64 protein-coding genes, 1 pseudogene and 3 riboswitches (1 of these 68 running past the window's edge) are annotated in these 56,673 nt (G+C 37.7%); of the genes and pseudogenes, 18 read left to right on the top strand and 47 right to left on the bottom strand.

Annotated features, from left to right (window positions below; genetic code table 11):
* The 6 genes in view from ACFSFW_RS09015 to mnhG are tightly spaced (at most 5 nt apart) and all read left to right on the top strand, a layout consistent with a single transcriptional unit that may run on beyond the window.
* A protein-coding gene (locus ACFSFW_RS09015) for a Na(+)/H(+) antiporter subunit B (protein WP_099361754.1) crosses the window boundary here: on the top strand, positions 1-285 show its 3' portion. 138 nt of this gene lie to the left of the window's left edge; the window shows 285 of its 423 coding nt (coding positions 139-423); its start codon lies beyond the left edge, outside the window; it ends in the stop codon at positions 283-285.
* A gap of 3 nt (positions 286-288) precedes the next feature.
* On the top strand, positions 289-630 hold the full coding sequence (locus ACFSFW_RS09010; RefSeq protein ID WP_099361753.1) for a Na(+)/H(+) antiporter subunit C: 342 nt from the start codon (positions 289-291) through the stop codon (positions 628-630).
* On the top strand, positions 623-2,104 hold the full coding sequence (locus ACFSFW_RS09005; protein ID WP_304215960.1) for a Na+/H+ antiporter subunit D: 1,482 nt from the start codon (positions 623-625) through the stop codon (positions 2,102-2,104). The genes ACFSFW_RS09010 and ACFSFW_RS09005 overlap by 8 nt, the downstream gene beginning before the upstream one ends.
* 5 nt (positions 2,105-2,109) lie before the next feature.
* Positions 2,110-2,586: a Na+/H+ antiporter subunit E gene (locus ACFSFW_RS09000; RefSeq protein ID WP_388037347.1), complete on the top strand. Its 477-nt coding sequence runs from the start codon at positions 2,110-2,112 to the stop codon at positions 2,584-2,586.
* Complete coding sequence (locus ACFSFW_RS08995; protein ID WP_304215962.1) at positions 2,586-2,870, top strand: Na(+)/H(+) antiporter subunit F1; 285 nt, start codon at positions 2,586-2,588, stop codon at positions 2,868-2,870. The genes ACFSFW_RS09000 and ACFSFW_RS08995 overlap by 1 nt, the downstream gene beginning before the upstream one ends.
* Entirely contained in the window at positions 2,854-3,237 is a 384-nt protein-coding gene (gene mnhG / locus ACFSFW_RS08990; protein ID WP_388037344.1) for a monovalent cation/H(+) antiporter subunit G, read from the top strand. The genes ACFSFW_RS08995 and mnhG overlap by 17 nt, the downstream gene beginning before the upstream one ends.
* A gap of 40 nt (positions 3,238-3,277) precedes the next feature.
* Here mnhG and ACFSFW_RS08985 read toward each other — a convergent pair whose 3' ends face one another.
* The 3 genes from ACFSFW_RS08985 to ACFSFW_RS08975 are packed head-to-tail and all read right to left on the bottom strand — an operon-like array spanning position 3,278 to position 5,362.
* Positions 3,278-3,661, bottom strand: coding sequence for a hotdog fold thioesterase (locus tag ACFSFW_RS08985; RefSeq protein WP_388037341.1), 384 nt, complete (start codon positions 3,659-3,661; stop codon positions 3,278-3,280).
* A 21-nt stretch (positions 3,662-3,682) separates the two neighbouring features.
* Positions 3,683-4,744 (bottom strand): PQQ-dependent sugar dehydrogenase, encoded by a 1,062-nt coding sequence (locus ACFSFW_RS08980; RefSeq protein WP_388037339.1) that lies wholly within the window; start codon positions 4,742-4,744, stop codon positions 3,683-3,685.
* 15 nt (positions 4,745-4,759) lie between these two features.
* Entirely contained in the window at positions 4,760-5,362 is a 603-nt protein-coding gene (locus tag ACFSFW_RS08975) for a DedA family protein (RefSeq protein WP_388037336.1), read from the bottom strand.
* A gap of 115 nt (positions 5,363-5,477) precedes the next feature.
* Between ACFSFW_RS08975 and ACFSFW_RS08970 the strand changes: the two genes are divergently transcribed.
* The 3 genes from ACFSFW_RS08970 to ACFSFW_RS08960 all read left to right on the top strand — a co-directional run bounded on the left by ACFSFW_RS08970 (position 5,478) and on the right by ACFSFW_RS08960 (position 7,122).
* Entirely contained in the window at positions 5,478-6,332 is an 855-nt protein-coding gene (locus ACFSFW_RS08970; RefSeq protein WP_388037333.1) for an oxidoreductase, read from the top strand.
* A 79-nt stretch (positions 6,333-6,411) separates the two neighbouring features.
* Entirely contained in the window at positions 6,412-6,843 is a 432-nt protein-coding gene (locus ACFSFW_RS08965; RefSeq protein ID WP_388037330.1) for a YuzC family spore coat inner layer protein, read from the top strand.
* Positions 6,844-6,960: 117 nt separating this feature from the next.
* Positions 6,961-7,122 carry a hypothetical protein gene (locus tag ACFSFW_RS08960; RefSeq protein ID WP_304215971.1) on the top strand — a complete coding sequence of 54 codons (162 nt, stop codon included), beginning with the start codon at positions 6,961-6,963 and terminating at the stop codon, positions 7,120-7,122.
* Positions 7,123-7,267: 145 nt separating this feature from the next.
* Here the strand turns inward: ACFSFW_RS08960 and ACFSFW_RS08955 are convergent, their stop codons facing one another.
* Positions 7,268-7,726: a helix-turn-helix domain-containing protein gene (locus ACFSFW_RS08955; RefSeq protein WP_388037326.1), complete on the bottom strand. Its 459-nt coding sequence runs from the start codon at positions 7,724-7,726 to the stop codon at positions 7,268-7,270.
* Between the two features lie 112 nt (positions 7,727-7,838).
* Entirely contained in the window at positions 7,839-8,606 is a 768-nt protein-coding gene (locus ACFSFW_RS08950) for a sulfite exporter TauE/SafE family protein (protein WP_304215975.1), read from the bottom strand.
* Positions 8,607-8,875: 269 nt separating this feature from the next.
* Between ACFSFW_RS08950 and ACFSFW_RS08945 the strand changes: the two genes are divergently transcribed.
* Entirely contained in the window at positions 8,876-9,490 is a 615-nt protein-coding gene (locus ACFSFW_RS08945) for a biotin transporter BioY (RefSeq protein WP_388037323.1), read from the top strand.
* A gap of 37 nt (positions 9,491-9,527) precedes the next feature.
* Here the strand turns inward: ACFSFW_RS08945 and ACFSFW_RS08940 are convergent, their stop codons facing one another.
* Positions 9,528-10,871: a Na+/H+ antiporter family protein gene (locus ACFSFW_RS08940; protein WP_388037320.1), complete on the bottom strand. Its 1,344-nt coding sequence runs from the start codon at positions 10,869-10,871 to the stop codon at positions 9,528-9,530.
* A 908-nt stretch (positions 10,872-11,779) separates the two neighbouring features.
* Complete coding sequence (locus ACFSFW_RS08935; protein ID WP_388037318.1) at positions 11,780-13,285, bottom strand: leucyl aminopeptidase; 1,506 nt, start codon at positions 13,283-13,285, stop codon at positions 11,780-11,782.
* 216 nt (positions 13,286-13,501) lie between these two features.
* Here ACFSFW_RS08935 and ACFSFW_RS08930 point away from each other — a divergent pair, with 216 nt between their 5' ends.
* Complete coding sequence (locus ACFSFW_RS08930; protein WP_304215984.1) at positions 13,502-13,972, top strand: divergent PAP2 family protein; 471 nt, start codon at positions 13,502-13,504, stop codon at positions 13,970-13,972.
* Between the two features lie 33 nt (positions 13,973-14,005).
* Here the strand turns inward: ACFSFW_RS08930 and spsC are convergent, their stop codons facing one another.
* From spsC to ACFSFW_RS08905, 5 genes are all read right to left on the bottom strand, one after another.
* Positions 14,006-14,689, bottom strand: a complete 684-nt coding sequence (spsC, locus tag ACFSFW_RS08925; RefSeq protein WP_388037315.1) for a stationary phase survival protein SpsC — start codon at positions 14,687-14,689, stop codon at positions 14,006-14,008.
* 156 nt (positions 14,690-14,845) lie between these two features.
* Positions 14,846-15,172 carry a YuiB family protein gene (locus tag ACFSFW_RS08920; RefSeq protein ID WP_304215987.1) on the bottom strand — a complete coding sequence of 109 codons (327 nt, stop codon included), beginning with the start codon at positions 15,170-15,172 and terminating at the stop codon, positions 14,846-14,848.
* Between the two features lie 137 nt (positions 15,173-15,309).
* Positions 15,310-16,536, bottom strand: coding sequence for an NAD(P)/FAD-dependent oxidoreductase (locus ACFSFW_RS08915; RefSeq protein WP_304215990.1), 1,227 nt, complete (start codon positions 16,534-16,536; stop codon positions 15,310-15,312).
* Between the two features lie 340 nt (positions 16,537-16,876).
* A complete protein-coding gene (locus ACFSFW_RS08910) occupies positions 16,877-17,242 on the bottom strand; it encodes a HesB/IscA family protein (RefSeq protein WP_099361735.1) in 366 nt (121 codons plus the stop codon).
* Between the two features lie 269 nt (positions 17,243-17,511).
* Complete coding sequence (locus ACFSFW_RS08905; protein WP_304215994.1) at positions 17,512-17,748, bottom strand: YuzB family protein; 237 nt, start codon at positions 17,746-17,748, stop codon at positions 17,512-17,514.
* A gap of 196 nt (positions 17,749-17,944) precedes the next feature.
* On the opposite strand from ACFSFW_RS08905, the gene ACFSFW_RS08900 reads away from it, so the two are divergent.
* Entirely contained in the window at positions 17,945-19,012 is a 1,068-nt protein-coding gene (locus ACFSFW_RS08900; protein ID WP_388037310.1) for an NAD(P)/FAD-dependent oxidoreductase, read from the top strand.
* Between the two features lie 50 nt (positions 19,013-19,062).
* On the opposite strand, the gene ACFSFW_RS08895 is transcribed toward ACFSFW_RS08900, so the two are convergent.
* On the bottom strand, positions 19,063-19,392 hold the full coding sequence (locus ACFSFW_RS08895) for a YuzD family protein (RefSeq protein ID WP_304215996.1): 330 nt from the start codon (positions 19,390-19,392) through the stop codon (positions 19,063-19,065).
* A gap of 210 nt (positions 19,393-19,602) precedes the next feature.
* Here ACFSFW_RS08895 and ACFSFW_RS08890 point away from each other — a divergent pair, with 210 nt between their 5' ends.
* A complete protein-coding gene (locus ACFSFW_RS08890; protein ID WP_099352680.1) occupies positions 19,603-19,839 on the top strand; it encodes a NifU family protein in 237 nt (78 codons plus the stop codon).
* Between the two features lie 167 nt (positions 19,840-20,006).
* Here ACFSFW_RS08890 and thrB read toward each other — a convergent pair whose 3' ends face one another.
* The 5 genes from thrB to yutH all read right to left on the bottom strand — a co-directional run bounded on the left by thrB (position 20,007) and on the right by yutH (position 25,543).
* Entirely contained in the window at positions 20,007-20,924 is a 918-nt protein-coding gene (gene thrB, locus ACFSFW_RS08885; RefSeq protein WP_304215997.1) for a homoserine kinase, read from the bottom strand.
* The gene (gene thrC, locus ACFSFW_RS08880; protein ID WP_304215998.1) at positions 20,914-21,981 is read right to left on the bottom strand and encodes a threonine synthase; all 1,068 of its coding nucleotides are present in this window, start codon (positions 21,979-21,981) and stop codon (positions 20,914-20,916) included. The genes thrB and thrC overlap by 11 nt, the downstream gene beginning before the upstream one ends.
* Positions 21,978-23,276 carry a homoserine dehydrogenase gene (locus ACFSFW_RS08875; protein WP_388037304.1) on the bottom strand — a complete coding sequence of 433 codons (1,299 nt, stop codon included), beginning with the start codon at positions 23,274-23,276 and terminating at the stop codon, positions 21,978-21,980. Before ACFSFW_RS08875 ends, thrC begins: the two co-directional genes overlap by 4 nt.
* 230 nt (positions 23,277-23,506) lie before the next feature.
* Positions 23,507-24,490, bottom strand: a complete 984-nt coding sequence (locus ACFSFW_RS08870; protein WP_304215999.1) for a 2-hydroxyacid dehydrogenase — start codon at positions 24,488-24,490, stop codon at positions 23,507-23,509.
* Positions 24,491-24,538: 48 nt separating this feature from the next.
* Entirely contained in the window at positions 24,539-25,543 is a 1,005-nt protein-coding gene (gene yutH / locus ACFSFW_RS08865; protein WP_304216000.1) for a spore coat putative kinase YutH, read from the bottom strand.
* A gap of 162 nt (positions 25,544-25,705) precedes the next feature.
* On the opposite strand from yutH, the gene ACFSFW_RS08860 reads away from it, so the two are divergent.
* On the top strand, positions 25,706-26,188 hold the full coding sequence (locus ACFSFW_RS08860) for a phosphatidylglycerophosphatase A family protein (RefSeq protein WP_388037438.1): 483 nt from the start codon (positions 25,706-25,708) through the stop codon (positions 26,186-26,188).
* A 102-nt stretch (positions 26,189-26,290) separates the two neighbouring features.
* Here ACFSFW_RS08860 and nucF read toward each other — a convergent pair whose 3' ends face one another.
* Complete coding sequence (gene nucF, locus ACFSFW_RS08855) at positions 26,291-27,061, bottom strand: 5' nucleotidase NucF (protein ID WP_304216002.1); 771 nt, start codon at positions 27,059-27,061, stop codon at positions 26,291-26,293.
* A gap of 18 nt (positions 27,062-27,079) precedes the next feature.
* Positions 27,080-27,520, bottom strand: a complete 441-nt coding sequence (hepT, locus tag ACFSFW_RS08850; protein WP_304216003.1) for a type VII toxin-antitoxin system HepT family RNase toxin — start codon at positions 27,518-27,520, stop codon at positions 27,080-27,082.
* A 183-nt stretch (positions 27,521-27,703) separates the two neighbouring features.
* Here hepT and ACFSFW_RS08845 point away from each other — a divergent pair, with 183 nt between their 5' ends.
* Positions 27,704-27,970, top strand: a complete 267-nt coding sequence (locus ACFSFW_RS08845) for a DUF3055 domain-containing protein (RefSeq protein WP_099352672.1) — start codon at positions 27,704-27,706, stop codon at positions 27,968-27,970.
* Positions 27,971-28,082: 112 nt separating this feature from the next.
* The gene (locus ACFSFW_RS08840) at positions 28,083-28,313 is read left to right on the top strand and encodes a cytosolic protein (RefSeq protein WP_121446480.1); all 231 of its coding nucleotides are present in this window, start codon (positions 28,083-28,085) and stop codon (positions 28,311-28,313) included.
* Positions 28,314-28,365: 52 nt separating this feature from the next.
* Here ACFSFW_RS08840 and ACFSFW_RS08835 read toward each other — a convergent pair whose 3' ends face one another.
* The gene (locus tag ACFSFW_RS08835; RefSeq protein ID WP_099352671.1) at positions 28,366-28,641 is read right to left on the bottom strand and encodes a YutD family protein; all 276 of its coding nucleotides are present in this window, start codon (positions 28,639-28,641) and stop codon (positions 28,366-28,368) included.
* Positions 28,642-28,766: 125 nt separating this feature from the next.
* On the opposite strand from ACFSFW_RS08835, the pseudogene ACFSFW_RS08830 reads away from it, so the two are divergent.
* Positions 28,767-29,411, top strand: a pseudogene (locus ACFSFW_RS08830) (YhcN/YlaJ family sporulation lipoprotein); the annotation flags it as partial.
* Between the two features lie 176 nt (positions 29,412-29,587).
* Here ACFSFW_RS08830 and lipA read toward each other — a convergent pair.
* Positions 29,588-30,487 carry a lipoyl synthase gene (lipA, locus tag ACFSFW_RS08825; protein ID WP_099352670.1) on the bottom strand — a complete coding sequence of 300 codons (900 nt, stop codon included), beginning with the start codon at positions 30,485-30,487 and terminating at the stop codon, positions 29,588-29,590.
* A 254-nt stretch (positions 30,488-30,741) separates the two neighbouring features.
* Here lipA and ACFSFW_RS08820 point away from each other — a divergent pair, with 254 nt between their 5' ends.
* Positions 30,742-31,737 (top strand): M23 family metallopeptidase, encoded by a 996-nt coding sequence (locus ACFSFW_RS08820; protein ID WP_388037297.1) that lies wholly within the window; start codon positions 30,742-30,744, stop codon positions 31,735-31,737.
* Positions 31,738-31,809: 72 nt separating this feature from the next.
* Here ACFSFW_RS08820 and ACFSFW_RS08815 read toward each other — a convergent pair whose 3' ends face one another.
* The 25 genes from ACFSFW_RS08815 to ACFSFW_RS08700 all read right to left on the bottom strand — a co-directional run bounded on the left by ACFSFW_RS08815 (position 31,810) and on the right by ACFSFW_RS08700 (position 56,649).
* Positions 31,810-31,923, bottom strand: a complete 114-nt coding sequence (locus tag ACFSFW_RS08815) for a methionine/alanine import family NSS transporter small subunit (RefSeq protein WP_142354001.1) — start codon at positions 31,921-31,923, stop codon at positions 31,810-31,812.
* Positions 31,920-33,461: a sodium-dependent transporter gene (locus ACFSFW_RS08810; protein ID WP_304216004.1), complete on the bottom strand. Its 1,542-nt coding sequence runs from the start codon at positions 33,459-33,461 to the stop codon at positions 31,920-31,922. The genes ACFSFW_RS08815 and ACFSFW_RS08810 overlap by 4 nt, the downstream gene beginning before the upstream one ends.
* A gap of 249 nt (positions 33,462-33,710) precedes the next feature.
* Complete coding sequence (locus ACFSFW_RS08805) at positions 33,711-35,294, bottom strand: Na+/H+ antiporter NhaC family protein (RefSeq protein WP_388037292.1); 1,584 nt, start codon at positions 35,292-35,294, stop codon at positions 33,711-33,713.
* 126 nt (positions 35,295-35,420) lie between these two features.
* Positions 35,421-35,603: riboswitch (Lysine riboswitch) on the bottom strand.
* Positions 35,604-35,695: 92 nt separating this feature from the next.
* Positions 35,696-36,454: a sporulation protein YunB gene (yunB, locus tag ACFSFW_RS08800; protein ID WP_388037289.1), complete on the bottom strand. Its 759-nt coding sequence runs from the start codon at positions 36,452-36,454 to the stop codon at positions 35,696-35,698.
* A gap of 123 nt (positions 36,455-36,577) precedes the next feature.
* Positions 36,578-36,880, bottom strand: coding sequence for a YunC family protein (locus ACFSFW_RS08795; protein ID WP_304216006.1), 303 nt, complete (start codon positions 36,878-36,880; stop codon positions 36,578-36,580).
* An 87-nt stretch (positions 36,881-36,967) separates the two neighbouring features.
* The gene (locus ACFSFW_RS08790; RefSeq protein ID WP_388037285.1) at positions 36,968-38,395 is read right to left on the bottom strand and encodes a bifunctional metallophosphatase/5'-nucleotidase; all 1,428 of its coding nucleotides are present in this window, start codon (positions 38,393-38,395) and stop codon (positions 36,968-36,970) included.
* A gap of 97 nt (positions 38,396-38,492) precedes the next feature.
* Positions 38,493-39,341: a DUF72 domain-containing protein gene (locus ACFSFW_RS08785; protein ID WP_304216008.1), complete on the bottom strand. Its 849-nt coding sequence runs from the start codon at positions 39,339-39,341 to the stop codon at positions 38,493-38,495.
* An 82-nt stretch (positions 39,342-39,423) separates the two neighbouring features.
* On the bottom strand, positions 39,424-40,821 hold the full coding sequence (sufB, locus tag ACFSFW_RS08780; RefSeq protein ID WP_304216009.1) for a Fe-S cluster assembly protein SufB: 1,398 nt from the start codon (positions 40,819-40,821) through the stop codon (positions 39,424-39,426).
* 58 nt (positions 40,822-40,879) lie between these two features.
* Entirely contained in the window at positions 40,880-41,326 is a 447-nt protein-coding gene (gene sufU / locus ACFSFW_RS08775; protein ID WP_388037281.1) for a Fe-S cluster assembly sulfur transfer protein SufU, read from the bottom strand.
* A complete protein-coding gene (locus tag ACFSFW_RS08770; RefSeq protein WP_304216010.1) occupies positions 41,316-42,536 on the bottom strand; it encodes a cysteine desulfurase in 1,221 nt (406 codons plus the stop codon). The genes sufU and ACFSFW_RS08770 overlap by 11 nt, the downstream gene beginning before the upstream one ends.
* On the bottom strand, positions 42,536-43,843 hold the full coding sequence (sufD, locus tag ACFSFW_RS08765; RefSeq protein WP_304216011.1) for a Fe-S cluster assembly protein SufD: 1,308 nt from the start codon (positions 43,841-43,843) through the stop codon (positions 42,536-42,538). Before sufD ends, ACFSFW_RS08770 begins: the two co-directional genes overlap by 1 nt.
* Before the next feature lie 17 nt (positions 43,844-43,860).
* A complete protein-coding gene (sufC, locus tag ACFSFW_RS08760) occupies positions 43,861-44,646 on the bottom strand; it encodes a Fe-S cluster assembly ATPase SufC (protein ID WP_099361713.1) in 786 nt (261 codons plus the stop codon).
* Positions 44,647-45,039: 393 nt separating this feature from the next.
* Positions 45,040-45,177: a YuzK family famiily protein gene (locus ACFSFW_RS24250; RefSeq protein WP_465253934.1), complete on the bottom strand. Its 138-nt coding sequence runs from the start codon at positions 45,175-45,177 to the stop codon at positions 45,040-45,042.
* A gap of 280 nt (positions 45,178-45,457) precedes the next feature.
* The gene (locus ACFSFW_RS08755; RefSeq protein ID WP_388037276.1) at positions 45,458-46,300 is read right to left on the bottom strand and encodes a MetQ/NlpA family ABC transporter substrate-binding protein; all 843 of its coding nucleotides are present in this window, start codon (positions 46,298-46,300) and stop codon (positions 45,458-45,460) included.
* Between the two features lie 17 nt (positions 46,301-46,317).
* Positions 46,318-46,917, bottom strand: coding sequence for a methionine ABC transporter permease (locus ACFSFW_RS08750; protein ID WP_257215730.1), 600 nt, complete (start codon positions 46,915-46,917; stop codon positions 46,318-46,320).
* Between the two features lie 97 nt (positions 46,918-47,014).
* Positions 47,015-48,040 carry a methionine ABC transporter ATP-binding protein gene (locus ACFSFW_RS08745; protein ID WP_304216014.1) on the bottom strand — a complete coding sequence of 342 codons (1,026 nt, stop codon included), beginning with the start codon at positions 48,038-48,040 and terminating at the stop codon, positions 47,015-47,017.
* 142 nt (positions 48,041-48,182) lie between these two features.
* Positions 48,183-48,290: riboswitch (SAM riboswitch) on the bottom strand.
* Between the two features lie 104 nt (positions 48,291-48,394).
* Complete coding sequence (locus tag ACFSFW_RS08740) at positions 48,395-49,717, bottom strand: O-acetylhomoserine aminocarboxypropyltransferase/cysteine synthase family protein (RefSeq protein ID WP_304216015.1); 1,323 nt, start codon at positions 49,715-49,717, stop codon at positions 48,395-48,397.
* 74 nt (positions 49,718-49,791) lie between these two features.
* Positions 49,792-49,894: riboswitch (SAM riboswitch) on the bottom strand.
* A gap of 191 nt (positions 49,895-50,085) precedes the next feature.
* On the bottom strand, positions 50,086-51,432 hold the full coding sequence (locus ACFSFW_RS08735; RefSeq protein WP_388037433.1) for an MFS transporter: 1,347 nt from the start codon (positions 51,430-51,432) through the stop codon (positions 50,086-50,088).
* A 128-nt stretch (positions 51,433-51,560) separates the two neighbouring features.
* Entirely contained in the window at positions 51,561-52,340 is a 780-nt protein-coding gene (locus ACFSFW_RS08730; protein ID WP_388037270.1) for a TerC family protein, read from the bottom strand.
* Between the two features lie 201 nt (positions 52,341-52,541).
* Positions 52,542-52,847: a thioredoxin family protein gene (locus ACFSFW_RS08725; protein WP_388037267.1), complete on the bottom strand. Its 306-nt coding sequence runs from the start codon at positions 52,845-52,847 to the stop codon at positions 52,542-52,544.
* 80 nt (positions 52,848-52,927) lie between these two features.
* A complete protein-coding gene (locus ACFSFW_RS08720; protein WP_099361705.1) occupies positions 52,928-53,281 on the bottom strand; it encodes a toprim domain-containing protein in 354 nt (117 codons plus the stop codon).
* A gap of 147 nt (positions 53,282-53,428) precedes the next feature.
* A complete protein-coding gene (locus tag ACFSFW_RS08715) occupies positions 53,429-53,674 on the bottom strand; it encodes a YusG family protein (protein ID WP_388037264.1) in 246 nt (81 codons plus the stop codon).
* A gap of 145 nt (positions 53,675-53,819) precedes the next feature.
* Positions 53,820-54,203: a glycine cleavage system protein GcvH gene (gcvH, locus tag ACFSFW_RS08710; protein ID WP_099352648.1), complete on the bottom strand. Its 384-nt coding sequence runs from the start codon at positions 54,201-54,203 to the stop codon at positions 53,820-53,822.
* Between the two features lie 109 nt (positions 54,204-54,312).
* Positions 54,313-54,672 carry an arsenate reductase family protein gene (locus ACFSFW_RS08705; protein WP_099361702.1) on the bottom strand — a complete coding sequence of 120 codons (360 nt, stop codon included), beginning with the start codon at positions 54,670-54,672 and terminating at the stop codon, positions 54,313-54,315.
* A 192-nt stretch (positions 54,673-54,864) separates the two neighbouring features.
* Entirely contained in the window at positions 54,865-56,649 is a 1,785-nt protein-coding gene (locus ACFSFW_RS08700; RefSeq protein WP_388037259.1) for an acyl-CoA dehydrogenase FadE, read from the bottom strand.
* Positions 56,650-56,673: the final 24 nt, after the last annotated feature.

The following is a 56,673-nucleotide window of genomic DNA, read 5'->3' as shown; positions in this document are numbered from 1 at the left end:
GCAATCGTCCTTCTCCTTTTAGCATTCGATATGAAAACTGTAAAAAAAGCCTTGCCTTTTGACTTTAAAAAGGTTGCGGCTCTCGGGTTATTAATTGCAACTTTAACTGCAATGGGTTCATTCTTTTTCGATGTACCCTTCTTATCCCATACATTTGGTTACTTTAATTTACCAATTTTCGGGAAAACAGAACTTGCCACTGCTGTATTATTCGATACCGGTGTTTATTTAGTTGTTGTAGGAGTAACCATGACCATTATCCAAACAATCGGGGAGGATGAATGATTTATGGAGATTTTAATGGCTATTGTTATCGGTATTTTGTTTACGGCAGCGACATATATGATGCTTTCAAAAAGTCTAATTCGTGTCATTATTGGGACAGGTTTGCTAAGTCATGGTGCCCATTTATTGATTTTAACGATGGGTGGGTTAAAGCATGGAGCTGCTCCTATTTTAGTAGAAGGTACGAAGGCATATGTTGATCCACTTCCACAAGCCCTTATTTTAACCGCGATCGTAATTAGCTTTGGGGTAACATCGTTTATTCTAGTGCTTGCGTATCGCTCCTATCAAGAGCTTGGAACGGATAACATGGATAAATTAAGGGGAAATGATAGCGATGAATAATTTTGTAATCCTTCCAATATTGATTCCTCTCATGACGGGAATCATACTTATCTTTGTAAATAAATATACGAAAGCATCAAGAGTTATCAGCTTAATCTCAACAATTCTAACTGTCATTGTGTCATTGAGCCTTGTTAATCAGGTCTATCATAATGGGATTCAAACTCTTAACCTCGGTGACTGGGACGCTCCTTTCGGAATAGTACTAGTAGCCGATATGCTTGCTTCACTACTAGTTACTACAGGCAGTATTGTAGTCTTGGCGTGTACAATCTATTCATTCAAGAATATCGGGAAAGAAAGAGAAGCTTTCTTCTACTATGCGGCAGTACAATTCCTAATGGTTGGTGTACTAGGTGCATTCTTAACTGGAGATCTTTTCAACCTCTTCGTATTTTTCGAGGTCATGCTAATGGCTTCTTATGTCCTAATTGTTCATGGTGGGACAAAGCCACAATTACGTGAATCAATTAAGTACATCTTGGTAAACGTGATCTCATCTGCCCTTTTTGTTATTGCCGTTGCCTATTTATACGCAGTAACAGGAACAGTTAATATGGCTGATTTATCAGCAAAAATTAGTGAACTTGGACAACCAGGTATTGTGACTGTTATCTCAATCCTATTTTTAGTCGTATTCGGGTTGAAAGGTGCAATCTTCCCGCTATTTTTCTGGTTGCCTGGTTCTTATAATGCTCCACCAACACCGATAACAGCTCTATTTGGAGCGTTATTAACGAAGGTTGGAGTATATTCAATCATTCGAACGTTTACGATTATTTTCTATCACGATACAGGTTTTACTCATACCTTAATCGGAATCCTTGCAGGGTTTACAATTCTAGTTGGTGTAATTGGAGCTGTTGCATACTGGGATGTTAAACAAATTATTATTTACAATATCTTAACAGCAGTAGGTGTTATTTTAGTAGGTGTTGCAACCTTAACACCGACATCACTTACTGGGTCGATTTACTACTTAATTCATGACATGATTATCAAAGCTGCCCTCTTCCTATTAGTTGGAGCGATGATTGTCATAACGGGGACAAGCAATTTAAAGAAAATGGGCGGTTTAATCAACCATCATCCATATTTAGGCTGGATGTTCTTCATTGCAACCATTTCACTTGCAGGTATTCCTCCATTTAGTGGTTTCGTCGGCAAACTTCTAATTGTTAAAGGAAGCCTTGCTGCTGAGCATTATGCACTGGTTGCGGCAATTTTAATTTCAAGTCTTCTAGTCCTCTATTCGGTAATGAAAATCTTCATTAACGGTTTCTGGGGTGAAGCAAAGCTTAGGAAAGAAGAAGAAAAAGGAACAACAAAAGGACTACTACTTCCAATCACTCTTCTACTTTCACTCTCAATTGCACTTGGATTTGGTGCTGAATGGTTCTATCCGTATATCTCGCAAGCAGCTCAAGATTTAACGGACCCATCCATCTATGTCCAGGCTGTCTTAAAGGAGTAGATATTATGTTGTTGCAATTGGTTTTAAATATTTTTATTGCCGTTTCGTGGATGTTTATCTCGAATTCTTATGACTTTGGATCCTTTTTTGGCGGATATTTGATTGGTCTTTTTCTCATCTTTGTTTTACGTCGGTCCTTCTCACACCGATTTTATCTCAATAATGTGTGGGCTGTGATTAAACTAATCTTCATTTTCTTTAGAGAATTAATTCTATCAAATTACGCCATTATGAAGGTAGTTGTAAAGCCAAAGCTTGATATCAAACCTGGAATTTTTGCATTGCCGATTCAATTAGAAAAAGACTGGGAAATCATGGTCCTCTCAAATTTAATTACGCTGACTCCCGGTACATTGGTAATGGATATTTCAGATGATAAAAAATTAATCTATGTTCATGCCATGGATTTACAAGATGTGGATGAGGCAATAGATTCAATTAAAAGTACATTTGAAAAAGCAATTATGGAGGTGAGCCGATAATGTTTGAGATTATACTTAATATTGCACTTGTCCTCTTATCGGTTTCAACAATTGCTTATTTATACCGTGTGATTAAGGGACCTTCGATTTCTGACAAGGTCATTGCACTCGATGCAATTGGAGTCAATTTAGTTGGAATTACAGCGATTATTTCAGTCATTCTGCGCTCAAATTCATTCCTTGAGGTCATCTTACTGATTGCGATTGTAGCCTTTGTTGGCACGGTAGCCTTTTCGAAGTTCCTTGAGAAAGGAGTCGTAATTGAACATGACCGAGACGCTTAAAATTTTGTTCGCAGTCATTATTTTGTTCGGAGCACTTTTAAGCATATTAAGTGCGATTGGAATTCTCCGTTTACCCGATGTGTACACAAGAAACCATGCAGTATCTAAAAGTGGGACATTAGGGGTTCTTTCGATATTACTTGGAACGTTTCTATACTTCTGGCTCATTGAAGGCTATATGAATGCGAGGTTGATTCTGGGATTCGTCTTTCTCTTTCTGACATCACCAGTTGCCGGACATTTGATTAGCCGCGCTGCCTATAATACAAAGGTTCCACTTTGGGAAAAAAGCTCCCAAGATGACCTAAAAGACAAGGTGCACCATTCAAAGGTAAAAGAAAAAGAAAGAGAAAAAGTGAGTCAATAAAGTAAAGCGAGGACACTTGAGGTCCTCGCTTTTTTGGGCTTTATTTTTTCAAGTTGATAACTGCTGTGGTGCAGCGTGATACGCAGATTAGGTTATCTTCTTCGTCGACTATTTTTACATCCCAAACCATTGTTGTTTTTCCTTTATGGAGGGGAGTTCCGATTGCTTTTACGATGCCATCCCTTTTTGCGCGAATATGGTTCGCATTAATTTCAAGACCTGCACAACCTTGTGTATCACGATCTACTAAATTGTATGTGCCTATACTTGCAACAGTTTCCGCTAACGCAACAGATGCACCACCATGCAAAACACCAAAAGGCTGACGTGTGCGTTCATCAACTGGCATAGTCGCTGTCACTCGGTCAGGTGTCACCTCATCAATTGTAATCCCTAAAGCCTTGATTAACGAATTTTCTACCATTCTTCTTCTCCTCGTTCTCGTTTATTTCCGAATTGCTGATAATGGGATTGAAAGAAGCTTGTCATCATCTTCTTTTGGATTCCCGCGTCCGTCTGTGTTATTTGTAATGGTATAAAGGGTACTATCTTCTATGTACACGTCTCTCATTCGGCTACTGATATCAAGAATCGTGTCAATTCTACCTGACTCAACATCATAGCTTCTCACTTTCGTGCCCCGTAATGTGGCGATATAAAGCTTGCCATTTGCATAATCGATTCCAGAAGGTGCCCATGTTTCCTCGCCTGTATGATAAATTGGTGTTATCATACCAGCCTCAGTCTCATCCCCTTCAATAACAGGCCATCCGTAGTTTTTACCCGGTTCAATTAGATTAATCTCATCATGTGCACTTTGTCCATGTTCTGTGCTGTATAATGTTCCTTTTTCATCCCATGCAAGCCCTTGAGGGTTCCGATGACCATATGAATAGACATAGGAGTTAGGAAAAGGATTGTCATTCGGAATAGAGCCATCTAGGTTCATTCGAAGGATTTTGCCTGCTAGGCTTGTTTTGTTTTGAGAGTTTTCCGGAACTCCTGCATCACCTGCTGTAACATAAAGTTTTTGATCTGGGCCAATTTTAATTCGACCCCCATTATGAATTCTTCCACCGGGGATTCCCTCAAGTAAGACTGACTTTTCTTCCCAAGTTGAATCGTTTCTTTCGACAAGAATCACGCGATTTAAAATTCCTCCGTTCTCCAGGTATGTATGATACAAAAATGCCTGATTTGAGTTCTCATAATCGAGTGCAAGCGTAAATCCTAAAAAGCCGCCCTCCCCTTGATGTACAATTTCTTTTTGAAGGTTTAGCTGCTGTGGCGTTACTTTCCCGGTAGCTTCCTCAATTTCTGACAACCTCCCAACACGTTCCGGTATGAGAAAGGTTCCGTCTGTTTTGGTTATCATCCATGGAATGGTAAGGTTTGTCGCAATAATAGTCGGATTCGAAACAGTTTCCTTTACAGGTTCATCAAGGGGCTGTTTCTCTGAACAACCAGCTATTATAGATAATACTAGAAATAAAGATAGCTTTTTCATTTTTAGGACATCCTCTCAATGTGAAAGCTTCCGGAGTTTTCGCGTCTTTTTTATCTTAACCAATACAAATACTACCAATGCTGCAACAGCTATACCAATGACAATATCGTAATATTTAATAAAACCGTCTATGAACTCTTCCCCTGCAAAATACCCAACAGAAAAAATGATGGACACCCATACAAATATAGCTGTGTACAGCGTAGTTGCAAATTTTAAGAAGGATAATTTACTAAAACCGAATAAGAACGGAAATAGAATACGAAAACCTGGTACGAAGTAACAAAAAGCCAACGCAAACGTATTGTATTTTTCAATAAGAGATAATCCACGGTCAATCTTTTTTCTCATCTTATTTTGTTTATTTAAGAGGACAACCATCGCATGTCCTGCAAAGCGCCCAAAGATATAACTGGTAGTGACGGCTGTTAGAATACCTGCATATGTAACTAAAAAAATCCTCCAAGGTACAAAAACATCCTCTGAAGCAAAAAATCCAATTGTTGAAACAATGACTTCATTAGGGATTGGAATGATAAAAGCCCCCACCCACAACCATAAATAAAGTCCTATATATCCGTTTTCCTGAATAATTGACACGATTTCACTTAGGTCCATCTTATCCCTGCCTTATCAGGTTGAAATATTAAATTGTAGATACTCACTTCTTTCTATTATAAGATTAAATGGATAATATTAGAAACCTTTTTAAATGGATTAAGGAGAGAAAAGTGTGGAAAAACCCATAGTGATCATAACTGGTGCTTCAGGTGGATTTGGACTCTTAAGTTCAATCGAGTTTCTGAAAAAAGGCTACTTTGTTGTAGCAACAATGAGAGATTTAGAAAAGAAAAAAAATGTACTACATAAATTAAATGATTCTACTTTAGAAGAAAATCTTCTTTTTTGTCAATTGGATGTGACGGATGCTAAGTCCTTACATGATTTTATGGGAACTCTAGATAAGCTTGGGAGAATTGATATCCTATTGAACAACGCTGGATTTGCAACAGGCGGGTTTGTCGAAGAAATTTCGCTGAATGAATACAAAGCCCAATTTGAAACCAATTTTTTCGGGTTAATTGAAGTTACAAAACTTGTTCTCCCATATATGAGACATCAAGGATCGGGAAAAATCATTAATCTTAGCAGTATCAGTGGGAAAATTGGGTTTCCAGGTCTATCTCCTTATGTTGCCTCTAAATTCGCCTTAGAAGGATGGTCTGAATCATTACAGCTAGAAGTAAGACCTTTTGGTATAGACGTTGCCCTAATTGAACCTGGCTCATTCCAAACGAATATTTGGAGCAGCGGAACAAAGATAGCGGAACAATCATTGCAATCCACATCTCCCTATCATCATATGATGAAGAAAATCCTTGCAAGACTTGAAAAAGGCCAAAATTCATATGGTGACCCTCTTGAGGTTGCACAGTTCATTGTAAAGCTTGCCCAAAAGGGTTCCTTGTCCAAACTTCGCTACCCTGTGGGAAAAGGAGTAAGGTCCTCAATATTTCTAAAGAATGTTCTTCCTTGGAACAGGTGGGAAGGAATTGTGTTAAAGATGTTGGGCATTGAACGGAAGTAAAGCGGAAGCAACGGTAAAAAGCACCTTATCGAAAAATTAACATATATTGTAAGGGAATTTTGATAAGGGAGGTCTAGAGTTGTACTATCATCCATTTATCTATGGGCATCAAGGACCACCAAGGACGGTTTTGTATCCAGGATATTATTCTAACATCACAAGACATTCCGTGTTTCCTGACCCTAGGACGTATTATCCAGCCCCATATTATCGAAAATTACCGGAAGTTGACCCGACGTTATTTAAGGAATCTGCAGAAGAAATGAGAATTCTAATGATGGATGCAAGCATAATGCTTGCTAAATTAGCTGATTCAAAAGAATTTGCAAAACAGGTAATGGCTGCTGCACAGGCATCAAATGATAAGGAAGTCGATCGACTGTTAAAATCAACAGGAATTAAGTCTAATGTTAAAGCGACCTTTAATCCTGATGGTTTAAATCTTCAATTAGAAGCAAGTGTAGGCGGCACTAAATCGAGTCAGTTAACAATTGCATTAAGATGGCGGTAAAAAATGAATAGTCCACTGTGGAACGAAGGTAAAAATTTGCCTATCGTTCTTTTTTATTTTATAGAATGAAATTTATTCTGTTTAGGACATGATAAAAACACGAGGAGGTAAAAATCAATGAAAGACAGAGATAGAGACTTATTTAGACTAACACAAAGCAAAGAAGAACAGCTTGTCAATCAGCTTGACCCAGAGCTTGATCTTCGAAATATAAATTTCGCAACAGGCGAAAATGAATACCTAAATGAACGCTACGATGATTTTTCCATCGACCATTAATGAATGACATGGAGGAAGTTAAATGGCTAAAAAAGAACGACTTAACGAAGAAGCTGCAGTAAACAACAACTTAACTTCATCTACGTATTCAAAGAGTAAAACAGCAAAGAAAAAGAAAAATGGGGCTAAGTAGTTTGCCCCGTTTTTAATTTGATTCAGTTGAAAGTTCAACTAGTCTGTTGTAAGCTTCCTCTTTATCGAACGAAGAATACCATCGAAAATTAGCTTCGTCCAAAATACGATAATGCTGGCTAATCACATTTTGTTGAAGACGAAACTTCCCTTCCCCCTGAAGGTCCTTCCACCAAAGCTTTCCACCCATTGTACGTTCCTTAGCCCGGTCAATCCCATTTCGTCCAACGATTTCAATGACATCAACAGGATCTCCGCCTAACGTCGTTTGAATAATTTCACTATCTCGAAATAATGCGCAAACAGCGACAACACATGTCCAACCTGCTTGGATTCTTCCTTTTTCAATTTGCACCAACGTCTTTTTTGAGATCCCCAAGATTTCTGCCATTTTATCTTGTGTATATCCTTTTTCAGTCCGGATAAGCTTCATTTTTTCGGAAAGCAATTTCGTTAATTGTTCTTTATCCATGTCAATCACCTATTTCAAAAGTAACGCTACTTATTATATTTAGTACACACAAAAGCCTTAGTGTAATTTTACACCAAGGCAATATAGTTAGCAATGTATTCACATTTTTGGGTTAGTAAATTAACTTCAAACCACTTATAAAAATGATGACACCGATTACGGTTTGCAATGGTTTCATAGGAACCTTTGCAGACAGGGTACTTCCAATGATTACACCTGGAATCGAACCACAAAGTAAATTTGCAACCAATAGAAAGTCAACATTTCCAAAACCTACGTGAAAAAAACTACTTACCGTGACTAAAATAAACGCATGTGCGATGTCGGTGCCAACTAATTCCGAAGCACGCAATTGGTAAAATAGCAGCATGGCAAGGGCAAATAGCGACCCAGAACCAACTGAGGTTAACCCTACTATAAAACCAAGGATGGCGCCTAAAAGAATGGTTGCTTTTGCTTTATCTTCAATAGGTTTTATACTATAGGAGCTGCTTGTAAAGCGAGAACTGAACAAGGTTTTTATTACGGTCGCAATGGCAACCATCATAAGAACATATCCAAGGGCATGCTTTACTATTTCCCCTTGCAGGAGTTTATCTCCCCCAACAAAATGCAAAGTAGTAACAGCTAGGATTGCACTTGGAACACTGCCTATAGCTAAATATTTTACAAGCTTAAAATTGATTGTTTTCTGCCGAAAATGCTGTACAGATCCAAAAAATTTCGTAATTGAGTTATAGACAAAGTCTGTTCCAACTGCAATTAGTGGATTAATACCAATTAAGATTAAGAATGGGGTTAATAATGCCGCTCCACCAACACCTGTTAGTCCGACCAAAAAACCGACAAAAAGGCCCATTAATACAATTCCAATACTCATTTCCGACCGCTCCCAACATTTTCGGATATGGGCATTATATTTAAAGGACATCCCTTTTGACACTTTTTTCTTATATTGAACGGTAAAAAAATTTTTTAAGTATAACAATTGGAGATGATTTGAAGAATCATATCTACATATATTTTATCAACGTCATTGAATTCATATGACTTCACTTTTCATTTGTTAACTTCTGATTTTTTTTGTTGACATATAATGAATCTTGTTTTACGATTTTGTTAACTAAAAAACACGGAGGTTAACACATAATGACAGCAATATCAAAACCACGCATTCGTGCAATCGAAATTACATATGTTGGGATGTTTGCAGCGCTTATGGCAATCGGTGCAAATATTACCTCAATGGTACCGTTTTTACAGGTTGCGGGTGTACCTTTAACGATGCAAACCTTTTTTGCAGTATTAGCTGGGCTTCTTCTCGGAAGTCGATTAGGTGCGATTTCTATGACTGTGTATATGTTAATTGGAATTGCTGGAGCACCTGTTTTTTCAGGATTTGAAGCAGGGCTATCTCCGCTCATCGGAGGTACGGGTGGATTTATTTTATCGTTCATTGCAACAGCTTATTTCGCAGGAAAGATCGTTGAGCATGCTAAGGGAAGTCCAACCTTAAAAACGTTTATGATTGCGGCATTTGTTGGTCTTTTTATGAACTATTTCATTGGTACAAACTATATGTACTTTGCTTTCAATTTTTGGTTAGAGGTTAAAATGAGCTATGGAGCTGCATGGAGTGTGATGGCTTGGTTTATTGTGAAGGACCTTGCTTTTACCATCTTCGCAGCACTTATTTCACCAAGAATTTATCGAGCAGTTACTAGAAACTCTGTGAATCCTTCTTCAACAAATCTATCAAAATAAGTGAAATACCCCCACGAACGTTCGTGGGGGTAAGTTTTTATAAGATAATCGCTGCAATCCAGCCGAAAATAATGAGTGGAATATTATAGTGTATAAATGTTGGTACACAAGTGTCCCAAATATGATTATGCTGACCATCAACGTTTAATCCAGCGGTTGGACCTAGCGTACTATCTGATGCGGGTGATCCAGCGTCTCCTAGAGCTGCTGCAGTTCCAACAAGAGCAATTGTCGCCATTGGGCTAAATCCAACTTCCATACATAATGGAACAAAAATAGTTGCGATGATCGGAATCGTTGAAAATGATGAACCAATCCCTAATGTAATCAAAAGACCTACAATTAACATCATTAACGCAGCAAGTGATAAATTTCCACCGATTAATTCCGCAGATTGAGAAACAAGTGCCTCAACATGCCCTGTTTCTTTAATAACAGATGCAAACCCAGAAGCTGTGATCATAACGAAACCAATGAATGCCATCATTTTCATACCACTTGTTATGACTTCGTCAGCTTGACTTACTTTCATTGAGCCACTGAAATAAAGAACCGCTATTCCGGCTAATGCTCCAAAAATCATGCCGTCCACATCAAATACTTGTGACAGTGTTAACTGTATACCTAAAGTAACAAGCACGGCAAGTATCGCGAAGCTAATGCTCTTTTTCGTATAAGTAGTGATGACATCTGAACCTGACTCATTTGCAATCTCAATCGTTTTATATTGTTTTGGCTTGCGGTAGGAAAAAAGAACTGCTATAAGCAAACCAACTACCATCCCTGCAGTTGGAATCAACATGGCAATTGGAATATCTCGTTTCGCCACTTCTAACCCACTATCTAGCATATATTGCTGCAGAAGTCCGTGGAAAATCTCACCGAATCCAACTGGTAGCGCAATGTATGGAGCTGTTAGACCAAAAGTAATAACAGTAGCGATAAGTCGACGATCAATTTCGAGTTCATTAAATACCTTTAATAAAGGTGGAATTAAAATAGGAATAAAAGCAATATGAACAGGTACTATATTTTGTGATGAAATAGAAATAGCTAGAATAATTAAGATAATTAAAACCTTTGAATAGGTTTTACGTTTACTATCTCCTTGCTTCCCTACAAGTTTGATGGCAAGGTCTACCATCGCATCTGGTAATCCTGTTTTTGAAATAGCTACTGCAAAACTACCAAGTAGTGCATAACTTAATGCGACTGTAGCATTTCCACCTAAACCTTCTGTGAATGTGGATACTGTTGTTGCAATATCGAGACCACCTGTAAGTCCCCCAACAATTGCCCCTATGGCAAGAGCGATAACAACATTTATACGAAATAAGCTTAGAATTAGCATGACAAGAACTGCTATAACAACTGCATTCATGGTGAAAACTCCTTCTAGTATGGTTATTATTTTTCAAATACTTTAGTTTGCTAAATTGGTAGAGAATTAAAATACTAAACTAAAATACCATATGATATTAGAAATCGTCAATGGTATTTTTTTGGAGAAGTTGGTTGAGATTTTGTGCAATGCGGTTTGCTTGGGATTGGGAGTTCATAGGGTAAACAGAAATACGCGGGGTTGCGATATAGAGATATATCGATTAAGCGGTTTGCGGTATAGTACATATCGGTTTGCGATACATAGATATACCGATTAAACCGTTTGCGGTATAGCACATATCGTTTGGCGATATAGAGATATACTGATTAAGCCCTTTGCGGTATAGCGTTTGTCGTTTGGCGATATAGAGATATACCGATTAAGCTTTTTGGGGTATAGCACATATCGTTTGGCGATATAGAGATATACCGATTACGCCGTTTGCGGTATAGCACATATCGGTTGGCGATATAGAGATATACCGATTACGCCGTTTGCGGTATAGCACATATCGGTTGGCGATATAGAGATATATCGATTAAGCCGTTTGCGGTATAGCACATATCGGTTGGCGATATAGAGATATACCGATTACGACGTTTGCGATATAGCACATATCGGTTGGCGATATAGAGATATACTGATTAAGCCCTTTGCGGTATAGCACATATCGGTTGGCGATATAGAGATATACCGATTGCGACGTTTGCGGTATAGCACATATCGTTTGGCGATACAGGGATATTCCGATTATGCCGTTTGCGGTATAGCACATATCGGGTTGTGATACAGCAAGATATATCGATAAATCAGGTTGCGATATACTATTACCATTTATCGTTGCGATCTGGTGATATGTCGTCCTATAAAAAGAAGCCTACCCGTAAGGTAGACTTCTCAATCATCTATTCTTCTGTTTCACCAAAACGCTCTACTAGGGTTGCGAGTGTACGGACCATGACCCCTGTTGCACCGGCTGGGCCTAGATTATGAGCTGAAGTGGTCGTTGCTGTTCCCGCGATATCTAGATGAACCCATGGTGTATCTTCTGCGAATTCGCCTATGAACGTGCCAGCGAAAATCGCATGTCCATCGCGACCAGGTGAATTATTTAAATCGGCAACCTGGCTTTTTCGAACACGCTTCTTATGATTTTCTGTGATCGGCAAACGCCAAATGGGTTCGCCAGCTTCGATGGATGCTTCTAATACCTCTTCAAAAAAGGCTTCATTGTTTGTCATTGCACCAGTAATATCATTACCTAAAGCGACAATCACTCCACCTGTTAATGTCGCAACATCTACTAAATAAGAGGCTCCATGAAACTTCGCATAGGTGATGCCATCTGCTAATGCAAGTCGACCTTCTGCATCCGTGTTTAATATTTCAATCGTTTTACCATTCATAGAAGTAACTACATCATCAGGCTTGAATGCATCACCGCTAATCATATTATCTGTTGATGGGATAACAGCGACAACATTCTTTTCTGGTCTTAGTTCCCCGATGATCTCCATGGCTCCTAAAACTGCAGCTGCTCCACCCATATCTGATTTCATGCCTACAATGCCGTCTTTTGGCTTGATGGAGTATCCACCTGTATCAAAGGTAATTCCTTTTCCAACTAGTGCAATGACATCTTCCCAGTTCTCTTTCCCTTGATATTTAAGAACAATCATTTTAGGAGGCTCTACAGAACCTTTATTAACCGCTAAGAGGGCGCCCATTCCGAGCTTTTCCATATCCTCTTTTTCTAGTATTTCCACTTCAAATCCATATTTCTTTCCGAGTTCTGCTGCATAATTCGCTAAATCGGTAGCTGTTAACATATTTCCTGGTAGATTCACAAGAGTTCTGGCAGAGTTTGTTCCTTGTCCATACGCATATCCGACAGTTAAACTTGCTTGGATCTCTTCTGTATCGCCACTAGAATAAACAACGACTTCTTCAATTTTCTTTTCTGGTGCATTTGACTTTTGCTTGTAATCAGCAAATTTATATGTAGACAATGCAAGGGCTTCTCCGAACGCATGAGCAACATCTAGTACATCTAATTCCTTCGTAACAAAGGAATCCAACCCTACTGCAAAGCTTTCAACCTTTGCTTCAGAGATTGTTTTAACAGCCTTCCCAAACGCCTCTCTGAGAGATTCAAGAGTTTGCTTTTCTTCTTTTCCAAGCCCTAAAAAATAAACTCTTTTTATTGGTGCCTTCCCTAATGTATGTACTTTTGAAACCGTATTTTGCTCCGCCCGGATATCGCCTTCTTTTAACAGTTCTGTAATTTGTCCATCTAATAAGAGATCTAATTCTTTTGTAAGACCTGTTGTTTTTTGGTTTTTTGAAAAAAGGCCGAGTAGTAATGCTTCATGTGCTTCAATTACTTGTGCTTCATTTTTAACGTTAAACATGGTTACACCTCCAATATATTTTACCTTTTTATTATAAACTTCGAGACACTAAATTTCATCTTCCAACAATCGGTGAATATTTCATTTTGCAGGCGCAACCAAATTCTTTTATAATGATAAAAAGTAACTTTGTTTTACATGAGATGTCGTTTCTAAAAATTTCGAACATATAAAACAAATATAGAAAATGGATGTTTACGAGAGGAAGAAGTTTACATGGAGCTTTTTACGAATTTTCCCCTTTGGGCTGCACTTGCTGCAATCGGATTTGCACAATTTGTTAAAGTCCCTCTACATTTTTTTGTAACAAAAAAAGTTGATTGGTCGTTAGTCACGAGTACTGGTGGGATGCCTAGCTCCCATTCAGCTGCCGTTACTGCGTTAACGACTGGTATTGCCCTAGAACAAGGCGTAGATTCCCCTTTCTTCGCAATAGCAACAGTGTTTGCTGTCATTGTGATGTTCGATGCTTCTGGTGTTCGTAGACATGCTGGTGAACAAGCGACAGTTCTCAATCAGCTTGTTGCAGATTTTCAAAAGTTTGCAGAGGATGCAAAACTATGGCCAAAGCTTGATGAAGATAGCAAAAGAAAGGAATTAAAGGAATTATTAGGTCATAAACCTATCGAGGTATTTTTTGGTGGATTAACTGGGGTCTTATTAACTTTATTACTTCATATCCTTTAAAATACAAAACGGGCTAATCTTTATGATTAGCCTTTAACTTTTTTCACCTAAAATTTGTTGCCGGAATACTTGCATGGACTTATCCTCATTCATTGCGGCGATTTCTTCTTCAGATATTCTTCCGTCACCCATCTTGATGACATAAACATCGAGGGTTTTCTTCCCCCATTTTTTATAAACATCATCAACTGTATCATAGTACAAATCTATTTTATTTCCTTTGATGGCTCCGCCTTTGTCAGCGACTACTCCATACCCGTAGTCGGGGATAAATAGAATTGTTCCGATTGGAAACACATCTAAATCCGCTGCAATTGTTGAATACAAATCACGTTTCACCTTAACACCTGAATAGGTAATCCCATAGGATGGGTGATTCGCATCCTTTCCTGTTGATTCAACACCTGCCGTATATCCAGTCGCGACAACTGTTTGTGTTGGGTATTTGGAAAAATCAATGGCTTCTTCAATAGGTAATGTGGTTTCTAAGCCAGAGGCTGAGACCGCCTTATTTCCATTAGCAAAAAATAAAAATTTTGATACCCATTCTACACTTTTAATTCCTACTGCTTGCGATTTCTCTTGAAATTGGTTGCCTATCCAGTTTGTAAGGTCTTTCGTCTGCACTCCTGAAAAAGATTGGAACGTAGTGATTAGTGCTAATGCAAATAGGAATGTCATTGCACTTCTTCTTATCATTGTGTTTAAACGAAACACATTTTTCCACTCCTCTCACGACTCTATTTCTTTCCAATTTGGCAAAAAAATATTCGTTTATGAGTGGAAGATAATTGTAAGCAAAAAAATAAACGTAAAGATTTTATAAAAAAATCCTTACGTTTCTTTTTGCAATTTCTATATAGAAGTGGCTTCCTAAAACATTCTGTATCCTTTTTTTCGAAGGAGCTTTATGATCACTCCTGATAAAACCGCACCAGCAAGACCGCTAAGTAAAATCGCAATATCTAGAGGAGCTAATGTCGTGATACTCTCACCTAAAGAGCTAAATGCAGTAGATGGCGATGTAAAATAATCAAGAAAAGATACATCTTGTATGATTGCCAAGGCAATTATTGGATAGATAATGGCCATAATCCACGACATACGTAATAGCATATTAAGAATAAATCCAATTCCAAAAAATAATACGAAAAACAATAACATCGAAATTAAAAATATCGGTAAAAAACTGAGTGACATGGCAACTCACCTCCTAGGACAAATCCCTTCCTAGTGTACTAAAGGTATGATTAGTGAGTCAATTGATTTCACTTACCAAATCGCACAATTATGTAAAAAAGGAATGCTACGATAATAGCATTCCTTCGTTAATATTGTTAAATGAATTTTAATTTACCTTTTTTAAGAACAAGTGATGGTCCGCCCACGATTAATAGAGCACGGTTATCAATTACTTTCTTCATGAATGCTGCTTTTGAGCCCCAAATTTTTCTGCCAAATACAACACCGATTCCATCATGCTCACCAAGTGAACATACAGTTCCTTTGTTATCAAATGAAAATTCACCAAGTTCTCCTTGTCCACGAACTAGTACCGCAATGTTTTTCGCAACTAATGCACCTTGTTGCATTGCGATTTGTGCAGTTGGTGGGTATGGACGATTGATTTCTTCATTAATAACTAGTGAGCTATCACCAATGAAGAAAACATCTTCATGGCCTGGTGCACGAAGGTCTTTGTCAACTTTCACACGACCACGCATTGCTTCAAAACCAGAAACTTCGATTACGCTGTTTCCACGAATACCTGCTGCCCATACAACAGTTTTCGCCTTAATTTCTTCTGTCACATCGTCTTTTCCAACGATGATTCCTTCAGGTGTACCTTCTTTAATCGCTGTACCGATTTTAAATTCTACACCTTTTTTCTCTAAGTGGTTCACTGCATATTCAACTAATTCAGCATCAAAACCAGGTAATACAGTTGGTGCTGCCTCAACACAAATGATTTTTACTTTATTTTGGTCAACATCGAATTCACGGCAAAGTTCAGGAACTCTATTTACAAGTTCTCCTAAGAACTCAATACCAGTAAATCCTGCTCCACCAACAACAATTGTTAGACGAGTATCGTCTTTTTCTTCTTCAGTGTTATATGTTGCGAATTGATATTCGATATGTTCTTTAATTTGACGAGCTGTATTTACATTTGAAATTGAAAATGCGTATTCTTTTAGGCCTTTAATTCCAAAAGTCTCGGATTCTCCACCAAGTGCTACAACTAAATAATCATATTCAACCTGTGAATCGTCCTCAAGAATTACACGTTTGCCTTCACGATCAATCTTTGCTACAGAGCCTTTTACAAATTTAACTTTATGTCCACTAATCACGTCTTCAATTTGGTAACGTACACGGTCCGCCTCTAAAGTACCTGCAGAAGCTTCATGTAACCAAGTGGTCTCATAGTGATAATCATTTTTATTAACTAGTGTAATATCAGCTTCATTTACACCTAAAGTTTTTTGTAAGTTAACAATAGTGGTTAATCCACCGTATCCTGCACCTAAAACTACGATTTTTGGCTTTCTCACTGTAATCACGCCCACCTTTTCTTTTTTGCAGTCAAAAACACTTATTTCTATTTTCAACTGTAAGCTCTAATTTTATTGATAAAATATTTTGTGATATCCTTCACGTAAGATACCATTATTGGACAAAAAAGATTCCGATATTTGTCAAAAAGTTGTACTATTTAATATCCACATCCTATATTATGCCTTTTGTATTGTTTTTTCAAGTGTTTGAGGACCTTTTTGAATATTAAAAAAATAAAAAACAACCCTTTTTGGAGGTTGTTGGAAAATTGTTATTTTTTTAGTCTTAAAATTGCCATATTATAGGGTGAAAAAGTCGGGCCCACAATAGAAGCCCAACTTACAATTAGCAGTTTTCAGGTGTTCCTGCTACTTTTGCCGTACGGAAGGAAGAACCACATCCACAAGATGCAATTGCATTTGGATTATCGATGGTGAATCCGCCACCCATAAGGGATTGTTTAAAGTCTATGTTTACACCAGTTAGTATCGGAGCATCTTCTTTATTGATGATAATCTTGATACCATGCTGTTCATCTTGGCGATCATTTTCACTTACTTCTTGTTCAAAGCCCATTCCGTAAGAAAGTCCACTACAACCGCCACCCTTAACAGCAACACGCAGGAATGATCCTTCTTCCTCATTCTGTTTCATCATATCTTTAATTTGAAAAGCAGCCGCTTCAGAAATGGTAACTACACGATCTGTCATGTTTGTAACCTCCTTCTTTTTCAAGCTTACTAAATAGGTTATTACTATTAGTATAATGGTAATCGGGGTTTGTTACAAATAATCTGTCTAATGGTAAATTTTTTTCTTACCTCTAGTATAAAATGGTATTATTTGGAGCACAATAAGATTATCCCCCGTTTTTTTTAGAAACTCTTCATTCATTTAATGGAGGGTTTTCTTTTTTTTGCCCAAAATTTAAGAAAAGCAGTCAACATAGACTGCTTTTCTTGTATATAAAATGTTTTGTATTAGAACATTGGGTTTTCTTCTAAATAGGCATAGATGTTTTCAACAAGCTCATCAGCTGTTTCACCAGTAACTACATCCCCATTTACAAGAGCATATAGTGACTCAAAGCATTGTCCACAATAGCTTAGGCATCCGTATTCAATCACATCAAGATTAGGATCTTGTTCAAGAATTTCCTTTGCTTTCTGTGAGCCACTTGCCAAATTACTAACACAAAACTCAATGATAGGATTCACTGGTATTCACCTCACTACAACTACCTATCGTACTCTTATTTTTTCGATTCGTCAATTTTGTGAATAGCGGTTGTTATTTTGTCATAATTTCGCTATACTTTTAGTGTTTGTAAAGGATAACGAATTAGCTAAAACTTTGTACTAACATTGGATGAATACGCTTTAACTAAAGAGAGTAACAAAGGGGATAATCATCATGAAAAATCTTGTCATTTTAGGTGGAGGGTATGGTGGAATGCGGGTTTTACAACGCCTTTTGCCAAATCAATTACCCGAGGATATACAGATAACCTTAATTGACCGTGCGCCTTATCATAGTTTAAAAACGGAATTTTACGCGCTTGCAGCAGGGACTATTTCAGACTCCCATGTACGTGTAACATTTCCAGAACATCCACGTTTGCACGTAAAGTATGGGGAGATTACGGGCATCGATTTAAATGAGAAACTTGTTCACATGAATGATGAAGAATCAGTTAAGTATGATGATTTAATAATTGGATTAGGATGCGAAGACAAGTATCACAATGTTCCAGGAGCCAATGAATACACAGACAGCATCCAAACCATTGATAAAGCAAGAAAAACCTATCAGAAGCTTAATAATCTTCCGGCAGGTGCTACTGTTTCCATTGTTGGAGCAGGCCTAAGTGGAGTTGAACTTGCAAGTGAGCTTTATGAAAGCAGACCCGACTTAAAAATCAAACTTTTCGATAGAGGGAAACATATACTTTCAGCTTTCCCTGAAAAATTGAGTATGTATGTAGAAAACTGGTTTGATAAGAATGAAGTTGAGATTATCAATAACTCAAATATTACAAGAGTGGAAGAAAATGTACTCTTCAATAATGACCAACCTGTTCAAAGTGATGTTGTTGTGTGGACAGCTGGTATCCAGCCTAATAAAGTTGTTCGTGACTTAGAGGTTGAAAAAGATGGAAGCGGCCGAGTGGTATTAACAAAACAACACAATCTTCCAAATGATGAACATGTATATGTTGTTGGTGACTGTGCAAGCTTACCACATGCGCCAAGTGCTCAGCTTGCTGAAGGTCAGGCTGAACAAATTGTTCAGGTCCTTGTAAAGCGTTGGAAGGGCGAAGAACCTCCAGCTGAGTTTCCTAAAATTAAGCTAAAAGGTGTTCTAGGATCTCTAGGTAAAAAAGAAGGATTTGGATTAGTTGCAGAACGAGCTCTCACAGGACGTGTACCTCGTATGTTAAAATCTGGGGTATTATGGATGTATAAGTATCATAATGGGTGATCAAAAAATGCACGGTTAGTCAATGACTTTCCGTGCATTTTTATTATTCATTATTCAGCTGCCTTGTATCCGTATTTCTCCATTTCTGCATAAATGGTTTTTAGCTTAGGGCTTCCTTCTCCGACAATGGTGCCCTCTAGAACTACAACTGGGTAAAACATATCTTCCTCAATCACTCGTGTGGCAAAGGTTTTTTTCTCTTCATCCCCAGGTGGATCAAAAATATCAACATGAGTAATATCGAATGGTTGGTTCGGGAACTTTCTGCTTAATGCCGCTTCAAGCCACTCATAAGTCTCCTTTGAAGAAGGAAGATTGACACAACTCGGACATAATATTTCCGCACCGTACACACAGATCTCGACCTTTTGGTTTTCCATTTTATGCTCTCCTTTTCCCCAACTAACTCGTCTACAATCATTTCTTTTTCCATTGTACTAAAAATCTGTTAGAATAGACACCAAAAGATAGTATTCTCATTAAGGGTTTGTAATTAAAAATTGGAAAAATGCTTCTCTTGGTTTTAATAGATTTTTTCCAGTAAACAGATTATAATAATTATAAAGGTATGAGGAAAGGAGTCAATCGAAATGGCTGAATTAGATATTAGAGAGCAAGTACAAGAAGTATTAGATAAACTTCGTCCATTTTTACTTCGTGATGGCGGAGACTGTGATTTAGTTGATATTGAAGATGGTGTTGTAAAGCTTCGTCTTTTAGGTGCTTGTGGAAGCTGCCCAAGCTCTACAATTACTTTAAAAGCTGGGATTGAACGTGCGTTATTAGAAGAAGTCCCGGGTATCGTTGAAGTTGAACAAGTTTTCTAATAGATAAATGAGTGATGCCTCAAATTTTTGAGGCATTTTTTTTGTGCGTAAAAAGGCTAGTGGCAGTATTTCTGGATTAGTGGCAGTATTTTCGAATTAGTGGCAATTAGTGACAGTATTTAAATATTCGTACTCAAAAAAGCGAAACCCATTTCGGTTTCGCTTCTTTATTCATGTAATGAAAGTGAAGTTAACACACTGCCGTTTTTCTCAATCGATACTTCTTCAACCTGATATCCTTCAAATGCAGATGATAACTCATCTCTAAGCTGTTTTCCTCGTCCACATTCAGTGAAACAAATGACTGTTGGCCCCGCTCCGCTTATGGCTACCCCAAATGCTCCTGCGTTTTTTGCTACCTGATGAATGTGACTGAATTCAGGAATGAGCTTTGCACGGTATTGTTGATGGAAAAGATCGAGCTCCATCATTTTCCCCATTAATGCAAGGTTCTTAGTTAAAAGAGCAGCGACCATTACATTACTTATCGAGCTTGCTTTAACCGCCTCAGGATAGGATAATTCCGTCGGAAGCACACTACGGGCATCCTTTGTTTTTAGTTCATATGGTGGAATGACAACCACCAAATCAAAGGATAGATCATTCACATGGACGAGATCCGTGTCTTTGCTGCCACGATGACTGCCAATGACTAAGCAACCGTATAGCGATGCCCCTACATTATCCGGATGTCCCTCAAATTCACAGGCTAAATCAAGCTTTTGTTGGTTTGTTAATTGAAGATTACAAAGTTCATTAACCAGTTCAATTGCAGCGATTATAGCGGCTGCACTACTTCCCAGACCTCTTGCTAGTGGAATATTGCTATGAACATATACCTTGCAGGGAGGCAGCTCATAGGAGAAAGTACGAGCTACCTTTTCTGCAATTTGATAGATAAAATTATCTTTACCAGTTGGAGTATCCGCAATTTCTTCTGATTGTAGGACAAACTCCCACTCTTGACTTGGTTCAACTTGGAGAGTTAAATAACGATTGACCGCTAACCCTACTGAATCAAATCCAGGTCCAAGATTTGCCGTACTTGCTGGTACTTTAATTTGAAAGGCTTGATCAAACTTCATGTAGTACGGCTCCTCTGATATGTTCATAGACAAGCTTTTCATCGTTCGGCAATACCACAGGCTTTATAGAAGTTGCTTCGATTGCAATATTCGGGTCCTTTAGTCCATTTCCTGTTAGAACAGCAACGATTCGGCTACCTTTTTTAATTTCACCACTGCGTACTTGTTTGATTACTCCAGCAATGGAGGCACAAGAACCTGGTTCAGCAAACACGCCTTCTTTTCTAGCTAATAATTGATATGCTTCAAGGATTTCGTCATCTGAAACCTCATCAATTTTACCTTTTGACTCACTTGCAGCCACCACAGCACTATCCCAGCTTGCTGGATTTCCGATTCTGATTGCAGTTGCTAATGTTTCAGGATTTTCAATCACTTGATTCTTTGCAATTGCCGCTGCACCTTCTGCTTCAAATCCACGCATTTCAGGAAGACCTGTATTGTGACGCTCATTATATTCTTTGAAACCTTTCCAATACGCTGTAATGTTACCAGCATTTCCAACCGGAATCGCTAGTACATCAGGAGCTCCGTCTAATTGTACACAAATTTCAAATGCTGCTGTTTTTTGTCCTTCAATTCGATATGGATTTACAGAGTTTACGAGAGTAATAGGAGCTGTTTCACTAATATTACGAACCATCTGTAGCGCATGGTCAAAGTTTCCTTCAATTGAAATGATTTCAGCTCCGTACATAACGGCTTGAGCTAGTTTACCCATTGCAATCTTGCCCTCAGGGATGACGACAATACAACGTAGTCCTGCACGTGCAGCATATGCAGCTGCAGCTGCTGATGTATTCCCAGTTGATGCACAGATAATTGTATTGCTGCCTTCTTCAACTGCTTTCGCAACCGCCATTACCATCCCACGGTCTTTGAAGGAACCAGTTGGGTTTGCACCTTCTACTTTTACATATAATTCAACCCCAAGATCCTCTGAAATGGAATGTAGCGGAATTAAGGGTGTATTCCCTTCATTTAAGGAAAGCATTGGAGTATTTGTATTCACCGGTAAATATTCACGAAATTGCTGTAATAGTCCTTGCCATCTCATCCTAGGTTTCCTCCTTCAACTCGGTAAGAGCTCTTAACATCTTGAATAATCTGTAAATCTCTAAGTTGTACTAAAATTTCCTCGTAATCTCGTAATGATGCTTGATGAGTAACAAGTACAATTTCAGCTAAATCTTTATTTTTAAGCGGTAATTGAAGAATTTTCTCAAAGCTTACACCGCGTTCTGAGAATAGGGATGTAAGTTTTGCAAATGCTCCCACTTGATCTTTTACGTGAATACGTAAAAAGTATTTTGAGAAGATCTCAGAATCGTCTTTTAGTTTCTTCTCATATTGAGGGGACACGCTACTTTTACCATTTACTCCAAGTCTCATATTTTTCATAACTCCGACTAAATCGGAAACAATTGATGTTGCAGTTGGTAGGCTTCCTGCACCCGGTCCGTAAAACATCGTTTCTCCAACTGCTTCTCCATACACATATACCGCATTAAATTCATCATTTACTCCAGCAAGTGGGTGTGTTTCTGGAAGAAGAGTTGGTTGAACACTTACTTCAACTTTTTCCCCCTTACGATGGGCAGTACCGATCAACTTAACAACATAACCTAATCGTTTACTGTATTCGATATCCTCACTTGTTACAGTTGAAATTCCTTGAACTCGAACATCTTTAAGATCGATATTCATGGAGTATCCTAATGTTGCAAGGATTGCCATCTTTCTTGCAGCATCTAGACCTTCAACATCTGCTGTAGGGTCTGCTTCTGCATAGCCAAGCTCTTGTGCTTCTTTTAATACATCTTCATAAGCACTACCGAACTTCGTCATTTTTGTTAAAATGAAATTAGTGGTTCCGTTCACGATTCCCATCATTTTAATGATTCTGTCTGAGGCAAAGCCATCTGCTAACCCTCGAAGGATTGGAATCCCACCGGCAACACTTGCTTCATAAAATAGGTCACAGCCATTTTCACTTGCAACAGTTAATAGCTCTGAACCGTATAATGCCATTAAATCCTTGTTTGCTGTGACAACGTGTTTTTTATTACGTAAAGATTGAAGAATAAGCTGTCTAGTGTCATCTACTCCCCCCATTACTTCAATGACAACATCGATTTCTGGGTCTTCAATTACCTCGTTTGCATTAGTTGTCAAAAGGGAAGGTTCAATTTCTACCGTTCTATGTTTATGTATGTCTTTCACTAATACCTTCTTAACCTCAATTGGGCAACCAACCTGATGCATTAATTTATCTTGATGATTTTTTAAAATCGTAACAACGCCACTACCAACCGTACCTAATCCTAATAATCCAACTGAAATTTTTTTCATTATTCATCCGCCTCCTCTGTATTTCTGAGAAATACAATTGTCTTCCTATAAAAGACATTATAGTGGTAATACTATGCTTTTACAAGTGCTTTTTTTCAGACTTTTTCCTTGAAAACGTTTAACACACTGATATAAAAGGGATACATTTAATAAAAAAGTTTTTATTTTGTAAAAATTCAACTTATAAAAGAACACCTTCTTTACGAAGGTGCCTCCGAAGAAATATTTGATTACTGAAAAACCCATTCCTTATTAACGAGTGTTTTGGGTTGTTGATTGATAAGAACAAGTTCAATATTTTCACAGCATAGTTTCATCATCTTTTCACGGGTTTCAGTACTTGAGCTTCCGATGTGTGGCAATGCTACGACATTTGGAAGTGTTAATAATGGATGATCTGCATCTACAGGCTCTTTTTCAAAAACGTCGAGTCCTGCTGCGGCAATTTCACCATTAACTAACGCTTGATATAAAGCATCTTCGTCAACAACTGGCCCTCGAGATACATTAATAAAAACTGCAGTATTTTTCATGTTCATAAAGATTTCCTTATTGAATAAACCTCTTGTTTCATCCGTTAGTGGAGTAAGGCAAACAATAAAATCAGAGGTTTCAATTAGCTCTTTAAAGGATGCGTAAGAAGCACCAATGCGTTCTTCTGCAACTACATTACGGGAGCGGTTATGGTACAAAATATTCATATCAAACCCTGTTGCGCGTTTTGCAACTGCTTCACCGATTTTGCCCATCCCGACGATCCCAATTGTTTTATGATGGACATCGCTTCCTGCTAGCAATAATGGACTCCAACTTTTCCATTCGCCTTTTTTTACAAATTCAGCTGCTTCCACAACTCGTCTCGCAGTTGAAAGCAATAAAGCAAAGGCTAAATCGGCTGTAGTATCTGTTAAAACATCAGGTGTATTGCATATCGCAATTCCCTTTTGATTTGCATATTCTACGTCAATATTGTCATAACCTACAGCAAGGTTTGCGATTACCTTTAATTTTGGTGCTGCATCAAGAAGCTCTTTATCGACTTTATCTGAAAGCATTGTTAAAAGAGCGTCTGCTTTTTTTACCTCTTCAAGTAGGATCTCTCTTGGAACGGCTTTCTCTTCTTCATTCCAAATATGTACATCTGCTACTTCCATTAGTGGTTGAATTGCGTTTTCGGAAAGTTTTCTAGTAATAAAAACATATGGCCTAGTCATGTTTCACCTCTAAGAAAAAATTATCTTTCTCTATAGTACCATACATTTTTATTTTTGAAGCCAGCTGATAGTTGGAATTGTTAGTCTTTTTTCTTCAACTCCTACACTTGATAAAAAGGTCGCTAAAAAGCGTTCATGTTCACTGGAATGCTTCAGAATGGATTCTAATCTCTTACAATGCCTTTCCATTTGCATTTCTGAACCTGTCATATAAAACCCTTCAATACATTCAAAAAAATGCAGTGGAAATAAAAGGCGTGCATATAGAAGTCGCCAAGAGAATGCAGAAAGTGGGCTGACCCTCTCATATTCCTTCAAAAAATGTACAATTTGTCCGTTTTGTCTTGTTTCTCCATTAACATATTGGTCCCGAATAAATTCTGCAAGGTCCCTTGTATAATGGTCAAAAACCCAATCCGTAGGTAGCTTCGTATAGGAATTCCGATCCCAAGAATTTTCCGTAAAACGATGGTGACATATCGTGGCCGAATCGATTGCAGAAGGCGTTTCATCTATTTCTGTATCAACTAGATATTGGATTGCATTTTCTGTTAAGCCTATATAATATGGAAAAGCCTCGACAAATAAGGTTTCAAACTCGTTTTGCGGATGCTGCTTTACTTTTTCCTTCCAGAACAACTCCATTTGATCCAATCTTTTTTCCCATAAGAACTTCCACTGTCCGATTCGATTAACCTTCTTTACTTGATAAGGAAAACTTCTGCCTCGTTTATGAAACCGGGCCAACTCATACCCTAATGAATTGGAAACCCTATGGCTATATACTGGACATCTAATCATAACTGCTTCCTCATCATTGATAATGGTGCTTAATTTTCCTTCTGTTGTAGGTAAAATGGAGCCAACACGAATATCTCCCTTTTGAATCATGTAATCACTAAGATGTTTAATTTCAATCAGTTCTTCTTGTTCCAAATTTGATATTGGCACAATACAATATACTATATTTCGATAGATGATCGCTTCATAGCCGAATACTCTTACAGATCGATCCACTTTTAATTTGTATTGCTCCAAAAGTGTTTCTTTCATAAATCATCGCTCCCCGCTCATACTATTAAGACTACGTATTGATTTGTATAAAACATCTATATGAAACAAAACGTCATTACTTGTGGTAAACTAGGAAATATTAGTAAAAATTATTTTGAAATCAGAAGAAATTAGGTGAACAAGATGAGTCAAGAAAATAAAATGAATGAGATTGAAAAAACAGCCAGAAAATGGTTGGAGGAAAGAGGCGTCACCATTCAAGATATTGCGGAGTTGGTGTATTATCTACAAAGCAAATATCACCCAGATTTAAAAATGGAAGACTGTATTCATAATGTTGACCGCGTATTAACAAAACGTGAAATCCAAAATGCAGTACTAACAGGGATTCAATTAGATAAACTTGCTGAGAAAGGCTTACTTGAGGAGCCATTACTATCAACAATCAAAGTTGACGAAGGACTATACGGAGTAGATGAAATCCTTGCCTTTTCAATTGTGAACGTCTACGGCTCAATCGGATTTACAAACTACGGATACATTGATAAGAAAAAACCTGGAATATTAGAACGCCTAAATGATAAATCAACTGGGGAATGTCATACATTTTTAGATGATATTGTGGGCGCAATTGCAGCGGCAGCATCAAGTCGTTTAGCACATCGAGCAGCAAACACAGAATAAGGATAAAAAAAGATCAAATCCAATCGATTTGATCTTTTTTATTTGACGATAAGGTTATTCCGAATTTTGTCCATATAAAAAAACGCTCAAATTTGAGCGTTTTTAAATGCGTTCCATCCATTCCTTTAAGCTATGGATTGCATAGGTAGGAGGACGGTCATATCCTTTTAGTATTTCTGGGGTTGTAACACCTGTATGAACAAGCAAAGTATCAATACCTGCATTCATACCTGCCATAATGTCTGTATCATAATAATCACCAATCATGATGGTATCCTCTTTTGGAATCCCCAATTGTTTTTGCGCTTGTTCCATGATAATTTTTTCTGGTTTCCCAATAAAAGTGGGTTTTACTGTTGTTGAAACAGTGATCACTGAAGTTAATGAACCATTCCCTGGTAGAAGTCCACGCTCAGTTGGAATGGCGATATCACCGTTTGTCGAAATAAAGGTTGCACCATTTCGTACTGCTAAACAAGCAATGGCGAATTTTTCATATGTAAGGGAACGGTCTATCCCACAAACCACAAAATCTGGGTTTTCCTCTTGAAATGTAAAGCCTTTTTCCTCTAATGCTTGGTAGATACCATCTTCACCAATTACATATACACTTGCCCCTGGTTTCATATCATACATATAATTTGCCGTTGCTTGACTAGTGGTGAAAACCTGGTCTGCTGTACACGCAATATCAAAGTCACGAAGTTTGGTTGCTACCTGTTCGGGTGTTCTCGATGAATTATTTGTAACAAACAAATATGGTATTTGCTTTTGATTTAATTTATTTACAAAATCACACGCTTCTTTAATACGCTCTGTTCCACGGTACATAGTACCGTCTAAGTCAAATAAGTATCCTTTGTATTGTTTCACTACTTCTATCACCTTTTTTTAGTTTTTAAATGCTGAAACCGGTCCTAATTCATTTTCAAGATAAGATCGTACCGCTTGTGGAAAGCTTGCAAGACTTTCTTTATTTTTTTGAAGGCTCAAGATTAATTCATCATGATTAATCTCAAGATAATCTTGAACAATTACTTTTCGAAAACGAATAATTTCTTTCAGTTCATTCGCTACTTCAGTTGTCACTACTTTTTCATCTTCAAGTATATCAATGATATCCTCATAGCTACCTGGATCACGCATAATAAAGCCGTCGATCATCGAATTTCCGACATCTAAAATTGCCTCAATTGTAAGATGACAGATTCTCTCTAACGCTTTCTTTTCAACCACGCTTGTCCAACTTGAATTAGCTGCTACAATTAATTGTAAATTCTCTTCGTAAAAAAGAAGGGTTTTTTCAATCTTTTCCCGGTCAACAAAATACATAGTATCACCTTCAGTTTATAATCTTTACCCACAATCTTTTATATACCACATTATTTTACCATAAAGTTTATAATCATTCATGGTATGCCCCTCATTCATTGCATCTATAAATTCGTTTTCTAATTCGTACACCTTTGTTATGATAAGTGTAAATGACTGTTTCTTAAAAGGAGAGAATCCATTATGTCTGAACGTTTTTTCTTATATGATGATACAATCGACACACAAACACGGTTTGTAAGCTTTATGGGGGAACACCAGCGTTACGACTTAGCTGTTGTTAAATCTGACCGCTATTATGGCAAGCATATTGTTTTAAATATCTTGAGCAATCGCTTTGCAATTATCGGTAGAGATGACCTAGATGAGCCCGGCTATATCGAACATGCCTATCAGCTGTCTGAAGAGGAAGCAGAGGAATTACGTTCTTTTCTGTATGAAATTGTCTAACATAATTACGTAATGCTGCGAAAACACTAGAAGTAAGAAGTGAGGTGTTTTTCAGGTGGCAGATAAAGACAAGGAAGAAATAAAGTATACCGATTTTTCAAATGTGGAGACGATGAGAAACTTCTTAACCTTTGAGGAATATCCAGAAGGTCCTTATGGAACACCTCGGGGTAAGGATACTCCTGTAGAGAACAAAAGCACACCGTGGAAAGAAGGACAACGAACCTATAGCAACTTTAACTATGAGTTCAAATCACTTCACCAGGATCTTCCTAGACAATTCCCTGGGGCTCATCCCACACATGATGACAAGGATGAAAATGCCGAACCACCTTATGACTAATAGGAAGGTTCAAGCCATAATAAAAGTACAGGCAGATAAGTTAGCCTGTACTTTATTTTTTTACCTTTTTTAAGACAAAATAGGCGCAACCGAAATTGCAATATTCGTATAAATATTCAGAAAGGGTACTTATTTTTGTATCAAATGACGCTTTTTGGTTTTTATCATCAAAAAAACCTTTTAAGCGAAGCTGTTCATATCCCCAGTCCCCAACTATATAATCATACTTCGCTAAGATATCACTGTATCTCGCACGAAAAGCTTCTTCATTAAATCCATCTTTTAGCTCATCAATAAGCTCATATGTAGTGTTACCTATGCTAATCACTTTAATCACCTCGTACCCCATACTAGAGGATGTTCACTATATATCCATTATAGCCAATCAATCCATCAATTACTATGCGAAATTTTTGTTGAATTGGTCACCCTACAACTGAGGGGGTGTCAAGATTGAAAAAATACACAATCATCTCAGGCTTAATTGCCTTAACTGCTTTAACAGGTTGCGGTACTTCTGACGACAATGCAGGAGTCTACCATGAAAGTGGAAATACAATATATCGAACTGACCAAAATGAGCTTTACAATGCGAAAGGCGTAAAAAACGATGGTAAAGAAATGACGAACTTTGGCTATGTTCGTCATCAAAAAAATCCAGTCCCTGGCCGTGTGAATGTATACAGTGATTTACCAACCATGGACAGGGAAAAAGTAGCAGATTTAATCAGTAAAATCTGTACAAACATTCCGAACGTCAAAGATGTTGGTACGCTTGTAACGGATGAAGAGGTCCTTGTTGCATATGATACGGATTCTAAAGATCGTATGTTAACGGCAGACCAGGTAAAACGTTCCGCATTGTCAGTTGTTCCGAGGTATTTCCATGTATACGTTTCGGATAATCCTGACATGATGAACCAAATTGAACGATTCGGCAGACTTGACTCAGATAGTCGAAATGTCGATCAAATTATTACATCTACTATTCAACAAATGATTAAATCTCCACAAGGATATAAAGTAAGCGATGGTGAAAATGAAAATGGGGAAATGGAAGGTGGCTTAAACCCTGAGTATGAACGTCGGGCAAGGGAAAACCAAGACTTCCTTCAAAACCCTAGTATCAACAATAAAGATGGAAAAATGGAATTCAACCCTGAAATTGATCGCACAACCGATAATAAAGGGAATGAAGACCAAAAGCGAGATGACGGAAGAGAATTATTGCAAAAAGGAACGCACTAAAAAAAAGGGGATTTCCCCCTTTTTTTTTATGCTTGCTTAACTTGTTGATTTGATTTTGCTGCGTTTACTTGTTCATCTGCATGATAAGAAGAACGTACAAGAGGGCCAGCTTCACAATGACTGAAGCCTTTACTTAATGCAATCTCTTTTAATTCCGCAAATTCATCTGGATGATAGTATTTTTCAACTTTCAAATGCTTTTTCGTAGGTTGTAAATATTGACCAATTGTGATGATATCTACATCGTTTGCTCGAAGGTCGTCCATTGTTTCAATGATTTCTTCCTTCGTTTCGCCAAGACCGATCATGATACTTGATTTTGTTGGGATGTCTGCATTCATTTCTTTTGCACGACGTAAAAATTCAAGTGAACGTTCATATTTCGCACGTGCACGAACACGGTCAGATAAACGGCGAACCGTTTCAATATTATGGTTCATAATATCGGGCTTTGCATCCATTAAGGTTTTTAAGTTTTCGTACACTCCACCCATATCAGATGGTAGCACTTCGATTGATGTAAATGGATTCTTTTTACGAATTGCACGAACGGTTTCTGCAAATACCGCAGCTCCCCCGTCCTTCAAATCGTCACGAGCAACTGTTGTAATAACAACATGCTTTAATCCCATCATTGCGACAGAATCAGCTACACGCTCTGGTTCTGCCCAATCCAGTTCATTTGGAAGTCCAGTCTTAACCGCACAGAAACGACAAGCGCGAGTGCAAGTATCCCCAAGAATCATAAAAGTAGCTGTTTTCCTTACAGCCCAGCATTCATGAATATTAGGACATTTTGCTTCCTCACAAACGGTATGTAATTGTTTTTCTCTCATCATTTTCTTTAAGCCTGTGTAGCTCTCATTCGTATTCAGTTTTATTTTTAGCCATTCCGGCTTTCGAAGATATTCTTGTTTTTTTGACATACTTCATCACTCCATTGCAAAGGCTATCCCTATTATACTCCTAACTTCTTTAAGAATCCAAGTATTCGATTTATTTGTATTTTTTAGCTTCCAACAATTAGTGATTATGAAAATGAAATGATTTAACAAACTAACAGGGAAGAGTACTTCTTTTTATTTAATTCCAACTAGACAAATTCGTCTATTAAGTACCTATAGATGCCTTTAAGAAACATACATCCTTGTGTTATTTTAGTGAAAGGAGATTTGCATGCGTGAACAGAAAACTTGGTATAGTAGTTGTTATTTGCTTACTTTTTACGTGTATGCCTTTGGATGCAAGTGCAAATGAGGATCAACAAAAAATTTTTCAGGAACGAATGAACCTCTATACAAAGATGGAAACAGTAACACAGATTCCATGGTACTATTATGCTGCTATTGACCAGTATGAAAGAAGCATCCGTCGTTCCCGAAAGGATATTCCGAAAGAAACAGGGTTAATTGGAATTTATATTAAACCCGAGGCTTGGGCGGGGGCTTTAAACCCCAATCCAAATGATTCGAATCCATATAGCATTCAGCTATTTGGAGGAATTGGACTTGATGGCAACGGGGATGGTGTTGCTGATCAAACAAATGATGAGGATATCCTACTTACAATTTCAGAACAAATTTTAGCTTACGGAACTGACCCTGATAATATCAAGATTGGTTTATGGGATTATTACAAACGGGATAAATCCGTTTCACTAATTACGGGAATCGCTAAAATCTATTCAGCATATGGCACACTTGATCTAGATAAACACGCCTTTCCGGTTCCTCTTGGCTATAATCATAGCTATAAGAATACATGGGGAGATGCGCGTGGCTGGGGAGGTCGTAGAATGCATGAAGGCACTGACATCTTTGCAAGCTACGGAACACCAGTAAGGGCAACCTCATATGGCATCATCGAAATGAAAGGTTGGAACCGATTTGGTGGGTGGCGTATCGGAATCCGCGATGTGAATAATACGTATCATTACTTTGCTCATTTAAATGGATTTGCAAAGGATATTGCAATCGGTCAGGTTGTTGAGCCCGGTACAGTGATTGGCTCTGTTGGAAGTTCTGGCTATGGACCACCAGGCACTGCCGGAAAGTTCCCTCCACATCTTCACTACGGAATGTACAAAGACAATGGATATACGGAATGGTCCTTTGATCCGTATCCACATCTACGGGCTTGGGAACGATCAGAAAGACAAGCAAGGAAACGTAAATAAAATAAAAGGCTGTGGTATTTTTACCACAGCCTTTTTCCGTTCTATTATGACCCTCTTTTTATATTTATTTCTTTAACCTTGTTTCGCTTGTTTAGCCTTTTTTGCAGCATGTGCAATACTTGCTACTAGACCTCCCCATAAAATGACCATTCCAATAACCATCATAGCAATTGCACCACCGGTCATAGTCCTACCTCCTTGTCACTACTAGAAGAATAGTTGTCATTTAACGCCTCATTACTCCATTTTTTTAGTGAGAATACGATCCCTAATATAATAACTCCTGCTGCAATGAAAACACCTGGGAAGAGTATAAATGAAGTTGCATACCCTTCATAGTTACCAGTTGCATTATCAAATTGTTGTAGGATATTTTGTTTGAATAAGTCAAACATCATATATCCTAAAACGACTGGTGTGATTACGCCTAAACAAATCTTCCACCAACCACCTGCACGAATATCGGATATTGCATTTGCGTGCGCTTGTAATGGATTCATTTGCTTGAATACCCAAGCAATAAGTATTACTTCAACTAATCCGGCAACAGCAATACCAAATTGGTTAATGAAGTAGTCAACTACATCTAGGAAGTATAAGCCTCCATTTGTAGAGTATAGAATTGAAATAAGTGATGCTAGCCCTGCACCATATATGACTGCCTTGTTACGAGTTAGATTAAACTTATCTTGAACTGCTGCAATGAACACTTCACAAATCGAAATAAGTGATGTTAATCCGGCAAATACTAACGATAAGAAGAAAAGCGCTCCGAAAAATTCGCCAAATGGCATTTGGTTAATAATTTGCGGGAAGACCGCAAATGCTAGACCAACACCCGCACTTGCTACTTCTTCTACAGGTACATTCGCTTGTGCTGCCATAAAGCCTAGTGCAGCGAATACCCCGATACCAGCTAAAAGTTCAAAACCTGAGTTCGCAAAACCAGTAATAAATGCATTGTTTACTACATCGGACTTCTTAGGTAAATAACTTGCATAAGTAATCATAATTGCAAAACCAATTGATAAACTAAAGAAAATGTGTCCGTATGCCGCAACCCAAACCTCTCCAGACATAATCTTATCCCAGTTAGGTTGGAAGAATGAATTTAGTCCTGTACTTGCTCCTTCAAGTGTTACTGCTCGAATAACGATAATCGTAAAAATAACTAATAGTGTAGGAATGAAAATTTTATTCGCTTTTTCAATCCCCTTTTTCACGCCTTTAAATAGGATAAATAGTGTAATTGCCCACACAACGACTAAAGGTCCAAAAACACCAAGTACTGGTGCTCCTACATCACCTGGAGTTTCAGCTAAATGCAAGTATTTAGAGAATAGGAATCCTCCTGTATCTTCTCCCCACGCTTTATTAAATGAAAAGAATGTATACGAAATTGCCCATGCGATAATGACTGCATAATAGGTCGCAATTACGAAAGAAATTAGTACCTGCCACCACCCGAGCCATTCTAACTTTTTATTTAAACGGAAAAATGACAAAGGTGCTGATCCTCTAAACTTTTGTCCGATTGTGAATTCTAGAATTAGGATTGGTATTCCAGCTGTTAAAATCGCAAATAGGTACGGTAGAAAGAACGCGCCTCCTCCATTTTCGTAAGCAACATATGGAAATCTCCATATATTACCTAAACCAACCGCAGAACCGATTGCAGCCATTACGAATCCTGCCCGTGTCCCCCACTGTGGACGATTATCCATAAACAAACCTCCCCTTTCCTACTTTAGTCCATTACCGTATTATACCTTTAGCACTAGACACAAGTTGGAAATTTTTATATTTTCAGATTATTTTCTATAATCTATTTATTAGTATAGCCAGTCTTTATCTCTATGTCAAAAGTTATTTTAAAATGAAATTTACTTTTAAAATAAAAGAGACAAAGGTTCTAATTCCCTCTGTCTCTTATATACTAGTTAAGTTCGATTGTTAACATTTGAATAGTAATTCTATGCGTTTTGTCTGTTTTTCATAGTGAGAACAAAAATAACAAATAATACTAAGGTAGTAAGCACTCCTAATAGGGTACTGCCTGTTAGACCTAGTACTATATATCCGATTACAGCGATAACGGCAGAAGTGATGGCATAGGGTAGCTGAGTCATTACATGATCAATATGATGGCTTCCCGCTCCAGTAGAGGACAGAATAGTTGTATCTGATATTGGTGAGCAATGATCACCAAACACGGATCCCGCTAAGACAGCAGCTAAAGCCGGAAGTAATAAATTAATATCAGATGCCGCTGCAATGTCTCCTGCAATCGGAAGCATCATCCCAAAGGTTCCCCATGACGTCCCAGTCGCAAACGCCATAAAGCCTGCTACAATGAATAAAATGACCGGTAAAAATGCAATATTTAAATTGGACCTTTCTACAAGGCTCGCTAGATATTTACCTGTTTCAATTTGTCCAATCAAGTCAACAATTACCCAAGCAAATAGTAAAATGTATACAGCTGGGAGCATTGATTTTATCCCTTCAACAATACCTTTAGGAAGGAGACCAATGTTCAAAGCTTTTTTTGCATAAACCTGAACAAAGAACAAAATAAGTGTAACAAGAATACCTAGGATTCCACCGGATAATAGCGAACCTGTTACATTAGTATTTTCAAAAATCGTAAAAATGGTTATATCGCCTTCTGAAGCTTTGTAGCCTGTCCATAATAACGAGCCAACCGTACCGACAACTAATGCAATAATCGGCCAAACTAAATCACCGACAGTACCTTTCTCACTTTGAGGTAATTCCTGTTTTAATTCCCCTAATACCGGTTTTTCAGGATCTGTTACCTCCCCTGTTGTTAATGCACGGTTTTCGTGGGTTTTCATACTACCAAAATTAATATTAAAAATGGCTACAGCTATTACCATTAAAATCGAAACTAATACATAGAGGTTTAACGGAATCATTTGAATAAATGCAGATAAAGGTGAATACTCCGCTACACCATGTGTGACTAAAATAGGTGCCAAGATCGCAATAATATAAGCACCCCAGCTAGAAATGGGTGAGACAACACAAATTGGTGCGGATGTTGAATCAATAATATAGGCTAGCTTTGCACGTGAAACCTTATTTCGGTCTGTAATGGGTCTACTTACTTGTCCAACAGCCAGAGCATTAAAATAATCATCAATAAAAATAATAATACCTAAAAAAGCAGCTAAAAGCTGTGCACCCGTTCTTGTTCTAACTTTTGTTTGGGCCCATTCGCCAAAGGCACGACTACCGCCAGAAATGGAGATAAAGGCAGTAATAACTCCTAATAGGAATAAAAATAAAATAATATATACATTCCATGTATTAAGTGCGCCTTCTGAAACGAAGACTCCTTTAATGCTATTCCAGATTGTGAGTAAAACGTCTTGCAGCCAAGCTCCGACTCCTTCATTCTTGAGTACATTTCCATGTAATACGAATGCCGCCGATAGAATGCCGACTCCAAGTGATAGTAGAACTCTTCTTGTTAATATAACCATGAGAAGTGCAATGATTGGTGGGATAATTGAATATATTGTTCCAGACATGATATGATTCCTCCAAGTATTTTTATGGAGGGCGTGGTGAAAGAAGATACTCTTTAGAAGACAAAAAGAGAGTATGATAGAAAATAACTATCATTACTCTTTTGTAATGTTATGTTATCCTCCATCACGATCAGTAGCCCTCCATTATAGATCATTTCTATAATGACAGTGTTACCCTTTTTCAAGGCAACCCCAACAAAAATAACATTGACGAGTTTATTTTTGCTTCGGCAAAAAATCCTTTCAACTATGATCTACGTTGTCATCCTCACATAGTTTACTCTTATTTTCCGCACCTCTACCCCATCGATCCGATAAGGTGGTGTATTCATTTATTAATTCCTTCGCTAGTATATACGATTTTCCGCTTTGATTCAACTATTCTAGTATAGTATTTTTTTCTAATTTGTCGGTATCTCTATAGAAGGAGATGATTCCCCACCATTATTGTAGAAATCTGGAACATCATGTAAAATGTTTTGATTGATAACCGGGATAATGGTTTCAATTTCAACCTCTCCTGTTGAGAAAGGTAAAATAACCTGCATCGTCACTGTCGCAAGAACATTATATTGAAACCACCCATTATTAATCCCCCACTCGTCAATTCTTCCTTGTGGCGTTGTTTCCCCAAATCCAATCATATGAAAACGAATCGGTATTTCCGGACCTAAGTTTCCTAAAAGGGCATTATTTGTTGCTTCCCCAAGGGGTACCTTAAAAACAAAGCCCGTTTGTCCACTGGCATCATCTGTCTCAATTTCTAAATCAGGATATTCAAGTTTGTTAACTTCACCTTCATTTACATATTTTAAGTATCGTTCAATATTTCCGAGGGTCTTTGTCGCCATTTTGTTGACGACCTGCGTATTGTAGCTAATCACTTTCCCATTTTCATCCGTTTGCACAATACTCAAATCCTCTTGGACCAATTCTTCCTCATTTAATTGTTGATTAATAGCATTTTTAATAACTGTGGCAGCAACCTTCTTCGTTTCATTTTCAGCATATGCCATAAGAGCAGGCTCTATCGCTTTGTTAATAATGAATAAACCAATAACAGTTGAGAGAATAAAAAAGACAAATGTTAATAAAAAGACGTAACGGAAAGGCAAGGGCCCTTTCCTTCTTGGTTGTAGACGAGCTCTGTACTTTCCCAAACGAAAATCCCCCCTTACAAGCTATGTGTATGCAAGTAAGGGGGGATGTACGATAACTATTTTGTTCGACAACATTTAAGTGATGCCACGTACTTTTATATGGTATACCTTCTCAGGTTAATATTAGATCATCTTTAGTAGGGCGTCTTTGCCTTTCATACCTACTGTAATGCCTCGATTTTCGGCTTCAATTGTAATTGATTCAAGAGGGGCATCCAGTAATTGCTCGATTGTACGAACACCAACTGCCCTACCAGCAATAATGCCTCGTTCTTTAAGTTTTTCATTCAACAGTGCAACATCGAGAGCTCCACACATAATATAGCCATTTTCATTTGTGACTGCCATAAAATTTGTTTTAGGTAGGTTAACGGTAATGGCTGTAAATTGATGATTATCAATTACTATTGGTGTCATTGAGACCATTCCTAGCACACTCCTTTCCCTAACTAATTTATGTAACGGGAAAGTGATATGTGTTTGAAATAGTGATAGTCATAGACCTATCTTTTTCTAGTCCTTTTGACTACGTATCTTTAGAACGTTTTGCTGATTGCTTTTTAATTTTTCAGCTAAAAGGTCTCGTAAGAATTCTGGCATATAGTATTTTTTATCCTTAGCATCCCGTATGACAGGAAAAAGTGATCCGAATGTGAACATATCAATCGTGGCGATTGAATACGTTTTGTCTGGATCAAGGTCCTCCCCATTGATTTTAATATCGGTAATATGGTCTAATCCATCCGAAAGCTTTGAAGTGTTATGCTCTACCCCGTCATATACCATTTTGCCCATTACCTCTCCACGGAAGCCTAGACCTTTAATTCTGAGATTTTCCATTTCCTTCGTGTTTGCCTGTAAAATAATTTCCTTCAGTTCATCACCCTTAACCCAGACCTTACATGGATTAATAGGATGAGGGCAAATTCGATGCAAGTCTTCTCTTGTTACCATTCCTGTTGGAAGCGAGTCAAGCAATAGCCCTGCGTTCACCATTGATATGTCTCCTTCACACCATTCGCGGAGTACCTCAGCTAAAAGCTTGGAAAATGAGGTTTCCGCAAACCAATCACTTTGAAGTGGTTGTTCAATCTCAGCAACAACATCATGTTGTAAGGTGTGTATACTTTTTGCCATGTACTCTGAAAGAATTTCAGTTGTTTCCTTACTTTCTGACAGTGATTTTGTAGGGATTACATTTGCAGCACTTTCAATAAGCCTTTTTTCTTCAGTATCAATTTTAAGAGTAACATGTCCGATATAATTCCCGTATTTTTGCGCACAGCATAAAAGTGTGTTATTGATTCTCTTTCCATTTTCTAAAAGATGATGTGTGTGGCCACCAAGTAGCACGTCAACATCTGGGAAATCTCTTGCAATTTGCTCATCCTCATTGATTCCTAAATGGGACATTAAAAGAATCATATCTGTTTTGTCTTTTAATTCATTGATTGTCTCTTGAAGGATAGCCAAAGGGTCTTTGACATTCCAGCCGAGCAGCTTATAAAGCCCAATATAATGAACCGTTAAACCGATGATTCCAATCCTAAACCCACTTGGCAAGACATGAATATGGTAGGGATCGGCCCAGTTAGGTAGCTTCCCATCTCGGTCGAATAGATTTGCAAGCAACACCTTAAATTCTGCGTCATCATATAAAGAATCCAGATGTTCATAAGACATCGTAATCCCTTCGTTGTTACCGATAGTAGCATAATCGTATTCAAGCTGGTTTAAGAGCTGCACATTCATTTTGCCATGGGATGCTTCAGAAATTGGATGAAAGCGATCAATGTGGTCACCAATATCGATTAAGAGCATTTCCTCATTGTTTGCTTGATGCAGATTTCTCATTTCTGTGATATATTTTGTAATTTTAGGCCATCGGTCAAAATGGCTATGGAGATCGTTTGTATGATAAATATGTACGGTTTCAATCAATCCCTACACCTCCTTTTTGCCTGTATAAAATGCTGTGGAGTTTCCACTTTAGGTATTTCACTTATGTATGTATTCTAAAATATGCTTATAGCTTGTACTAACTAAAAAAGTCTAATTGCCTCGGGGCTAGCCCATGATATTCGATTCCGAGCATATCGATAAATTGCTTAGCATTGTCTGCTGCATCTCCACCTGAGTTGTTATTAAACAATACGTAGATGGTTTCACTATTTTGATTAAGTTCCTGAACATGGTGAATCCATTCTTCTAGCTCTTCTTTATTATACTTATATAAATAACGAACATCACGCCAATCGCCTTCTTTTGGCTTTGTCCAGCCATGAACGTTTCTACCATGGAAACGTACGAGCGTTTTTAGTTGATGGGTTGGATGGAGTACTGTCGGTATTGACCCTTGGCCTGCCTGTGGCTCATCACAAATACTATGAATCCAGCCTTCCTGTTCCATAAATTGTAATGTTTGTTGTTTTAGTTGTGGTGAAAACCATGATTGGTGGCGGAATTCAAGGGCTACAGGAATTTCTCCCATCTGCTGCTTGCACCACCTTAAGTAGTCTACATTTTCACGTTTACAATCATACCATGGTGGAAATTGAAATAAAACCATGGCGAGCTTATTTGCTTGTTGATAAGGTTCAAGTGACAAACGAAAAGCATCAAACATGTCTTCCTTTAATTCAAATGGAATCTCCCCACGTTGATGACCTGTCATCCCTTGATAAGCTTTAACAATGAATTGAAAAGATTCAGGTGTATCTTTCAACCATTTTTCCACATTACGTTTAGGCTGAATGGCATAGAAAGACGCATCCACCTCGACGATTGGAAAATGACCAGCATATTCTTTTAGTTTATCACCTGCTGTAGTTCCAGCTGAATATAGACTGTCATGGTCCCCCCAGCCTGTTACACCAATATAGATCATGGGGTCACCTCCTAATACTACTATTATGTACAAAAATAACTCGCTTGAGAGAATCTCAAACGAGTTATTACAAGTGTTCTTATTAACCGATAGAACCTTCCATTTCGAACTTGATCAAGCGGTTCATTTCAACTGCGTATTCCATTGGAAGTTCTTTTGTAAATGGCTCGATAAAGCCCATTACAATCATTTCTGTAGCTTCTTGCTCAGAAATACCACGGCTCATTAGATAGAATAATTGTTCTTCAGATACTTTCGATACCTTAGCTTCATGCTCTAATGAAATATTGTCATTTAAAATTTCATTATAAGGAATTGTATCAGAAGTAGACTGATTATCCATGATTAACGTATCACATTCGATATTAGAACGTGCGCCATGTGCTCTACGTCCGAAGTGTACAATACCACGGTATGTTACTTTACCACCGTGTTTAGCAATAGACTTCGATACGATAGTAGAAGACGTATTTGGAGCAAGGTGAGTCATTTTCGCACCTGCATCCTGGTGTTGACCTTTACCAGCAATTGCAATGGAAAGAGTCATACCACGAGCTCCTTCACCGCGAAGGATAACAGCTGGATATTTCATTGTTAATTTTGAACCAATGTTACCATCGATCCATTCCATTGTTGCATTCGCATCACAAACTGCACGCTTGGTAACAAGGTTATACACGTTGTTAGCCCAGTTTTGAATGGTTGTATAACGGCAGTACGCATCTTTCTTAATGATGATTTCAACAACTGCACTGTGTAGTGAGTTTGTTGTATAAACAGGAGCCGTACATCCTTCAACATAATGTACGCTTGCACCCTCATCAACAATGATTAAAGTACGCTCGAATTGACCCATGTTTTCAGAGTTGATACGGAAATAAGCTTGTAGTGGTGTATCAACCTTTACACCTGGTGGTACATAGATAAATGATCCACCAGACCAAACAGCTGAGTTCAATGCTGCGAACTTATTGTCAGTTGGAGGAATTACCTTTGCCCAGTGCTCACGGAAAATATCTTCATTCTCTTTAAGAGCTGAATCTGTATCCTTAAATACGATTCCTAGTTCTTCAAGGTCTTCCTTCATATTATGGTATACAACCTCTGATTCGTACTGAGCAGAAACACCCGCAAGATATTTTTGTTCAGCTTCAGGAATACCTAACTTATCAAAAGTTGCTTTGATTTCTTCAGGAACTTCATCCCATGACTTTTCGGATTTCTCGGATGGTTTTACGTAATACGTAATTTCATCAAAGTTTAAGCTATTAAGGTCTCCACCCCATTGTGGCATAGGCATTTTGTAAAAATGCTCTAAGGATTTAAGACGGAAATCTAACATCCACTGAGGCTCTTCTTTCATGCGTGAGATTTCTTCAACAATTTCCTTTGTTAAACCACGTTCTGAACGGAAGATGGAAACGTCTTTATCTGCAAAGCCATATTTATAATCGCCAATTTCAGGCATTTTCTTTGCCATTCTACTTCACTCCATTCTATGTGAGGTATCCTCATAGCAAAATGCTATGAAAAATCACTCACGATTCATTTTGTTCGCTCTTAAATCCCTTTTCCATTGCCTTCCATGCTAATGTTGCACATTTAATGCGTGCGGGGAATTTTGAAACGCCCTGAAGTGCTTCAATGTCTCCTAAATCAATGCTATCATCATAGTCTTTTCCTAGCATCATTTCTGAGAAGATTTGTGACATTTTTAATGCATCTTCAATTTTACTGCCTTTAATCGCTTGAGTCATCATTGAAGCAGATGACATTGAAATGGAACAACCTTCTCCATCGAATTTAGCATCTTGAACGACACCATTATCTACTTTTAACGTAAGGTGAATGCGGTCTCCACAGGTTGGGTTATTCATATCAATTGTTAACGCCCCATCTTGGATAACTCCTCGATTTCTCGGCTTTTTATAATGATCCATTATTACCTGTCGGTACAAGGTGTCAAGGTTTATTTTAGAATCCATTGCTGAAATACTCCTTTGTTTTTATGAGTCCTTCAACTAGTTTATCAATTTCTTCTTCTGTATTATAGAGGTAAAAACTTGCACGAGCAGTTGCTGATACCTTCAACCATTTCATAAGTGGTTGGGCACAGTGATGACCGGCTCTTACAGCAATACCTTCAGCATCTAGAACTGTTGCAACATCGTGTGGATGGACATCTTCAATATTGAAAGTTACTACCCCTGCACGATGCTTAGGTCCATAAATAGTTAGACCCTCTACTTGTGACAATCGTTCAATTGCATGTGCTGCTAACTTATGCTCGTGCGCAAGAATATTGTCTAAACCAATATCTTCTAAAAAGTCGATTGCAGCACCTAAACCAATTGCTCCAGCAATAATAGGTGTTCCAGCTTCTAGTTTCCAAGGAAGCTCTTTCCATGTTGATTCGTATAGGTCAACGAAATCAATCATTTCCCCACCTGTTTCAACTGGCTCCATTTTTTCTAGCAATGCTTTCTTACCATATAATACACCGATACCCGTAGGTCCGCACATTTTATGGCCAGAAAAAGCTAGGAAGTCACAATCGAGGTCTTTCACATCTATTTTCAAATGTGGCGCAGCTTGTGCACCATCTACAACCATGACAGCACCATTACGATGTGCAATTTCAGCAATTTCTTTAATTGGATTGATTGCACCAAGAACGTTAGAAACCATCATTACTGAAACAATTTTTGTTTGATTCGTAACTATCTCTTCAACATCCTTGAGATCAATCGAACCATCCTCTTGTAAAGGGATATATTTTAATTTCGCACCTGTACGTTTTGCAATTTGTTGCCAAGGAATAATATTGGCATGGTGCTCCATATAGGTAATGACAATTTCATCACCCTCACTGAGATTATCTCGCCCATAGCTTGCTGCAATTGTATTAATTGCTGTTGTTGTTCCCCTAGTAAAGACAACCTCTTGTATAGAAGATGCATTGATAAACTTTCTAACTTTTTCACGGGCATTTTCATATGCATCAGTTGCTTTTGTACCTAGGGTATGAACACCGCGGTGAACATTTGAGTTGTATTCTCGATAATAGCGATCCAGCGTTTCAATTACAGTTACAGGTTTTTGAGATGTAGCAGCACTGTCTAAATAGACAAGCGGATTTCCATTTACCTCTTGATCTAAGATTGGGAACATGGAACGAATATCTTGGATATTCATTATTTTACTTTCCTTTCAATTACCTCAACAAGTTGTTTCTTAACTCCTTCGATTGGAAGTTGGTTTACAACCGGTGCAAGGAAACCATGAATAACTAAGCGCTCTGCTTCCATCTGTGGAATACCACGGCTCATTAAGTAATATAATTGAACAGGGTCAACCCTACCAACAGATGCAGCGTGACCTGCTGTTACATCATCTTCATCAATAAGTAAAATTGGATTTGCATCTCCACGAGCTTTTTCGCTAAGCATCAATACTCTTGATTCTTGTTCAGCATTCGATTTAGAAGCGCCATGTTCGATATGCCCAATACCATTAAAGATAGAGCTTGCGCTGTCCTTCATAACACCATGTTTTAGAATATAACCTTCAGAATTCTTACCATGGTGAGTAATTCTTGTCGTAAAGTTTTGTTTTTGCTCGCCTCGACCTACAACAACGGTCTTTGTATCAGCATATGAGCCGTCTCCAACTAAGTTAGTAATATTCTCAGAAATGGTATCACCATCATTCATAAGTCCGAGAGCCCATTCAACTTTACTGTCACGGCCGATTACTCCACGACGCGTTACATAGGTTGTGTTTCCAGTAGCTAAGGCATCAACAGCACCGTAAGTAACTTTAGCATTGCTGCCTGCAATAACTTCTGAAACAATATTTACAACTGTGTTCGCAGTATCTGTTGTTGAAATATAGTTTTCAACATAAGTAACTGAACTATTATCTTCAGCAACTACAATTACATGGTTAAATAGTGCAGACTCACCATTCTCTTGAATAAATACAGCATGAAGTGGAACGGATACTTCTACATTCTTAGGAACATAAACAAAGGCACCACCGTTAATCAATGCAGCATGCAGCGCAGTTAGACGGTGTTCATCAACCTTGACAGCTTCTTTCATAAAATACTTTTGAAGAAGATCACTATGTTCACGAGCAGCTGTATGAATATCAGTAAAAATAACACCACTTGCTTTTACTTCTTCTGTAAGAGAGATAAAGGCTGGAGTGTTGTCACGTTGAATATAGATATTCTTATCTTCTTCAACATGAATTAATGATTTAATTTCTTCAGGGAGTTCGTCAATTGAGTTATATGGTGCACTTTCCACAATATGATTTGCAAATTGTGTAAAGTTCCATTTATCAATTTTTGTTTTATCTGGTCTTGGCATTGGAAGGTCTTCTGCTTTTTCAAGAGCTTGTAAGCGAAGTTCCTGTAGCCAACTTGGTTCACCAAGAGTAGACGAAAAACCTCTGACATAATCTTTATCAAATGGTAATTTCGTATCGATTGTCATAATAATCCTCCTTACGCTTACGCTTCTTGACCTACAGTTTCATCTTCAATTCCTAATTCTTTCTTAATCCAATCATATCCTTCAGCTTCTAGACGTTGTGCAAGTTCTGGTCCACCTGATTTCACAACACGTCCTTGCATCATTACATGAACTTTATCTGGTGTAATATAGTTAAGTAAGCGTTGGTAGTGAGTGATGATTAAGCAACCAAACTCTTCTCCGCGCATTTCATTAATTCCTTTAGATACAACCTTCAACGCATCGATATCAAGTCCTGAGTCAATCTCATCAAGGATTGCAATCTTAGGTTCAAGCATCATTAATTGAAGGATTTCATTACGTTTCTTTTCCCCACCTGAGAAGCCTTCGTTTAGATAACGTTGAGCCATGTCAGGATCCATTTCTAGGTATTCCATATTTTTATCCATTGTACGGATGAATTTCATTAATGAAATTTCATCACCTTCTTCACGACGTGCATTAATTGCAGAACGAAGGAAGTCAGCGTTTGTCACACCATTGATTTCACTTGGATATTGCATCGCTAAGAAAAGACCAGCGCGTGCACGTTCATCAACTTCCATTTCTAACACATCTTCACCATCAAGAGTAATGCTTCCGCTTGTTACCTCATATTTAGGGTGTCCCATAATTGCAGATGATAAAGTTGACTTACCAGTACCATTTGGTCCCATGATTGCGTGAATTTCTCCACCTTTTATTTCAAGGTTAACCCCTTTTAAAATCTCCTTGCCTTCGATTTCGACATGAAGATCCTTAATAACTAAAGTTGATCCTGCCATAACTACTACCTCCATTAAACGAAAATATTTTGTATAGTATTGACACATTAAGTCAAAACTTCATTCTCATTTTATTCTCATTACAATCTTATAACAAATTCAAAGTGATATCAACCTTTACACATTCCCACTAGTGATACATTTTTTTACTATAAGTTTTGTTGTATTGTGGCTATTATTAGATAATGAAAATAAGTTGCAAATGAGATGAAATGTTAAATCTTGTCCATCAATAAGATAACATAAAATTAAAGGATATGTAAGGAAGAATGGATGCTATCTAATTGTAAGTATTCAAATCCTCAGTTTATTTTTCACAGATTCCGATAATTCATTCTATAATATAGAAACCCAGTGTGGTGGGCACTGGGTTCGCAAACGTAATATATCTATTTAAATGTTCATTTTACCTATTTGAGCAATAATCATTAGACCTTGTTTATAGTCCTGTTCTCGGTTATTCTCGACCCGCATACGCTCTTTCAATTTTCGACAGTAATCTTTGTATCCAATCCCATGTGCCTGATGCATTGCCTTTTCCATTTCGCCCGTATAATTCAAACGGATTTGATTGATATTGGACCAATCCCTTCGATTTTTATCGTGCTTACTTGCACATATTTAATGCTATCACTCTTAACCTTTTGCCTCAACAGCGTGATTTTGGAGTATTTAAAGCTACCAATCCTTATTTGACTAAATGAATAACATTAGGAACACTGGAGATACAATTCAATCCATTTCCTTTGTTTTCCTCGATAATATTCAAAAATTGAAAAGAGGCTTACCAATTGGCAAGCCTCTTTTTTATTTATTCAACTACAGTAACAGCACCAGCGTATTTTTCTTCAATAAACTTTTGAATTTCCTCAGATTTTAACACTTCAACTAAAGCTTTGATTTCTTCGCGTCCTTCATCGCCCTTATTAACAACGATCAGGTTTGCAGGCACGACATCATCGCCTTCAAAAGCGATACCGTCTTCTGCAATATTCACTCCACCTTCAAGAGCATAGTTCGTGTTGATTACAACCGCATCTCCTTCGCCATTTTCAAATGATGTAGCAAGAAGTTTTGCTTCAATCAAAGTAGAAAAATCAAGATTTTTTGGATTGTCTACGATATCTTCAACTCTTGCTTGGTCACCAACACCCTCTTTAAGTTTGATAATGCCTTCTCTTTCAAAGATCGGTAAGATACGGCCATGGTCACTAAAAGAGTTACTCATAATAATTTTCGCACCATCTGGTAGCTCATTTAAATTTTTGTATTCTTTAGAATAGATTCCTATTGGCTCTTTATGGATTTCTCCAACACTTACAAAATCAAAGTCGGGGTTGTCCTTTAATTGTAAATCTAAGTAACCTGGTGTTTGGAAGTAGTTTGCATCAAGTTCTTTTTCATGTAAAGCAACGTTCGGTAAAATATAGTCTGTGAAAACTTCTATTTCAAGGTCAATACCTTTATCCTTTAATAAAGGTTTTGCTTGTTCAAGGACTTCTGCATGTGGAACAGCTGATGCACCTACAACAAGCTTTTTATTTCCTTCTGCTTCTTGAGTATCTCCTCCATCAGCAGCGTCGTCATTTCCGCCACAAGCAACTAGGGCAAATGAAAGTAGAGCAAATAGTAGTACATAAAGTAATTTTTTCATTGTTGTTTTTCCTCCTGTTATCTCTTGTCTGTATGTTTTGTAAAGAAATCACCCACAAATTGAATGATAAATACCAATATTAGAATTGCAACTGTAGCAATAAATGTAATAATTGGTTTATTGCTTTGGAATCCATATAAATAGGCAAAATGTCCTAACCCACCTGCACCGATAACACCGGCCATTGCGGTAAAGCTTACTAACGAAATCGCCGTAACGGTAATCCCAGAAATTAAGGCTGGTAAAGATTCAGGAATTAACACTTTAAAAATAATTGTCGAGTTTGTAGCTCCCATCGAATGAGATGCTTCAATTACACCTTTATCGATTTCACGCAAAGCAATTTCAACCATTCTTGCATAGAACGGTGCTGACCCTATAATCAAAGATGGTAATGCAGCACTTGGCCCTAGCATGGAACCCATCATAATTTTCGTGAAAGGTATTAATAGGACAATCAGGATGATGAATGGTATGGAACGAAAAATATTAACAAATGCAGATACAATCCGATTCACCACTGTATTCTCCCAGGCATTACCTTTATCTGTTAAAAAGAGAACTAACCCTAAAAATAAACCGATAATAAAAGTAGCAAGCACCGAGATTGAGGTCATATATAAAGTCTCTAAAGTTGCTTCCCAAAGGTTTCCCCAATTGAGTGCTTGATAATCATTAACCTGTTTCTCCCATTTAAGTAATTCTTGAAATTGTTCAAGCATTTTCAATCACCTCAGCTTCTACTCGTTGTTGTCGAATAAATTCGATGGCTGAAGTGACTTCATTAGCATCACCATCAAGATGAATAAACAATGTTCCATAAGATCCATTTTGGGTTTGTGAAATTTTCCCTTGTAAAATATTCACTTCCACCTTAAAATCACGGATTAATCGTGTGATTAATGGCTTTTCAGCATCTTCCCCGACGAAGCTAAGCTGTACCATTTTTCCGTTTGGATAACGATCTAATAAATTCTCAACCGTTTCTTTTGTTTCTTCAGGCTCTGTCACTTGCTGGACGAAGCGTTTTGTAATGTTGGCTTGAGGCTTTTTAAATACATCAAGCACTCGTCCTTGCTCAACAAACTTCCCATTTTCCATAACTGCAACGCGATGACAGATTTTACGAATCACATGCATTTCATGGGTAATTAATACGATTGTTAATCCTAAACGTTCATTAATATCAACGAGCAAGTCCAAAATAGAGTCAGTTGTTTGCGGGTCTAATGCAGATGTTGCTTCATCGCATAATAAAACCTTTGGGTTGTTAGCAAGTGCTCTTGCAATTCCAACTCTTTGCTTTTGACCACCACTTAGCTGTGATGGGTAAGCATCTTCTCGCCCTTCAAGTCCTACAAGCTTAATAAGCTCTGTAACGCGTTCTTCTCGTTTAGGTTTTGGCACTTTTGCAATCTCCAGGGGAAAAGAAATATTTTCCCTAACTGTTCGCGACCATAATAGGTTAAAGTGCTGAAAAATCATACTTATTTCTTTACGAGCATCACGTAATGCTTTTCCTTTAATGGAAGTGATATTATGACCGGCAACAGAAATATTCCCTTCTGTTGGAGTTTCAAGCCCATTCAATAAACGGATGAGGGAACTTTTACCAGCACCACTGTATCCAATGATCCCGAAAATTTCACCTTCATTAATCTGTAAGTCAATATTGTTAACTGCTGTTACAGAATTTGTTTTTGTTTGATAAATCTTTTTAACATTTTTTAGTGTTATCACGTTGTCACACCTTCTATTCAGAGAAAACTATGTTTAGTGTATGCGATAATGTAAATAAATAAAGATACTAAATATGCCCGCCTATAAAAATAAAAGCCTTCCTGCAAAAACGAGCAGAAAGGCACAATTTAGTGATTCCTTCCTCTCATCTCCCAAAGCCCATAGCTTTGTGTGAATTGGCACCTTTTCAACAGACGTTGACGGTTGCTGGGTTTCATCGGGCACATCCCTCCACCACTCTAAATAAGAGTTATCAGATTTATTTAACTTTTATTATCGTACTTAAACAACACGAGAGTTATCTTATCATCTATATATAGGGGTGTCAACGAAAATATTGTGAACGATTTTTAGTTATGCAGTCGGTACCGATAAAGCTGAACTTGTTCCATTTGCTGCTTTAATCGCTTGCTCCAAATCTTCTAAAATATCTTCAACATTTTCAATACCAACAGATAAGCGAACTAAATCTTCTGTTACACCAGATGCCTTTAGATCTTCTGGACTTAATTGTTGGTGTGTAGTACTAGCAGGATGAATAATTAAACTTTTTGCATCACCAACGTTTGCAACATGTGACCAAAGCTCAACACTATTGATTAGCTTTTCGCCAGCTTCTCTTCCACCTTTAATACCGAACACAATTACGGATCCAGCACCTTTTGGTAAATATTTATCAGCTAGTTGTTTATTTGGATGGTCCTCTTCACCTGGATACAATACCCATTCAACGCCAGGATGATCTTTCAGATAAGAAACAACTTCTTTCGTATTTGCAATATGCTCCTTCATACGAACATGTAATGTTTCTAGACCTAAGTTAAATTGGAATGAATTATAAGGGCTAATAGCTGGACCTAAATCACGCAGTAATTGAACTCTCGCTTTTATAATAAAGGCTACTGGTCCTAATGCTTCAGCGTAGACTAAATCATGATAGCTTGGATCTGGAGTAGTAAATCCAGGGAATTTTGACGAGTTCCAATCAAATTTTCCACCGTCTACAATAATTCCACCCATGGATGTTCCATTTCCTAGTAACCACTTTGTAGCAGAATGGATGACAATGTCTGCTCCATGCTCAATTGGTCTACATAAATATGGTGTCGCAAATGTATTGTCAACAATTAGAGGAATTCCTGCTTCATGAGCAATATTAGCAACGGCCTCAATATCAAGGATATCCAAGCTTGGGTTTCCGATTGTCTCAGCAAAGATCGCCTTTGTATTTGGTGTAATGGCTTGACGGAAATTTTCTGGATTTTTTGGATCTACTAAATGTGTCTTAATTCCATATTTAGGTAGAGTGTTAGCAAATAGATTATACGTTCCACCATATAGTGTCGAAGCAGATACAATCTCATCCCCTGCTCCTGCAATGTTAAGGATTGAAGTCGTAATGGCTGCCATTCCACTTGCAACTGCTAATGCACCAACTCCACCTTCTAATTGGGCAACTCTTTCTTCAAAAACAGTAGTAGTAGGGTTGTGGATTCGAGTATATATATAACCATTTTCTTTTAAGCCAAAAAGATTTGCTGCATGTTCAGTTGTGTTAAATTTGAATGCATTTGACTGATAGATAGGAACTGCTCTAGCTCCGGTTACTGGATCTGCTTCAAGACCCCCATGTATCGCGATAGTTTCTGGTCTATAGTTTTTCTGTTTTTCACTCACTTGAATCTCTCCCTCTTATAATAAAATAAAATAAAAAACCTCTTCGATAAGAAGAGGTTGTATGTATGGTTCTCTTCTTATCTTTCAGACAAAAAAATGCCTGTTGGATTTAGCACCGTGTAAATTACCGGTTGCCGGGTTTCATAGGGCCATTCCCTCCACCACTCGTGATAAGATAAACTATTAAGTTTTGTATTTTTATGATTAATTTGATGTTAACCCTTTTTCATTTACAAGTCAATGAAAATATTTAGAAAAAACAAGATATTCCAAATTACTTGTCTTTTTTGTAAAAATCGACATCCTTAAATGACACATTCATGTAATTGCTACAAGATTCGTTCCTTTTTCCCGGGAAATACGACATATTAAGATATTTTCGCGATTTGTTTTTCTCCTTTTTGAAAGGATTTCCCTGTAAAAACAAATAGGAAATAGAGAGAACCGATTAAATATAAGACAGACGTAATTGTAAACACATAAGCATAGCCCCAATAAGCACCATGCAGCATCACAATTGAGGTTGATACTGGCCCCATTAAAGCCCAGCCTAATGAAAATACCATTTGATTAACTGAGTTGGCCAGTCCTTTCATAGAATCATCCACCCGTCCCATAACAAGAGATGCTTGAATCGGGTTGCCTGCATTCATTAATGCTTGTCTAAATAAAAAGGCAATCGCTGCTATGTAAAGATTTTCGGTATACCCAGTTAGCAAGAGGAAAGGTAATGATGATAATTGTAGATACACCACTGCGCGAACTTCTCCTACCTTACTAACAATGGCTGGTCCTATAATCATCGCGATCGCAGTTGCGGCTTGTCCCAACGATAAAATGAGACCAATTACAGTATTACTCGCTAAAAACCGGTCTGCAAAATATAAATTTAGGTATGGAATAACTAATCCTGAACCAAATCCTATGATCATTTGAGCAAATGCAAACATCGCAATTAGCTTTATTTGTGATTTATTTGTTCGTAGCTTTTGACTAAAGGACTCCACTTTTTTAATCTCTGGTTGTTTCCTTGGCTGTTCATTCATTTTAAGTATTGGTAAAATGCCAGCCATATAAATGATAGTTGCAATTAATAGTGTGATTCTTACACTCCAAAGCCCACTCATATGAAAGACAAATTGAAAAGCATCAGAAAATGCTCCACCCGCAATATTCCCTACCACTTGGGCGACCATCATGATTGCTGAATGAAAACTAAAAAGGTGAACCCTTTGTGAAGATGTTGAGTTTTCCGCTAACCATGGGATTCCTGATACTTGAATAAATGCAGTCGATAAGCCTGTTATAAAAGCGGTAGCAATAAGCAACTGCTCAACATCAAGAATACTTCTAGCAAAAAAAGCAAATGTAGAAATCGCAACTCCAAGTACCATCACTTTCTTTCTGCCAAATCTATCACTCATTAGCCCTGCGGGTACGAGGATTAAAGCAGATGCTAAAGCTGTCATTGCGATAATCGTTCCATTCGTTTGATCGGAGTAACCTAGCTCTCTTACATAAAAGTTATACATGATGGTGAACATACCCATGCCTAATTGTGTAAAAACAGTCGCTAGGATAAATCGTTTAATGTTTTGATTGTATGCTTTATATTGTGTTTTCCATCCTGTCACAATTCTCATATGTGCTCCTATAACTCCATGATAAGTACGATATTTCGATTCCCTAAATATCATACAACTTTTTAAAAAAATTGCAATATACCGAATACAAAAATGGTGTATTTATAAAAAAAAGAACTGCGATAACCCAATTGGATTATCGCAGTTTATAGACATGAAGGGAAACACTCCTTCGCTTCATCACAGGAAAGAGTATATTTTTAAGAAGCTTCACGGTTTTGTAAAGTTTTCTTATTACTCGGTGCAAACCAACCAAATAGTGCAATGCCAACTAATACTCCATAGAAGATAATTGTCCAAACAGTACTATGAGGGAAATCATGATCTAAGATACCAATATCCTCATGAGCAAGGGTAATTACAGCAAGTTTGACACCGACCCAGGCTACAATTGCATAGGCGGTTGTTTCCAATGCAGGTCGTTTCTCAAGAAGTTGCACAAACCAAGTTGCAGCAAATTTAATCAATACGAGGCCAGCAATACCTCCAAGAAGAATAACAAGGAATTGCCCTCCATCCATACCACCGAAATTGCCAAGAGGTGAGTCTGGAAGACCAAGGGCTAAAGCGACCGCAGCTAAGATTGAATCAATAGCAAAAGCAAGATCCGCTAATGCAATCTTTCCTACTGTTGGCCAAAATCCTTTACCAGCAGACTCTTTTTCATCATCCTTATGAATGTTCTTATTTTCTTTTCCAAACCTTGCTTGGATGATATGCTTTAATCCTAAATAAAGAAGATAAGCTGCTCCTATCGCTTGTATTTGCCAAACGTTTGCAATAAAGGAAATAGCAAAAAGTGCTCCAAAACGGAAAACAAAAGCCATGAGTATTCCGTAATTGATTGCTCTTTTTTTCTGTTCTTCGGGTAAATGTTTGGCTATGATTGCTAGCACTAGAGCATTGTCGGCTGATAATAAGCCTTCCAAGCCGATTAGGATTAACAATGCCCAGGCATATTCAAGCCATATTGACTCCATGAACGTCTCCCCCAACTTTAGGAAATATCGTACAGAAATTTCATGAGTTTTCCCTTTTTTATAGTACTCTCTTTAGTATGAGTACAATGAAAAACGATAAACGGAGTTGTTTTAGGTAATATGTTTAAAATTTTCCTTGGGTAGACAATTAACCCGTTGAAAAACAAAAACCCAAGAATGCTGATATCAACATTCCTGGGCTTATTTCTTTGATAAGATTTCAACCAAGTAAGGAACTGAGTGAAAGGCATAATACTTTTGCGCAACTTTTCCTTCTTTTACATGTATTAAACAAGGAACACTTTCAATTTGCCACTCAATTGCTTTTTTTGGTAAATAATTCAGATCACTCTTACCGATTATTACGTAGGGTAACAACTCAGCGACGACAGTCATCATTTTTGAAGCTACCTGACAGGTTCCGCACATCGGTGTAAACAAATAAAGCCAAAACTCCCCCGTGTTCGTAAGGTGAGTGTCAATTTCGTGTTCATTCCATTCCTTCATCTTTACGACAACCTTTTATCATCTTAATTGTTGTTTATTTTACCATATTTATTGAAAAAGTATAGGATAGACGCTTGGCACTACAGTAAGTATTCAGCGTGCACATCAATGTTTGCTGAAAGCAGTACCGTTGCAATATGTTGTTCAGGGGCAGTCGCAACCTCGCGATACATTTTATCGATAAACAAATGCCGCGCTTCTGGAAATTCACGTTTAAACTGTTTTCTAAGTTTATCTCCTGCTCTGTCGGCATCCACTAAAATATAAACATCTTTATTAAACAAATGCTCAATTAACTCATCGAGTTTGGAAATACTGATCGTTCCGTTGGTACAAATAATTTCAACAGGTTCATTCACAACGGTTTCGACTTTCTTTTTATCTGTTCTCCCCTCAACAATGATTACTTTTTCATATTCGTCAAAAGCCACCATTTCATCACCTTGTTTCAAGTGTACATTAATCTGTTATATACTTCTTCGATGTGTACAACTGCTTTTCCTTCATTTTATAGCGAAGATTATATTTTGGTGAATCATTAGGAAACAATAGGGAAAAAAAGACAGTGGGTATCCACTGTCTTAACACCAACCATTTTCATCATCACAATCTACATATTTCATATCTGGGTTAGTAGGTATGTCAGCATATGTGAAAATTTTGCTCTCCTCTTGCTCATACCCCTGCTTTAATTCATATTGAGCCCCTTCATTTGTAAATCGGATTTTTCCAATTGGTTCATTCTCAACATATAATTTCATTTCGTTATCTCCAAGCTTGCCAACCACTCGGTCAGTCACTTCAATTCGAGTATGTTTCAATACCATTACGAACACCCTTCCATCGGTATTTAATTTTAGAGTGTCCATTAAGAAAAACTTCATTCCATTTGTCATTGTCCTTATAAGTATGGAAAACAATAAAAGAGCCGATAGGAATTTTTTCCTGTTTTCGGCTCTTTTTATAAAAATGTTAGTCTTCTTTTATCATTTCTTCATATTGCTCAGCTGTCATTAGGTTTTCAATATCACCAGCATTTGCAGGCTCAATGACGATCATCCATGCTTTTTCATATGGAGATTCATTTACGAATTCTGGGCTGTCATCAAGGTCTTCATTTATTTCTACTACTTTACCACTGATAGGTGCATAAAGTTCAGAAACCGTTTTAACAGATTCAACACTACCGAATGGCTCATCTGCTTGTATTTCATCGCCTACCTCTGGTAGTTCAACGAATACGATATCACCTAACTCAGATTGTGCAAAATCTGTAATCCCAATACGTACTTTTTCCCCTTCGACTTTCACCCATTCATGTTCTTCAGAATAACGTAATTCTTTTGGCGTGCTCATCTTGTACCCTCCATTAATTCGATATTATGAAATAATTAGTGTCCATTTTGATGAATGATCTCAATAAAATGGATTATGTAAAAGTCCTTTTTAAGGTCTTTCATCCGATTTATTTTGCCCAAGTGCCTTCAAACTGCGCCTCATTAAAACCAACAGTTACCTTCTTACCATCGCTAGTGAGTGGGCGCTTAATAAGCATTCCATCAGAGGCTAAAAGTTCTAACAATTCATCCTCGGAGGCTGTACCAACTTTGTCCTTCAATCCAAGTTCGCGGTATTTTTGACCACTTGTATTGAAGAATTTCTTTAATTCCAATCCACTGTTTTGATACATTTCTTTTAATTGCTCTTTTGATGGGGGATTCTCCACAATATGTATTTCCTCAAAAGCAACCTGATGTTCCTCAAGCCATTTTTTCGCTTTTCGACAGGTTCCACATTTTGGATACCAGTAAAATGTTAAAGCCATATTCTCACCACCCCTACAACATACTACCCAAATATTTTAACATATAAAATTTTGAAATAACAACGATTCTCTAGATTCCAAGGATTAATTTCGACTCATTTCCCGTTTATCCTGCTAAAAAAAGAAAAAACTCTCTTATTTAAGAAAAAAAGCCCCTATTCTAGGAGCTTTTTCTCGCCGTTCCGTTTTGAATTACACAGTGTATTTTTCAGCCTCGATAAGTGTTGCTGCAATTTCACGTTTTTTCGCAATGACATTTACAGGTGTATGACGAGTTAATTTACGTAGTGCAGATGTCATCATCCGTAAAACATCGCCTTCTTCTGTCGCAACAAGTGTTTCTTTAGCGTGAGCTTTAATCTCATTAAATGCTTCTTGAACAAATACTTGAGTATAAAGGATCTTTTGTTGATTTTTATCTTCACCTGTTTTGTTGATTGCTTTTTCTGTACGAAGAACCACAGATTCCATCGCATAAATATTTGCAGCAATGTCGGCAATATTTGCAAGAATCTCTTGTTCTTTCTCAAGCTTAGGACCAAATTTTTGTGCTGCGAGTCCAGCAATCATAAGACCGATCTTCTTTGCATTTCGAACTAGGAATTTCTCTTGTTCTAGAACGCCCTCGCCCACCTCTTCAGGCATCAGCATCATAAGCTCCTCTTGAAGCTGTGTAGCTTTTTCAAGTAAAGGTAATTCCCCTTTTAATGCCTTACGTAGGAATGTTCCAGGGACGAGTAGACGGTTGATTTCATTTGTTCCTTCAAAAATACGATTAATACGAGAATCACGGTATGCTCTTTCGATTTCGTATTCCTGCATAAATCCATAGCCACCATGGATTTGAACACCTTCATCAACTACATAGTCTAACACTTCAGTGTTGAAGAACTTATTAATCGAACACTCAATCGCATATTCAGCAATTGATTTTGCAACTTCTTTACCATTTTTTACTTCTTCTTCAGATAATTGACCCATACGGTCTTCAAAATAACCAACTGTACGATACACGCTGGATTCAGCCGCATAAATCTTTGATGCCATATTCGCTAATTTTTCTTGGATTAAGCCAAATTTTGAAATTGGCGTTTTAAATTGTTGACGTTGGTTTGCATATTTTACAGCAAGTTCAAACGCACTCTTCGCACCGCCAACTGCACCTACACCTAGCTTATAACGGCCAATATTTAAAATATTAAAGGCAATTACGTGCCCACGACCAACTTCACCTAAAAGGTTCTCGACTGGTACCTGTGCATCTTCGAGAATTAGTGTACGTGTTGAAGAACTCTTGATCCCCATTTTCTTTTCTTCAGCACCTGTTGAAACGCCAGGAAACTCACGCTCAACAATAAAAGCCGAGAATTTATCGCCATCAATTTTTGCATAGACAACAAATACATCCGCAAAGCCAGCATTTGTAATCCATTGCTTTTCACCATTTAATACATAGTGCGTTCCTTCTGCATTTAATTTTGCAGTCGTCTTTGCACCTAGTGCGTCAGAACCTGAACCTGGTTCTGTTAATGCATATGCTGCTAGTAACTCACCTGTAGCTAATTTAGGAAGGTATTTTTGTTTTTGCTCTTCATTACCAAAAAGAACAATTGGAAGTGAACCAATTCCAACATGTGCTCCATGCGAAATCGAGAATCCACCTGCTCTTGCCATTTTTTCAGCAATTAATGCAGAGCTTACTTTGTCTAGACCTAATCCACCATACTCTTCTGGTACGTCTACACCTAAAAGGCCAAGGTCTCCTGCGCTTTTCAATAATTTTACTGAGCGATCAAATTCATGGTTTTCAAGTTGCTCAACCTGTGGAAGAACTTCGTTTGCTACATAGTCCTCTGTAGTTTTTGCAATCATTTTATGCTCATCTGTATAATCTTCCGGTGTGAAGACACGGTCTGCTTCAAGATCTTCAATTAAAAAGCCCCCACCTAAAACGACTTTATCAGTTGCATTTGACATTTGGTTTCCCCCTAAAAGTTTTAT

Origin of the sequence: Ferdinandcohnia salidurans, from assembly GCF_042680725.1 — a bacterium.
GTDB classification, from domain to species: domain Bacteria; phylum Bacillota; class Bacilli; order Bacillales; family Bacillaceae_L; genus Ferdinandcohnia; species Ferdinandcohnia salidurans.
Note: the sequence above shows the minus strand (reverse complement) of the source record. Positions and strands in the feature narration are given on the sequence as shown.

Excerpts from the sequence above, each read along its gene's own strand:
- ACFSFW_RS08875 (WP_388037304.1), bottom strand. The coding sequence starts at position 23,276 with ATGAAAAAAATTTCAGTTGGATTATTAGGATTAGGTACGGTTGGTAGT.
- yutH (WP_304216000.1), bottom strand. The coding sequence starts at position 25,543 with ATGAAAGAAACACTTTTGGAGCAATACAAATTAAAAGTGGATCGATCT.
- ACFSFW_RS08815 (WP_142354001.1), bottom strand. The coding sequence starts at position 31,923 with ATGACCGGTGGTGCAATTGCTATGATGGTTATTGGAATGGTCATTTTA.
- ACFSFW_RS08930 (WP_304215984.1), top strand. The coding sequence starts at position 13,502 with ATGGAGCTTTTTACGAATTTTCCCCTTTGGGCTGCACTTGCTGCAATC.
- ACFSFW_RS08895 (WP_304215996.1), bottom strand. The coding sequence starts at position 19,392 with ATGGAAAACCAAAAGGTCGAGATCTGTGTGTACGGTGCGGAAATATTA.
- ACFSFW_RS08945 (WP_388037323.1), top strand. The coding sequence starts at position 8,876 with ATGACAGCAATATCAAAACCACGCATTCGTGCAATCGAAATTACATAT.
- thrC (WP_304215998.1), bottom strand. The coding sequence starts at position 21,981 with ATGAGATGGCAAGGACTATTACAGCAATTTCGTGAATATTTACCGGTG.
- ACFSFW_RS08870 (WP_304215999.1), bottom strand. The coding sequence starts at position 24,490 with ATGACTAGGCCATATGTTTTTATTACTAGAAAACTTTCCGAAAACGCA.
- ACFSFW_RS24250 (WP_465253934.1), bottom strand. The coding sequence starts at position 45,177 with ATGCATCAGGCACATGGGATTGGATACAAAGATTACTGTCGAAAATTG.
- gcvH (WP_099352648.1), bottom strand. The coding sequence starts at position 54,203 with ATGAGCACGCCAAAAGAATTACGTTATTCTGAAGAACATGAATGGGTG.
- sufC (WP_099361713.1), bottom strand. The coding sequence starts at position 44,646 with ATGGCAGGATCAACTTTAGTTATTAAGGATCTTCATGTCGAAATCGAA.
- ACFSFW_RS08770 (WP_304216010.1), bottom strand. The coding sequence starts at position 42,536 with ATGAATATCCAAGATATTCGTTCCATGTTCCCAATCTTAGATCAAGAG.
- mnhG (WP_388037344.1), top strand. The coding sequence starts at position 2,854 with ATGACCGAGACGCTTAAAATTTTGTTCGCAGTCATTATTTTGTTCGGA.
- ACFSFW_RS08810 (WP_304216004.1), bottom strand. The coding sequence starts at position 33,461 with ATGGATAATCGTCCACAGTGGGGGACACGGGCAGGATTCGTAATGGCT.
- ACFSFW_RS08860 (WP_388037438.1), top strand. The coding sequence starts at position 25,706 with ATGAATGAGATTGAAAAAACAGCCAGAAAATGGTTGGAGGAAAGAGGC.
- ACFSFW_RS08720 (WP_099361705.1), bottom strand. The coding sequence starts at position 53,281 with ATGGTGGCTTTTGACGAATATGAAAAAGTAATCATTGTTGAGGGGAGA.
- ACFSFW_RS08890 (WP_099352680.1), top strand. The coding sequence starts at position 19,603 with ATGGCTGAATTAGATATTAGAGAGCAAGTACAAGAAGTATTAGATAAA.
- sufB (WP_304216009.1), bottom strand. The coding sequence starts at position 40,821 with ATGGCAAAGAAAATGCCTGAAATTGGCGATTATAAATATGGCTTTGCA.
- ACFSFW_RS08950 (WP_304215975.1), bottom strand. The coding sequence starts at position 8,606 with ATGAGTATTGGAATTGTATTAATGGGCCTTTTTGTCGGTTTTTTGGTC.
- ACFSFW_RS08955 (WP_388037326.1), bottom strand. The coding sequence starts at position 7,726 with ATGGATAAAGAACAATTAACGAAATTGCTTTCCGAAAAAATGAAGCTT.
- ACFSFW_RS08975 (WP_388037336.1), bottom strand. The coding sequence starts at position 5,362 with ATGGACCTAAGTGAAATCGTGTCAATTATTCAGGAAAACGGATATATA.
- ACFSFW_RS08785 (WP_304216008.1), bottom strand. The coding sequence starts at position 39,341 with ATGATCTATATTGGTGTAACAGGCTGGGGGGACCATGACAGTCTATAT.
- ACFSFW_RS08700 (WP_388037259.1), bottom strand. The coding sequence starts at position 56,649 with ATGTCAAATGCAACTGATAAAGTCGTTTTAGGTGGGGGCTTTTTAATT.
- ACFSFW_RS09000 (WP_388037347.1), top strand. The coding sequence starts at position 2,110 with ATGTTGTTGCAATTGGTTTTAAATATTTTTATTGCCGTTTCGTGGATG.
- ACFSFW_RS08920 (WP_304215987.1), bottom strand. The coding sequence starts at position 15,172 with ATGTCACTCAGTTTTTTACCGATATTTTTAATTTCGATGTTATTGTTT.
- ACFSFW_RS09005 (WP_304215960.1), top strand. The coding sequence starts at position 623 with ATGAATAATTTTGTAATCCTTCCAATATTGATTCCTCTCATGACGGGA.
- lipA (WP_099352670.1), bottom strand. The coding sequence starts at position 30,487 with ATGTCAAAAAAACAAGAATATCTTCGAAAGCCGGAATGGCTAAAAATA.
- ACFSFW_RS08805 (WP_388037292.1), bottom strand. The coding sequence starts at position 35,294 with ATGTCTGGAACAATATATTCAATTATCCCACCAATCATTGCACTTCTC.
- ACFSFW_RS08795 (WP_304216006.1), bottom strand. The coding sequence starts at position 36,880 with ATGGTCTCAATGACACCAATAGTAATTGATAATCATCAATTTACAGCC.
- ACFSFW_RS08985 (WP_388037341.1), bottom strand. The coding sequence starts at position 3,661 with ATGGTAGAAAATTCGTTAATCAAGGCTTTAGGGATTACAATTGATGAG.
- ACFSFW_RS09010 (WP_099361753.1), top strand. The coding sequence starts at position 289 with ATGGAGATTTTAATGGCTATTGTTATCGGTATTTTGTTTACGGCAGCG.
- ACFSFW_RS08980 (WP_388037339.1), bottom strand. The coding sequence starts at position 4,744 with ATGAAAAAGCTATCTTTATTTCTAGTATTATCTATAATAGCTGGTTGT.
- hepT (WP_304216003.1), bottom strand. The coding sequence starts at position 27,520 with ATGTATTTTGTTGACCGGGAAAAGATTGAAAAAACCCTTCTTTTTTAC.
- ACFSFW_RS08840 (WP_121446480.1), top strand. The coding sequence starts at position 28,083 with ATGAGAAACTTCTTAACCTTTGAGGAATATCCAGAAGGTCCTTATGGA.
- ACFSFW_RS08730 (WP_388037270.1), bottom strand. The coding sequence starts at position 52,340 with ATGGAGTCAATATGGCTTGAATATGCCTGGGCATTGTTAATCCTAATC.
- sufU (WP_388037281.1), bottom strand. The coding sequence starts at position 41,326 with ATGGATTCTAAAATAAACCTTGACACCTTGTACCGACAGGTAATAATG.
- ACFSFW_RS08715 (WP_388037264.1), bottom strand. The coding sequence starts at position 53,674 with ATGGTATTGAAACATACTCGAATTGAAGTGACTGACCGAGTGGTTGGC.
- ACFSFW_RS08755 (WP_388037276.1), bottom strand. The coding sequence starts at position 46,300 with ATGAAAAAATTACTTTATGTACTACTATTTGCTCTACTTTCATTTGCC.
- ACFSFW_RS08900 (WP_388037310.1), top strand. The coding sequence starts at position 17,945 with ATGAAAAATCTTGTCATTTTAGGTGGAGGGTATGGTGGAATGCGGGTT.
- ACFSFW_RS08995 (WP_304215962.1), top strand. The coding sequence starts at position 2,586 with ATGTTTGAGATTATACTTAATATTGCACTTGTCCTCTTATCGGTTTCA.
- ACFSFW_RS08940 (WP_388037320.1), bottom strand. The coding sequence starts at position 10,871 with ATGAATGCAGTTGTTATAGCAGTTCTTGTCATGCTAATTCTAAGCTTA.
- ACFSFW_RS08935 (WP_388037318.1), bottom strand. The coding sequence starts at position 13,285 with ATGTTTAACGTTAAAAATGAAGCACAAGTAATTGAAGCACATGAAGCA.
- sufD (WP_304216011.1), bottom strand. The coding sequence starts at position 43,843 with ATGACAATCGATACGAAATTACCATTTGATAAAGATTATGTCAGAGGT.
- ACFSFW_RS08705 (WP_099361702.1), bottom strand. The coding sequence starts at position 54,672 with ATGGCTTTAACATTTTACTGGTATCCAAAATGTGGAACCTGTCGAAAA.
- ACFSFW_RS08725 (WP_388037267.1), bottom strand. The coding sequence starts at position 52,847 with ATGAAGGAATGGAATGAACACGAAATTGACACTCACCTTACGAACACG.
- ACFSFW_RS08910 (WP_099361735.1), bottom strand. The coding sequence starts at position 17,242 with ATGACAGATCGTGTAGTTACCATTTCTGAAGCGGCTGCTTTTCAAATT.
- ACFSFW_RS08750 (WP_257215730.1), bottom strand. The coding sequence starts at position 46,917 with ATGACCTCAATCTCGGTGCTTGCTACTTTTATTATCGGTTTATTTTTA.
- thrB (WP_304215997.1), bottom strand. The coding sequence starts at position 20,924 with ATGAAGTTTGATCAAGCCTTTCAAATTAAAGTACCAGCAAGTACGGCA.
- ACFSFW_RS08845 (WP_099352672.1), top strand. The coding sequence starts at position 27,704 with ATGTCTGAACGTTTTTTCTTATATGATGATACAATCGACACACAAACA.
- ACFSFW_RS08960 (WP_304215971.1), top strand. The coding sequence starts at position 6,961 with ATGAAAGACAGAGATAGAGACTTATTTAGACTAACACAAAGCAAAGAA.